Consider the following 44,635-nt stretch of genomic DNA (forward strand, 5'->3'; position numbering starts at 1 on the left):
ATACCGTTACATAAAAAGATAAATGTAATGAGTAATCAAAAATTTCAAGCTTGTATAGATGCTTGTCTCACCAGTGCAATAGCGTGCAATAGATGTGCTACTGAATGTTTAAATGAAGATGGAGTCAAAACACATATAGCGTGTATCCAACTTTCTAGACAATGTTCGGTTATATGTTTTGCTGCGGCCCAACTATTGAGTATTGGCGGAAAGCATGCCACCCATTTATGTGCAGAGTGCGTTGAAGTGTGCGAAGCCTGTGCCACTGAATGTGAAAAACATTCCCACTCGCATTGTAAAGAATGTGCCGAAAGCTGTCGAAAATGTGCAGAAGAATGCAGAGCGATGAACAAAATGGCGGCTTAAAATCTAAAAAACCATGCTATACTTTTTGATAATCATTTCAGTGATTGGCCTAATCTTTATTGCTGGAAAAGTAAATCTTTCAATAAAATTTAAAAAACAGGTCACTCAGCTTTTTTCAGAATCTAAAAACATTCCAGCTAAAACGTTTACTTATAAACTATTGGAAGGCTTACCCGAACCTGTGCAACGTTATTTCAAGCACGTTTTGAAAGAAGGCCAACCGTACATAAGTTATATCAGGCTAAAACACGATGGTCAGTTTAAATCAGACTTGAAAAAAGACTGGGTTAATATCACTGGCGAGCAATATTTTACGACGCAAAAACCTGGTTTTATCTGGAAAGGTATTACCTCAATGTTTGTAGCTCGTGATATGTACCTTGGCAATGAAGGCAGGCTTATTGCCACGCTATTTTCAGCATTTAATGTTGTGGATGTGCATGGAAAACAACAATATAACGAAAGTGAATTATTACGTTGGCTATCAGAAAGCATTTGGTTTCCAACCAATCTTTTACCATCTGAAAATTTGCAGTGGACCTCCATTGATAGTTCATCTGCCCGATTGACTTTTCAATACCACGGTCTATCACTTGTTTATATCATCACATTTAATGCATTAGGTGAGATTACCCAAATGGAAACGAAGAGATTCATGGACGAGAAAAGGTTAGAAACATGGCTCATAAAACCTGATAATTATCAAGAAAAAAATGGTGTGATTATTCCTATTCATGCCGAGGTATTTTGGCGATTAAAAGAAGGTGATTTTAGTTATGCCAGCTTTTTTGTTCAAAAAATTGAATACGATAAACCTGAAATGTTTTAACCCGGATTATGCGTTGGGGAGTCGTTATGAATTTTAAAGTACAATAAATCAGACAATTAAAGGAAATTAGCATAGCGTTTACCCCGAGATAGCTAAGATACTTCCAAGTTTTTAAGCTGTTTTTTGATGAATAAATTGTTCATCGTATGGAATCCCTGATCTTACTACTGCGAACTGATTTGAAGCAATTTAGCTATTGTCCCGATAGCTATCGGATGGTTTTCCAATGAATAAAGCGGGTTAAAAACAACGCACTATGAAAAAGCTAGTCATTTTCGATTTAGATGGTACCCTTGCGGCAAGTAAATCTCCACTCGATGCCGAAATGTTAGTATTGTTACAAGCATTGCTTGATAAAATGACAGTGGCAGTTATATCTGGCGGCGATTGGCCGCAGTTTAAAAAGCAACTTCTTGATAATTTTCCTTCAAATAAAAGACTCCATAATTTACACATCCTCCCAGCATGTGGTACTAAACTATATCAGTATTCTGATAGTTGGAAGAAAATATATTCTGAAGATTTCGGTCCAGCGGAAAAAGAGAAAATAATTCATTCTCTTAATGAGGCTTCCGAATCCCTAGGTTTCAAAATAACCGAAACTTGGGGCGATGTTATTGAGGATAGAGGGAGTCAGATAACCTTTTCAGCACTGGGTCAGGAAGCTCCGCTAGAAATAAAAAAACAATGGGATCCGAATTTTGCAAAACGAAAGAAAATTAAGGCAATACTGGATGAGCTTATTCCAGAATTTACAATACGCCTGGGCGGTACTACATCGATAGATGTCACTAGGCTTGGCATAGACAAAGCCTACGGTATCAAAAAGCTACAAGACATTCTTGGCATTGCCATAGAGGAGATGTTTTTTATTGGAGATGCTTTATTTCCTGGAGGAAATGATTATCCGGTCAAAGAAATCGGAGTCACATCTATTCAAATAAAAAATCCGGAAGAAACCAAGAGGCTTATTGAAACAATAAATGCCTTTATATAGAAAGCAAGCCTAGAACTGCTACAGATTCTGTAAAAATGGCGAACGATATAAAGTAGGGATATTTTAGGATGGATAATGCAGATTAAGCTCTATAGCGTTCACAATCTCATTCTCCTAAAATATGTGACTTACGTAACAATCGTTCAAAATTGTGTAACGCCATAATTTATTGGAATCCCAATCTTTGCTAGGCAATAAGAATTCATTTATTGCTTAACAAATCCAAAATGAAAACTAATTCAGAGTTACAAACTGACGTTCAAAATGCCATCGAATGGGAACCCTTATTGCATGCAGCAGAAATTGGAGTTACCGTTAAAGATGGTGTGGTTTCTCTCAGTGGGGTAGTGGATAGTTATGAAAAAAAACACGAGGCTGAAAATGCAACTAAAAAAGTAATTGGCGTTAAAGCCTTGGTTGAAAACATTGAAGTAAAGTTTCCAAGTTCATGGTCAAAAAACAACGCTGAAGTTGCTGAAGAAGTTTTAGCAGCCTTAAAATCAAATTGGTCAGTTCCAAACGAAAATATAAACATAAAGGTAGAAGATGGTTGGGTTACCTTAGATGGTGAGCTTCATTGGAACTATCAAAGAGAGGCCGCTGGTAGTGCAGTACATTATCTTACTGGTGTTAAAGGTCTAACGAATAACATTATTATCAAGTCAAAATCTGATGATGCCATTCAACAAAAAGATGTTCAAAATGCAATTAATAGAAATGGGTCAATCAATGACAACGACATCCATGTAAAAGTTTCTGGAACAACGGTAACACTTTCTGGAACAGTAACTTCTTGGTATCAAAAAGAAGAGGCTGGACGTATTGCTTGGAAAACCTTGGGGGTTTGGCAAGTAAATAACGAATTGAAGGTAGACTATGAGCAGGCATTTGCAAACTAAAATCAACAAAAATCGAAGAGGTATTTCTTCGATTTTCCAATCCATGAAATTGAGTTAATGCAAACTCAAAAACAGTATAGCCGACAATTAAAACAATAAACGTACATGATAAATCAAACATTCAAAACATCCCTATTCTCTGCAAAATATTGGTATTTATCGCTTATACTCGGAGTCTTATTTATTGGTATTGGAATATGGGTTTTTATGACCCCGCTAGAATCCTTCTTAACACTGGCGATCTTTTTCAGTTTTACGTTTTTTGTAAACGGAATTTTTGAAATCATTTATTATCTATCCAATCGTACCACCACACCTAATTGGGGCTGGGGCCTAGTTTCGGGCATTTTCGACTTACTGTTTGGTATTTGGCTAATATCAAGTCCGCAGGTTTCTATTGAAATATTACCTATTTACGTAGGTATAATGTTGATGTTCCGTTCGCTTACGGCTATTGCTGTCGCCATAGAATTCAAAGGTACTTTCGCAAAAGGATCGGCATGGTTATTATTGCTAGGAATAACTGGAACTGCATTCTCATTTATCATGATTTGGGATCCGTTTTTTGGAGGCATGACCATCATTTACTGGACTGCCTGGGCGTTCATCTCTATCGGAGCTTTCCGAATATTACTTGCTTTTAGGCTAAAGAGTATAAAAAATGTCAAACCTAAAAATCAGAACATCTAGAGAGCTAATCGACCAGACTCTCCGAATTGGTAAATCCAAATCGTGTTGATTTAATGATGTAGGAAATATCAAAAATTGTCTACAAAACTATGTTTGATAATGGTTTTATTAAAAAGTGATAACACCGTTTAATTCCTTTGCTCAAAAAAAATACAAAAACTAACATAATTAAACTTAGAATAGCATGAAAATTTTAATCGTATTAACCTCTCATAACGAAATGGGAGACTCAGGAAAAAAAACAGGGTTTTGGATTGAAGAATTTGCTTCACCTTATTATGTATTTGTAGATGCGGGCTCTGATATAGACATAGCTTCACCAGCAGGCGGGCAACCTCCCGTAGATCCTAAAAGTGAGGAAGTAGAATCTCAAACACCTTCTACACTACGTTTTTACAAAGATAGCGATGCCATTTATCAAGTCGCTAATACGCTAAAATTAAGAAACATTGACTTTAATCATTACGACGCCGTTTTTTATGCTGGAGGTCATGGCCCTTTATGGGATTTAGTAACATACAAAGCTTCCATAAAGCTTATTGAAGATTTTTACAACAGTCAAAAACCAATCGCTTTTGTTTGCCATGCTCCTGTAGCATTAATAAATGTTAAAGCAGAAAATGGGCAGCCACTTATAAAAGGCAAAAAAATGACAGGTTTTTCAAATTCCGAAGAAGAGGCAGCTGGATTGACCAAAGTTGTTCCTTTTTTATTAGAAGATGAATTGAAAAAACTAGGAGCTCATTATAGTAAAGGAGCAGACTGGAGTTCATTTACGCAGCAAGACGGCTTGTTAATAACGGGTCAAAACCCTGGCTCGTCAGAAGCAGTAGCCAAACTATTATTGAAAATCCTTCGTGGTGAAAAAGAATCTTGACGTAACGCTTTAGGGTAAAAAAAAATAAGCCAATAGCACATGAATTTAATAAAAAATTTAAACTGGCGTTACGCCACCAAATAAATGACAAATGAGCTTGTCCTCAAACAAAAATTGTTCAATTATCAATGCCACACTTCTTGGTCCTACATCATCAGGTTTACGGCTTTTTGAGGTGTTTTTAATAAGCAATAAAGCGTTGAAGGAAAAGGTTTTGGTGTAATTCAAATACTCCAGAATCCTTACCACCTTCATGATAATTCTAACTATAAAAATTCCCAAAACTTAAGATTAGCATCTTTTTTGAAATTTCGGGACTAATAAACACATCAAAAAATGCTTTAGCGGACCAAAGGTGTGATTAATACAACTATAGACCTCTAATGTGTAACTTCTGGAGGTAATATATTTAGACCTTTATTGTGTTGGAACGCCCAGGTGCTGACATAAATAAAATGGCATGAAAAATAATATAGAATTACAAAAAGACGTTCAAAACGCCATTAAATGGGAACCTTCTTTGCATGCCGCAGAAATTGGTGTAACGGCAAAAGATGGGGTTGTAACCTTAACGGGTGTGGTGGATAGCTACTCCAAAAAGTTAAGTGCAGAAAATGCAATCAAAAAGGTGAAAGGCGTAAAAGCATTGGCAGAAAACATCATTATAGATTATGGCTATTCTACCCAAAAAACCGACGGCGAAGTTGCACAAAATATCCTATTGGCATGGAAATATAACTGGGAAGTGCCTGAAGATAAATTAAAAGTAAAGGTAGAAAAAGGCTAGGTGACCATAGAAGGTGAAGTTGCTTGGAAGTATGAAGAAGAAGCTGCTCATGACGCCATCAAAAACCTCTCTGGGGTTAAGGGCGTAATCAATCTTATAAAAATCAAGTCTGAATCAAAAGATGCTCTTGAACAAAAAGATGTAGAAAATGCACTTACTCGGAATTGGTCAATAGATGCCAAAGATGTAAAGGTAGAAGTAAATCACAACAGGGTTAGACTAACCGGTTTAGTACACTCTATATACCAAAAGGACGAAGCTGAGCGATTGGCATGGAATGCACCTGGAGTTTCGTCGGTGGAAAATGACCTTGCCGTTATTTTTTAAATTTCCCAAACCAGAAGATCCAAAAAGCGAAGAGAATCCCCCTTTGCTCTATACATCAGAATGAGTGCAGAACACAACTTCTCAAAGTCTAAAACTGGCTATCAAAGCCCTCTGTAGATGATGAAACACAAGGTTTACTTCGGTTTATATAGGGACATATTCGACTTTAAATAAGCAATTTAGAAAAAAAAATAAAATGAATAAGAACTTACCCATATATCTGTACGGTACCATTATGATTTTAGAAGGTATTTTTCTTCTATTTTCATCTCATTTTAGTTTTGAAACTGTCAAATACACTTTGGGTATGGCTATGATTATTGGTGCATTATTTGGCTTTTTAAAAGCCCTATTGCAACAAAAAAAACGCATTGAATTCGCTTATCATGAAATTCATGGTTTGACAATCCTCCTCTATGGAGTCTCTGTGCTGTTATTCGCTACCAACTTGGAAACGCTTACACAGCTTTCGGCTTTTGTGTTCATTTTCTACACGTTTTCAGAAATTATTTTTTGTTTCTTCCTCTTTGACCTTGCCGAGAAACTGGTCTCCAAAATTGTTCTTGTACGCATTTTTCTCGGAATACTGGTGGGCATAGGAACTATAATTATTATGCATTATTTCAGTACAAACGATATAGTTGCCATGCAGGGTTACGCGATACTCTTTATCATAATTGGTATCAATACCTTGCTTTATGTGCCAATTATAAAAACCAGGAAATTAAAACGCACAGCTTAATAAATCAATTAAAAAATTGGTAAGAACAAATATTAAAAAAAATGGTCACAGTAAATAAGCACGGTATTCTATTAACTAAAACCAACCATAGTTTTGAATGCGAAGGTGTGCTCAATCCTGCCATTATTCAGGTGGGTGATAACATTCATATGTTTTACCGAGCAGTAGCCAAAGATAACTATTCCACCATTGGGTATTGTAAATTATCGGCTCCAACAGTGGTGGAAAGTAGAAATGAAACTCCCCTATTATATCCACAAGCAGCATATGAATTTCAGGGATTGGAGGATCCGCGAATTGTAGAAATCGAAGGCACTTTCTACCTTACATATACCGCATATGATGGTTTAAATGCATTAGGTGCCTTGGCTACTTCAAAAGACCTTGTGCACTGGCAAAAGGAAGGTATCATTGTACCTCAAATTACCTATGATGAATTTAAACATTTCACTGAAATAAAAGGGCCTATGCATGAAAAATACATGCGTTTTAATGAGAAATCAAAAAGTAATTTCAAACAAGACAGAAGAGAGTTGTTATGGGATAAAAACCTAATTTTTTTTCCGCGAAAAATTAATAATAAATTTCACTTTCTGCATCGCATAAAGCCTGATATTCAGATAGTAGTGGCTATAGAAAAGCTAAGCGATCTTACTACTGATTTTTGGCAAAACTATTTTTCAAACTTTGACGAAAACGTTGTTTTATCGCCAAAGTATGATCATGAGGTAAGCTATATTGGCGGCGGAGGACCGCCTATTGAAACGTCGGACGGCTGGCTGCTTATTTATCACGGTGTGCACGACACTTTGAAAGGTTATGTGTATTCGGCTTGTGCAGTCTTGCTCGACTTAGAAAACCCACAAAAAGAGATTGCCAGGCTACCCTACCCTTTATTTTTCCCGGAAAAATCTTGGGAGCTGAATGGTGAAGTTAACAATGTATGTTTTCCTACAGGAAATATACTTGAAGACGACAACCTATATATTTATTACGGTGCTGCAGATGAACAAATAGCCGTAGCCTCCCTAAGCTTGAAAGAACTTTTAGAGGAATTGGCGTCAAACAGAACTTAAAACATTACAACAATGATAACTCGTATAATCAATTATTGCAGCGAAAGTACTTTCAAACCTAAGCGGTCTACACCAACATTGTCGGTTGCGAAGACTAATGGTGTAGCTCATTTACTTCCTGAAATCTTATTCGTAACTTCTTTTCCACCAAGAGAATGCGGTATAGCCACTTATACCCAAGATTTAGTAAATGCTTTGGACAATCAATTTGAAAACTCCTTTATCGCTGTTATATGTGCATTGGAAACCGACGCAGAACAACTTGATTACAGCCAAACTCCTAAATTTATTTTAAACACTGATAACGCCAATGAGTTTCGTAAAACGGCGTTCCAGATCAACAATGATGTTAACATTAGTCTAGTAGTCATTCAACATGAGTTTGGTTTTTATGCTAAAAATGAATCTGCATTTAAAAACTTTTATAAAAGCATTTCTAAGCCTATCATTTTTGTTTTTCATACGGTATTGCCAAAGCCAATTGAAGCATTGAGAGCAAAAGTGAAAGCTATGGCTGCGAGTGCATCTTCTATTGTGGTGATGACCGAAAATGCAGCGGCCATTTTAATAAATGATTATGCTATCTCGGCTGATAAAATTACGGTAATCGCCCATGGTACGCACTTGGTGCCCCCATTAAATAGAGAAAAACTAAAAAAAGAATATCAGCTTTCTAATAGAAAAGTGCTTTCCACTTTTGGCTTATTAGGGCCTAGTAAGAGCATAGAAACAACTTTAAATGCCATGTCTGCTGTTATCAAAAAACATTCTGATGTATTGTTTTTGGTATTGGGGAAAACACACCCCTCACTCCTTTTACAAGAAGGTGAAAAATACCGCACTATGCTTGAGGCAAAAGTGAAAGAGCTAAACATAGACAAAAATGTACGTTTCGTAAATGAATATTTGCAATTGCCTGTGCTTTTGGAATATCTACAACTTTCAGATATTTATTTATTTACGTCTAAAGACCCAAATCAGGCAGTAAGCGGAACTTTTTCGTACGCGGTAAGCTGTGGTTGCCCGGTTATTTCTACACCCATACCACATGCACTTGAAGTTTTGAGTAATAATAATGGGCTCATTATTGATTTTGAAGATTCAGTACAATTGTCCGAAGCCATCATTTCATTACTTGATAATAAAAAACTAAGAGCAGAGATTTCGTCGAATAGCTTGCACCAAATGGCCTCAACAGCTTGGCAAAATTCTGCCATAGCTCATGCTCTACTTTTTGAAAAATTAACGGATAATGCTATCAAATTGAAATATAAAGTTCCTGCTTTCAATTTTACACATGTAGAAAAAATGACAACTGATTTTGGTATGATACAATTTGCCAAAATAGCCATTCCCGACATTCATTCGGGCTATACTTTAGATGATAACGCTAGGGCTTTGATTGCCATTTGTCAGCATTATGAAATCTTTCAAAACGAGGAAGATATCTTATTAATATTCACCTATTTAAAGTTCCTTAAGTATTGTTTGCAGCCCAATGGCCAATTCTTAAATTATGTAAATGAAGCTCAAGAGTTTACCGCTCAAAATATCCCAGAAAACTTAGACGATAGCAATGGTAGGGCTATTTGGGCGTTGGGCTATGTGGTATCATTGAAAAAAATTATGCCCTTTCATGTAACGCTCATTGCCGAACATTTACTAAGTAAAGCATTGCCACATTTAGAAGATATCCATTCCACAAGAGCCATGGCTTTTATCATAAAAGGCTTGCACTTTCAAAATGAACCAGAAAACATTCATTTGCTGCAAATACTCGCAGACCGTATGGTACAAATGTATAGACACGAAAAAGCCAATGACTGGTTTTGGTTTGAAGATTATCTCACCTATGGAAATAGCCTACTGCCTGAGGCCATGCTTTGTGCCTATCTAAGTACCCAAAACGAGGAATATAAAAAAATAGCAAAAGAAAGTTTCAGTTTTTTGCTTTCAAAAATATTTGTAAATGGGAGCATAAAAGTCATTTCAAACAAAGGCTGGCATATTAAGGGGCAGAATGAAGAAAATATAATAGGTGGAGAGCAACCGATAGACGTGGCTTATACCATAATGGCATTGGAAAAGTTTTATCATATCTTCAAAAACAAAGACTATAAACAAAAGGCGAAAGCTGCCTTTAATTGGTTTTTAGGCGACAACCATTTGCATCAAATTGTATATAACGAATGTACCGGAGGATGTTATGATGGTGTAGAAGAGCACAATGTCAACCTCAATCAGGGAGCTGAGTCTACTTTGAGTTATTTAATGGCCAGACTGAGTATAGAAAGGTTATTTAAAACAGCTAGGACATCCAAATCGGCAGAACCTGAAGTCAAATTTAAAAAAATGCTACACAAAGCATTGGCATTAGCAAACTGAAGATTTTCTCAACCTATAAAGACTGAATAATAACATTTAAGAATATGACAATTGAATTTATCAAAGACAGATCGATTGATTTAGACGAAAAACATAGCGATGTCCTTTCCTCATTAATTGAGGATGGCTTTGAAAGGTATGAATCTCATATAACCACCATAGAAGCTCTTGTGTCGAATGAAAATGCAACTAGCGAGGGTACAAGTGATATGCGTTGTTTACTCGAAATCCGAATTAATGGAAAGAAGCCGATAGCTGTTTCAAGCGGAGCCGATACTATAGAAGAAGCCGTATTAGCTGCCATTGATAAACTTACGGCTACACTCGATAGCATTATTGAGCATAGACAAAATCATTCGAATATTGTATGCGTAAAATGAAATTCAAGAATATATATAATAAACTTCCGGTGATATTTAAACCCGGATTATGCGTTGGGGAATCGTTATGAGTTTTAAAGTACAATAAATCAGATAATTAAATGAAATTAGCATAGGGTTTACCCTGAGCGAATGTCGAAGGGCTATGGTGATTGAGTTTAAATGGGTGTTGCCCTTGCTGAGCTTGACGAAGTATACTGATTTTAAGCAATTTAGCTGCGGTCCCGATAAAATCAGGAGATTTTCTAATGCATAAAGTGGGTTAAAATAGTAGTACTCCCCATTCTTAGGACAATAAATCAAAAAGAAGCTTCCGTTAAAAATAATTTCAATAAATAGGCAATAAATCAACCGCCTTATCAAGTATAAAAACAAATAATATGAAAAGTATAAATAGAATCTCCAAATTGCTCGCTGCCACACTAATGCTCTTTGCCGTGTTTTCGCTTTCCTCTTGTTCAAAAAGCATGACATTTTCTAATTCAAATGTGGTTCCGGCTGCAACTGGCTCCGTAAAAGTTAAAAGTGACAAGAATAACAATCACTCTATATCATTGGATATAAACAACTTGGCTCCCGCATCACATTTAACACCTCCCAAAAAGACTTATGTAGTTTGGATGATTACACAAGACCATGAAACCAAAAACATTGGTCAGTTAAAAAGCACTACTGGCTTTCTATCCAACACCTTAAAAGGATCCTTAAATGCGGTAACTCCCCTTAAGCCGTCATCCTTTTTTATTACGGCAGAAGATGATGGAAGTGTTGAATACCCTGGAATGACGGTTTTAAGTACCCGTTAAACCTATCCTTACTCATTCGGATAAAAGCTTCAAAAGATGGGAGCATTGAAAGTATTTTCAAATTCTTTTTCAGTGCTCCTTTTTTATGGGTTCTCTCGTAATATGAGTAATCGCGGGTAGCGGAGTATTGATATTTTTTGGATACAAATACTATCAGTATTTTTTTCGGCCGAGGACCCGTTACATACCATATGTTTTTAACAGCTATAATATTTTTTGTTGCCTTGTTACCACAAGTTATAAATTAATTTAAGAAGGAATATGGAAATACCTTTTACCACGGAACAATTCATCGGTGTATTTGAAAAATACAATTCAAGCGTATTTCCATTTCAATGGGTAATATTGTTATTTGCTGTCCTTGTTTTATTTGTATTCAGCTCTAAATCTTCGCATAAAAACAAATTGACTGGAAGTTTTCTTGGTCTATTGTGGATATGGATGGGGCTGGTTTATCACATCATATTCTTTACTTCAATAAATGATTTAGCTTTTGTATTTGGCGGATTCTTTGTTTTACAAGGTCTGTTGATTTTAATAAATACTTTTGTAAAGGATAAATTAATTTTCCGATTTTCTGCTCAAAGAAAAAATTACGTTGGTTACTTCTTTATACTATTTGGAGTAATTATTTATCCCATCATAAGCTACTTTAGTCAGGGTTCATTTAACAGAACTATAACACTTGGGCTGCCCTGCCCATCGACCATTTTCACTTTTGGTTTTTTCATGATGACGGGCAAATCATTTCCAAAATATTTATTAATAATCCCTTCTATGTGGGCAATTGTAGGTTTGTCTGCTGCAATACAATTTGGAATTTATCAAGATTTCATAATGCCAATAACTGCAATCGTTGCGGTTATTATGTTATTCAAAAACCAAAAATGAAATGCCATAATCTCATGTCAAATATTTTACATCCAATAGGGCTGTTACTACTTTCAAGAAAACAAATTCACTATTCGGTTTTATAAAGAAGAAAAACAGTTAGATGTTGACTTTATAAGTTAAAAATGAAACATCAACAGAGGTCGCCTTTGAATGGGAAAGTCTTAAAGCGTAGAAAGAAACCTTGTTGCCCCACCTTTAATTACCATAAAATCGGCTAAGGCTGCGTCCAAAAGTCCATGACGGAAAATTTAAGATGAAAAAATATCTTAACTTACTAACAAGTTTTTTGAGGTGACCATCACTTTATTGAGAAACCATTAAATGAAGCATTGAAAGGCATGGGCAAATACAATTTTAACCTCAAGGGGCTTACTTCTGAGGAAGTACTCAAGTCTAGAGCTCAATTTGGGAAAAACACACTGGAATTCAAGCAGGAAAATGGATTTTGGGAAGCTCTTAAAAGTTTGGCAAAAGAGCCTATGATTTTGCTTTTACTGGCCATTTCTGCTATCTATTTCGTTTTAGGAGAGAATGGTGATGGCATTTTCCTAATGTCAGCAGTTATTCTAGTAGCTTTTATATCTCTATATCAGGATTCTCGTAGCCGAAATGCTCTAGACAAATTAAAAAATTACACACAAGCAAAGTGCAAGGTAATTCGCGATGGAGAAGTACTGGAAATTCTAAGTGAAGAACTCGTTTCAGGAGATTATCTCATCGTAGAGGAGGGCACATCCATCACTGCCGACGGCCTTATTATTCAATCAAACGATTTCTCAGTAAATGAATCCGTGCTTACGGGAGAATCTCTATCCGTTTTTAAAGATGCGGAATCGACAAATTCTGAAGTTTACAGCGGTTCTTTGGTGGCAAGCGGTCTTGCCGTAATTGAGATTAAATCCATTGGATTAGAAACCAAATTGGGTAAAATAGGGAAAAGTCTTGAATCCATTCAAGAAGAAAAAACCCCTTTGGAAATACAAATCAACAATTTTGTAAAAAAAATGGTGATTGCCGGAGGCATCGTATTCCTCATTGTGTGGGGTATAAATTATGTACGTACAGAAAATATCCTGGAAAGTTTACTGAAAGCATTTACGCTGGCTATGAGTATTTTGCCCGAAGAAATACCTGTGGCTTTTACCACTTTTATGGCTTTGGGTGCATGGCGACTTATGAAAATGGGCATCGTTGTGAAACAGATGAAAACGGTAGAAACACTTGGAAGTGCTACTATCATTTGTACGGACAAAACGGGCACCCTTACAGAAAATAAAATGAGTTTGGCGAGGCTTTATTCTTGGGAGGACAAATCGATTGTCAAGCCTCAAAAAGACCTAAGAGAATCTGAATCTAAGCTCTTGACAATGGCGATGTGGTCTAGCGAACCCGTTCCTTTTGATCCCATGGAGATAGCCCTTCATAAAGCATATGGCGAATTACTAATGATGGATGCCAGGTCTGATTATCACATGATTCACGAATATCCGCTGAGTGGAAAGCCACCAATGATGACTCACCTCTTTGAGAATGAAAGCGGAAATAGAATTATTGCAGCCAAAGGAGCTCCAGAAGCCATAATGGCAGTTTCTGAATTGTCTAGTGAAGATATCTCGGAAATAGAAGCTGTTATCAACGACTTAGCTTTAGAAGGCTTTCGGGTATTGGGTGTAGGTGAAGCAAAACTCGAGGGAAATAGTTTCCCTGGAACGCAACAAGAATTTAAATTCACTTTTAAAGGCTTGGTGGCTTTTTATGATCCTCCAAAAAAGAACATAAAAGAAGTACTACAGGATTTTTACAATGCTGGTATTGCTGTAAAAATAATAACAGGAGATAATGCCGCCACTACCGGCACTATCGCCCGGCAAATCGGTTTCAAGGGTGCGGATAAAAGCATTTCTGGTGACGAACTGATGAAACTTAAGGATACCGAATTGAGTGAAAGGGTAATGAATATAAACATTTTCACAAGAATGTACCCTGAAGCCAAACTAAGGATTGTGGAAGCATTAAAGTCACAAAATCAAATAGTTGCAATGACTGGGGATGGTGTAAACGACGGCCCAGCCCTTAAGGCGGCTCATATTGGTATTGCTATGGGAACAAAAGGTACCGAGATTGCGAAACAAGCCGCATCCCTTATTTTGGTGGAAGATGATCTAGCTAAAATGGTTGCTGCCATAGCTATGGGAAGAAAGATTTATACCAACCTAAAGAAAGCCATTCAATATATTATCAGTATTCATATACCTATTATATTAACAGTCTTCATTCCTCTAATTTTGGGATGGGTTTATCCCAATATATTTTCTCCGATGCACATCATTTTGCTTGAATTAATTATGGGGCCAACCTGCTCTATTATTTATGAAAACGAACCTATGGAGAAAAACACGATGATACAAAAACCGAGGCCACCCAAAATTACATTTTTTAGTTGGAAAGAACTCTTAACCAGTATTGTACAAGGATTAATGATAACAGGAGGTACATTAATTACTTATCAATATGCCGTTTATATGGGATACGCGGAAGAAATCACAAGGGCTATGGTTTTTAGTTCTTTAATATTTGCCAATGTTTTCTTAACGCTAGTCAATCGCTCCTTTTACTATTCCATTCTCACTACACTGAAATACAAAAATAATCTTGTTTTGTTAATTATCGCCATTACCTTATTAGTGCTCTTAAGTATGCTTTTTATCGAGCCCATTACAATTTTCTTTGGTTTCAAAAGATTAGCTCTGACACAAATTGGCCTATCTGCCTTTCTGGGTTTCCTTTCAGTAATATGGTTCGAATTATTTAAATGGTACAGAAGAAGAGCCTGACGTCATTTTGTTTTAAGGAGTCTTTTGGCTGTGCCATCACTGGCGAATAACAGAAATAGGACTATGGTGAAGCAGATAATAACCTGGGCAGTTAATCTTGAAAGTATATTGGCTGATTCCTTTTCAGAAATAACCTTAGTAAGAAGTTAAAAGAAAGTTTTAGAGGAAGAGGAAAGCACCTTAAAATATCCTAATGCTCCACTCAAAGCTTTATTGCAGTGTTAAAGCTTTCAAATTTGGTTTTTATCACACTTTAAACCTTTTTTAGCCTTTTATAAAAAAATGCTTTTGCTCGAGTCCGCATTTCTTGTGATTTTTTTTCTTTCAATGAAGCTCTATAGGCTTCTTGAAAATTAGACCAACTATAAAGTAAAAAGGCAACTATTGAAACTGCCCAAAAAAGTAAGAACATTTGTAAGAGCATGATAATTATATTTAAAAAATAGCCTGAAATTCTATCGAAATTTGGGATAGTAAATCTTAATAATCATCCCTTTATTACTTGTCAAAGTTGAACTTTTTAGGTATTCTTAGCCTTACATTAAACGGATATTTTGTTATAATATTCACGCTTTATATTGATTAGTACGTAAAAAAGGCTACATCAATTGAAGTAGCCTTTCTGTTCACTTTTCAAATACCCCTCTATTGATTCATATTTTTTTCTGCTCTATTGGAAATAGCTTTGCCTAAATCATCCATTTCTTTGTTGAAATCGGTTTTAAAGTTTTCCCACTTATCGTGAGCATTTTCTTTAGGTTCTTCAATTCTAAGTGCCAAATCTGCATTCTTAGCTTCTAGTTTTGCTAATTCTTTCTTATATTCGGCTAGATTCGTCTTTTTATTATCAATTCTTTTAGCTTTCAGCTCTGCTATTAGCTTATCATTTTCTGCGAGTTTCGCCTTGGCGTTCCGCATATAATTTTTATAGTCCTCTGTAGAATCTATTATCGCTTCTCTTAGGTCTGACGTGGCTTCTACCAAATCTGCATTTGCTTCATTTACATCCTCCACCTTTTTTTGGGTTGAGCTTGAGCAGCTTACTATTCCCAAAAACATAAATACGATTGCTGTTACCTTCATTTGATTGTTATTCATTTTATTTAAGTTTAATTCGGATTTCAAGCCGATAAAATCACAGCTTTTTATAACTCTGCCAAAATGGCTCTAATTTCGTCTTTGCTCTTTCCTAGCTTAACTTCAAGCCTGCCTAACAATTCGTCACTTTTCCCTTTTACGAATAATAAATCGTTATCAGTCAATTCTGCAAACCTTTGTTTCAATTTTCCTTTTTGTTCGTTCCAGTCGCCTTCTAATCCTAATCTGTTCATTTTATGAATTGTTTAATACTTAACAAATGTAGGGTCGTTGGGCAGTGATTATGTTGCACATAAATTGATAAATATTACAACTTTCACGCTTTTTTAAAACAAAAAAAAGACTGCCCTTTTGAGACAGTCCCCGATGAAGATTTTTTTATAAAATTGAACTTACAAGCGATCCATATACCAACTCAATTGTTTTTCTATTTTTTTAACGTTGAAGATATCGATGATAATTTTCTTCAGCCTCATAAACGAAGTTTCGCTCTTTATCACATAGTCTATAGCGGAATGATGCATGCAATCCACGGCCACGGCAATGCTATCTTGTGAAGAAAGCATTATAACAGGTACTTCTGGCAATATTTTTTTTATTTCATCTAATGTAGCTATGCCATTCATCGCATTTTTTTCGATGCCATCTAGATGATAGTCAAGAATAATTATATCAGGTTTTAGATCCAGACTAGCAATGCAAAGTTCACCCGTTGCGAAAGTATGAATGTCGAAATCAGCATTTTCTTGAAATTCTATTTCCAGTAACTTTAAATAAATGGCATCGTCGTCAGCCAAAAAAAGTTTCACCTTATTTTCCATTATTTGATATATTTAGCTTTTTCAATTCCATTTCCAATTCATGATACGACTGGGTACAGACATCCTCAATTTGTTTAAGTAGTGATAAAATACCCTCTTCGGATTCTTGCCTATTAGCGAAATCTTGAACCTTTTTAGCAATTTCCTCGTAGTCACGACTGATTCCCATTATTGAAAATGAAGGAAGCATTTTATGAAGTGTAGCATTTAACATTTTCCAATCTTTTTCTAAATAACTGCTATTCATAGCCTTGATTAATGTTGGCGTTTGTTCCAAATAAAGCAAGATCATTTCTTGCATCAACTTAGGATTTGACTTTGTTCTCGAAATCAAATAGTTCAAATCAATGCATAGGGCTTTTATGGGTTCCTTTATTTCTATTTCCTTCGTGGCACTGTTTAATTTACTCTTCTTAATTTGACTAATTATTTTGCGATACAATATTTTCTCATCCACTGGTTTAGAAATGTATTCATTCATACCTATTTGTTTACATTTAGATAAATCCACGGTGGTTACATCTGCCGTTAGAGCTATAATGGGAATGGTAGATTTCAACGTTCTTCGGATATATTCTGTGGTTTCAAATCCATTCATGACGGGCATTTGCAAATCCATCAAAATAATGTCATAATTATTCAGTTCCATTTTTTGAATAGCTATTTTACCATTAGAAGCTATATCGCAACCAAAGCCAAAATCGTCAAGAACAGTTCGCATAAGTAGTTGGTTAAGTGGAACATCTTCTACCACTAACACTTTGATATTTGAGAATTCGGTTTCAAGGGCTAAATGCGTTTCTTCTAATTCTACTTCTTTATCGGTTTTTTTAAACTGCAGGTTAAAACTAAAAACCGAGCCAACGTTGAGTTCACTTTTTACCTTTATGGTGCCACCCTGTGCCTCCACCAGTTGCTTCACAATGGCCAGCCCTAAACCCGTACCACCGTACAGTCGCGTACTGCCACCATTAGCTTGCTGGAAGTTCTCAAATATCTTATCCACTTCTTCTGCTTCTATGCCTATTCCGCTATCACTTATGGCAAATTCAATGTCAACAACATCGGAGGTTTCTTTCAATAATTCTACACTGACTTTAATATTTCCATTAGAAGTGAATTTGACCGCATTACTTACCAAATTTAGTATTATCTGATGCAATCGTACTGGATCACCTATTAAGACCTTCGGAATTCTTTCATCGTATTCCTTGATTAAAGTAAGATTTTTCTCTTGAATCTTGAGTTCAAAAAGGTGCAACATAGAAGCCACGGAAATAGAAAGTTTGAATGGTATTTGTTCAAAAGTCATTTTACCAGCATCCACTTTGGCCAAATCCAAAATATCGTTTATCAGCACTACCAGAGCATCACCACTCATTTTTATGGCCAATATATATTCTCTTTGTTTGGATGTCAATTCTGAGTTCAGCACCACTTTTGTAAAACCTATAATGCCGTTCATGGGTGTTCGAATCTCATGACTCATATTAGAGAGGAATTGCTGTTTGGTTTTAACCGCATTTTCCGCGACTATGGCAGCTGATTCAGCTTTTCGTTTGGCATTTTCGGCTAATTCTGTTGCCAATTCGGCAAATATTTTTGCTTCCGTCAGTTCCTTTTCAATGTTTTTTTGCTCAGTGATATCGCGTGCTACCACCACTACTCCTAATACCTTTCCCTGATCATCTTTATAAACCGACCCATTAAATAGCACATCCGTAAGTTTGTGATCTTTGATGGTCAGGGGCAAATCAGATACATAACCTAAATCATAAATTTTATCAAAACCTTTTTTTGCATCGTCAGGGTTTGTGAAATAACTAAAGAACGAAGTTCCTATCAGCTCTTTTCTTGATTTACCGGTTATTTCCAAACAGGCCTTATTCATATCCGATATTTCTCCTTCAGAATTTATTGTAAAAAGCGGATCAAGGCTCGCTTCTATTAGACTTCTTGCATAATTATCAGACCTCCTGCCTAAAATTCTCCTTTCTATTTCTTGTTTTTGTTTTTCCAGTTTTATATTGGCATCGGACACCTCTTTTGCTATTTTCTCTTTCTCTGCTCTTTGAAAATCTAGTTCATTATTTGCAATTTTAAGTTCATTAGCCCTATTTGTTTTTTCTATGGTTTGCACTTCCAGTTCCTCGTTGGCAATTATCAATTCCCTAGATCGCTTTTCATTCTCTTCCAATAAAAATACTAGCTTATCTTGAGCCTTTTTCAAATCCGCAGTATTTGGCATAGTATAATATTAAAATGATAGTTTAAAATTCAATGGCTGTTTTAGCATACTATTAATAAGTCATTTACGACAATAATGTAACCTTTTAGATGAAGTGATATTTTAACTCATTTACCAATATCTTCTATCGGGTTTCTCCGTTTAATTTTCAATTGTTTAAAATGGGATGGACTAAGCCCTGTTATTTTTTTAAACTGGTTAGATAGGTGAGCCACACTGCTGTAGTGCATTTTCCAAGCGATTTCAGTCAAATTAAGCTCATCATAAATGATTAATTCTTTGATTCTTTCAATTTTATGATTGATGATAAATTGCTGAATAGTGATTCCTTTTACCTCTGAAAAAACATTTGAGAGATAGGTATAGTCATAATTTAATTTTTCACTCAGGTAATCGGAATAATTGGTTCTCGGCAGCTCATCAGTATAATGAACCATTTCTATAATGACGGTCTTTATTTTTTCAATCAAAATTGCTTTTTTGTCGTCCATTAATTCTAAGCCATCTTCTCTTAGTGCTTTTTGAAGATGCTCTCGTTGCTCGATCGTCAATGATTCCATTATTTCTACTTCACCTAGATCCACCACAATAAAATGAAGTCCCATTTTTTTCAACTCCTGTTTTACCACCTTTTTACAGCGAAGACTTACCATGTATTTGATGAATAGTTTCATTTTTATTGTTTGGCTTATATCATCCAAAGAAATCAAACCAGTAACTTAGCTGTAAGTACTGGACATTAAGCGTCTTAGCCATTTATAATCATTTTAAATACTTCTTGGCAGGCCATCTATTTTTGAACCATAACTATCAAAAGGAGTAAGTTTTTCGGCCACCTCTTCGAATGAGTAGATTGCTAAATATTCCAGATAACAGGTCTATCAACCACCGCGAATGGCAAGTTTACTATTATAAGATGAACATTTGACTTCTCTATCTCAATACCATCGTTAGGTTTGTTCATTTTCAGCTAAGAGACTTTTTTTTAATTATAACAGATATTTAATTTATAATTAAAACCGTCTTTTTTGCCAAACAAAGTAAGTCACTAATTAATCGCTTAAGTTGTAAGATACGGAGTATTAGTTACATAAATCACACATTCTGAATAAGTAATGCTGTTTAGATCAAGTACAAACTCTGGGGGATTATTTGCTATATAAAATACAAAAGAGGGTATTGCATACCAATTGAGAAATATAGGTAGGATGGCATCCCTTTAAACCTGAAGCTTCACATTAAATAGAAAACTGGCAAAGCTATAGTAAATGTGGCATCTCATGCATTAACATTACTTTCAGTTTGATAATTAAAGTAATGTTCAAAGTCGAAATGTTTCGCGATTGTATGATGGTAAAAGTAAACAAGGGTGTCTGAAGTAAATATGAATAGGCATACCGTAAGAAATAACACGAGATACCTTAACACATTCAAAACTAATCTTCCATCATTAAATCCGATAAACGAAGCTTTATTCATATCTTAAGCTAATGTTTTGACCAACATTGTACCAGTAATATTTAGAGTAAAGAGTCAAAGTTAGATGTTCTGAAATTCGAAATATTCCATTTTTTTCAAGGTCCAATTCACATTAGCCCTGCAAAATTTCAGATTGCAAAAAACCGACTCATTTCTGAATCGGTTTTCGTAGAGACTCTTATCGGGATCGAACCAATGACCTACTGATTACAAGCCCCATAATCAGTAGGTCTCCTATTTATCACAACTTATCGATACTTATCATTAACAACTTATTATCAACATTTTACATGAAATATAACTTCCTAAATTATTAATTAATAATTTCTAATTAGTACATTTGTATTGCAACTTGTTATGCAACTAAACCAAAATACACAACCCAATGCCGACAGCAAAAATTTTCTTAGATACCAGAAAATCTTCCGAGAATAAAGGAATAATTAAGGTGTCATTAACACATAACAGAACACAACGTTTATATACAACAGGAATAAAAATAGACCTTGATGAGTATCAAAAATTTAATAGTGGCATCGGAAAAGATGGCATAAGTGGCAGAATAAAAAACCCTCGATTTATTGACCTCTACGAAATTCTTTATGGGTCTTTTAGAGATGGCTCCGAAACAGTCTCAGGTTACCATAAAAGAGCTGTAGAAATTATAGATAATCTAGGAAGTAAATTCACATTCGAATCCTTTAAATATGAATTTGATAATTACTCAAAGAAGCACCTTTAAAACTCTTCGAACGAAAATGATGTTTTCGTACTGACTGAGGGAATAATCAATAAACTTTGGAATGAAGACAGGATAGCAAATTCGAATTCATATAAGACGGCCAGTCAATCGTTAAAAAGGTTTTTGAGAGAAATGGATAAGCATGTTAGATCAGAACTGCTCCTCCCTCAGCCTCCGAAAGATGAAACAAAACCTTTAACACTGAGTTTTGAACAAGTTACTGTAAACTTCCTGAATCATTATGAGGACTGGATGTTAAAATATGGCAGAAAAAGCCAAAAGAAATTTGGACCAGGTTACCCGGCAAGTAGAACTACTGTTGGCATATATGTTCGACAAATCAGAGCTGTTTTTAATGAAGCCATAAGTAGAAAGATCACAGAAAATTATCCTTTTGGTAAAAGAGATTATGTCATCCCAGCAGGAAGAAACATCAAAAAAGCTTTAACTAAAGGAGAAATCAATAAAATACTTGATTATGTTCCTGATCCAAATACTTTAGAAGCACGCAGTCATGCTATTTGGGTTTTCAGCTACCTTGGGAATGGAATTAACGTTTCAGACATTTGCAGACTTAAGCAAATTGATTATGACGCAAATAATCGAAAAATCACTTTTGTAAGACAAAAAACAAAGAGGACCAATAAGTCCAATTTAAAAGAAATAGAAATTTATCTGGCAGACGAACATATTTCTATCATTCGAAACTTTGGAAGCACCAAAAGAAATGGAAACGCATATCTCATGAGTTTTCTGAATCAAGAAATGACAGAACTACAAATCATGAAAACTATTCAGCAAATCATCTTGATAACAAACAAATGGATGAAGAAAATAGCTGACAAATTAGGTATAGTCAGCCCCGTCACAACCTATGTGGCACGCCATAGTTTTGCCACTATTCTACTTCAATCGGAAGCTCCAATTGCATTTATATCAAAGGCACTTGGACATTCTAACTTAGCAACAACCGAAGCATACCTTGGTTCATTTGAAGATGATAAGGCCCGAGGGTATATGAAGGCTTTGAGATAGGACTATCGAAACTTATTGAAAACAAATCAACTCTTTATTACAAAGTTGAACCCTTTTATCAAATTATAACTTTTAGAAGGCGGCGTTAAAAACTCAAAAAGAGCCTATTTGAACTTTAAATCCCCATTAAATTTAGAATAAATTCAATGGGGATTTTAGCAAAACGTAAACTGCATAAGATAAGAATTCAACTTATTCAAGCAATCACCGGCGTAGCTAAAAAAAACGTGTTTAAAATTATTGCAAAACTAGGACATCTCCGTAATAAAACTGAGATGCCTAGTTTATCATTCCCACTCTAAAACATAGACCAACTCAAAAAAATATTAAAACTTTTGCTTCAAATTCATTTGGACTTTCTTCCAAAACTACTTTCAAATTATATGATGCATTTAAAATTCATCCTATAAGGCTGAAAAATCTAGAAATAACCTCCTCTCTCAGTTATTTCTCTAACGGTTTTTCCTTCTTTAACCCATCCAAATATCTTCTTTTCATTTTCTCTGATCTCTTCTGCTCTAATGAGTACATCATAAGCAATATTTCTGGGTACAATCAGAACACCATCAATATCCCCAATTACAATATCTCCAGGCTTAACCAGTACATCGTCAATTTTTATAGGAACTTGATAATCAGTAATCAGGCAACGCCCCAAACTCCCGTTAGAAATTCGGTATTCATAAAAAATAGGAAATTCGGCCTCTAATATTTGATGCGTATCACGAATACCTCCATCTATACAAGCACCTTTTAATTTTTTACCTTTAGCCGTTGCTGTCATCACACCTCCCCAAAGGGTCGCTTTCGAATCTCGACTCGTATCCCAAACCACGAAAGCATCCTCATACATATCATCAAGCATCTGCGTCCTAAATTCCATTTCTCCCGTTATTTTCACATTCGGAGAACTCTTCACGGTAAATGCAAAGCCAGCTACCGATTGATATTCACGCAGTGGCACAATCCTGCCAGACAGAGCCTGTTCCAACAGACAAAACTCACGAAGAACATCGTTAACCGCTCCTGTGTACAATGTTTCGTATCTGGCCAATAACTCTTTATCGGGAATCGGAAATGTAACAACCGGCACCTCTTCTCTGTTTTTTATTAAATCTTCAAGGTTCATCATACCAACCTCTTTTTTATATAATTCCGAACTCATAATTTTAATTTTTTAAATGTTTATTCTCTCCTTTCTTTTTTACCTCGTTTTTATTTAATCTCAGATGAGCAAATTCATGCCGCCATCCACAAAAATATCTTGTCCTGTGATATATCTTCCTGCTCCTGAACATAGTAATAAAGCCATGGGCACACAATCCTGTGGTTCTCCAACAAAACCTAAAGGAATCTTGGCCTCTACATTTTTTTTGTAATTTTCGTTTTGTAAGACTTCTTCATTCCTTTTTGTCCTTATAGCTCCAGGAGCTAAATTATTTATAGTCACGCCTTGGGATGCCAATTGTGGAGCCAAGTTTTTAACTATATTTACCTGTGCAGATTTCGTTGCTGCATAGACTATCATTTGAGGATGTGGGCGTACTTGTTGAATACTACCAATGGTGAGTATTCTACCCCAGCCTTTCTTTTGCATATCAGGAGACAGAGCCTGTACCAGCAAAAGAGTAGACCTGAGGTTAGTATTAACTTGTTTACTAAACTCCTCCAAATTCACATCCTCCCATTTCTTCCTAAACTGTACAGAAGCATTCAGCACCAGTATATCTATCACAAGCTGTTGCTCTATCAAAAAATCATTTAATTCACTTACGATTTCGGGTAGCGAAATATCATATTTGAACAAGAAACATGTTCCTGATTTCTTTTCTATCTCTTCCTTAGTTCCTTCTGCTTTATCATCTCCCGAAAGATAATTAACGATAACCTTAGCTCCTGCAGCGGCTAGCCCCAAAGATATGGCCTTACCAATCCCCTCACTACCACCCGTTACCAAGGCAACTTTTCCTGTTAAATCGAATATTTTTTCTATTTGCATAACTTATTTAAAATATACTGGTAAACCTTTACCCTGGGATTTGAAAGAAAGTATCTCACCGTTTTCAGCCTCTGTAACCACCAGTCCTAACCTACCTGACGGATCGAAAGCACAGCTGGTAGGCCTGCAACCTTTACAAAGAAGTTCTTTAACAATTCTTCCCATTTTATCATATACCAAAATCTTATGTTCATTGAATACTGTCACATACAAGTTCTCCTCGAAATCAAAGGCTATTCCATCTGGCCCCCAGGGTCCTTCCCCTGCCTTGGCAAATACTTTTTCATTTTTCAGAAAACACTTCTCTGCATCCCAATCAGCTATCCAAAGGGCTTGACGATATGTTTCTGAAAAAATAAGTTTATGACCATCATTCATAAAGGCCAATCCATTTGTAAAGTATTTATTGTCCGATACCACCTCCGCGGTGTCTTGCCCATTGGGTAACACACATACCGTAGAAAGTGGCTTTTGTCTACCATTAGCATGGTCAGAGAAAAGTAAATTCCCTTTCTTATCAAAAAGCAAATCATTCGGTTTTTGCAACCTGGTACCATCACCTAGATTACGACAAACTGTTTCCACACTTTCATCTAGTGAATTAAACTTTCTGATTTCTCCTCTTTCGCTATCACAAAACCACACATTACCCTCTAAGTCTAATATTCCACCATTTGGTGTACCGTCGACATAAAAACGATTCAAATTCAAACCATCCCATTTTGATAAACACCTCCCCTCAATTTCGACAAACCAAAGGTTTCCTTTTAAATCAAAAAAAGGGCTTTCTGGAAACATGAGCCCAGAGAGAAGTACATCATATGAAACATCTGTTTTTTCGAGATTCATTTTTTAATCACTAAATAATCGCAATTCAATATTTAAATACCACCTACCTTGGGATACCAGTCTTTACGGTAAGGATCCTCGTGAAAACGAGCATAATAATCTCCCATTTTTTCGAAATACTTCTCATATTTATCCATCTTATCTTCATCCAGTTCTACGCCTAAACCTGGCCCTTCTGGTACTTTTATTGCCCCATTTTCATATTTCATTTTACCACCAACTATAATATCATCTTCCAGATAATGGTAGTGGGCATCTCCTTCCATATTCATCGTAGGAATTGTGGAGGCAGTGTGGAGCATTGCAGCTAACTCGATTCCAAATTCTGCACCTGAATGCATAGCCACTCCCAGATTAAATGTTTGACATATTGCCACTAAATCTTTAACACCTTTGGGTCCTTCCCAATAATGTAAATCCGTGAGAATTATATCAATAGTATTCATGTGAATAGCAGGCCCTAGGTCATCGAACTTATTGGGATACATGTTAGTCGCTAAGGGTATTCGAACTTGCTCTTTAACCCTTTTCATCCCTTCTAGCCCCCAAGATGGATCTTCAAAATATTGAATTTCAAGCTCCTCCATTCTACGACCAGCCTTTACTGCGGTAGCCACAGACCATACACCATTTGGATCTATCCGTAAACCAAAGTCATTTCCTAGACGCTCACGACATAGTTGAAGAACTCTGACTTCCTCCATGGGATCCATCACCCCTGCCTTAAGTTTCATAGCTGTAACTCCAAGTGTTTCTTTTAATTCTACACAGAGGTCTGCGATGTCTTCTGCGGAGGAATCATTCCCACCTCCTGGTCTGTCATATCTCCAAAACAAATAGCCAATCATTGGTATTTCGTCTCGAAGTTTCCCACCAAGAAGTTTATGCATAGGAACATTACAAGCCTTGCCCATTATATCTAAACAAGCCATTTCAATGGCTCCATATAATCTAGAATTCGACAAATAATAAATACTTCTGAGAACCTTTAATTTTATAGCCTCTATTCCAAAGGGATCCATTCCAATAATTCTTGGTTTCAACTTCAACAAGGCTGCCCTTTGATCTCCACCGCCAACTTCCCCTAAGCCCACGATTCCTTCATCAGTAATAAGCTCAAGAACAGTCCTCATTAAGTACCCAGGATGAACCCCTGTATTGTGACGTAACATGGCATTCATTGGAATAGCCACAGTACGTACTTTCATATCAATAATTTTCATAGAATTTTGTTTATCAATTTAAAATAACCACCTGATCAGATGCACTTTTCTTACTTAGATTTAGTGTCTTTTTATATGTTTTTCCTCCTTTCTTAATCACCAATTCGTATTCACCATAAAAGCCTGTAAAGTGAGCTCTATTTTTATCTTCGGCTGTTTTTAACGTTACCTGTGTTTTCCATTCTTTATTTATCAGCCTGTCTAACACTTCAAAAGATGGCTTTTTACTAAAATCTCTATTTAGCAAACCACCCATCCATTTGTCTTCTCCCCTAACCACACTTCCATCAGCTCGTGTATACCCAGGAGCAGCAGTTTCATCTACCAAGTTCCACCAAACGATGGCTTCAACCTTAGGATGACTGAACCATAGTTTGTATAAATTTTCAGTCATTATAGCCTGATATTCTGGCCCTTTATCTGACAAAGACGACACCGTAATTTCAGTGACATGAAGTGGCAAATTAAAATCTGAATAAAGGTCAAGTGTCTTGTAAAGGGATTGCGGACTAAATTGTTCTCCCTTTAGAATTTTCCAGTAATCATCCTCACTGAAATTGTGATACTGCATTCCAATAACGTCCATTTTAGCACCTCTAAGTTTCATATTATCAATCAATAGATAATCTGCACTATATTCACGTCTATTGCTCCTTCCCCAAATACCTGTGGTGAAATTTAGAGTCAAATCATTGCTATAAGGAAAAAGACGTTCTGTTTCTTTAAATGATTTAAAAGTAAAGTCTTTAGGCATCAGTACATCTGGATGCCTATCTGTTACTTCGTTCACTACATCCCAAATCTGAATAGAATGCCCATACCTTTCTGCAATTTCTTCTATTCGCTTGCTTATTTTTTGTTCCATAATCTCCTCATTAGCCGGAAGCCATTTAGGAAGCGACCAACGTGGATTATCCCAAACCAAGGTATGCCCCTTTGGAGTTAGCCCATATTTGTCACTAAATTCAAGTACCACATCTGGTGCAGGTCGTCTATAAATCGATTCGCTATTTTTGTCAAATCGCAGCTTTCCTTCCTCTGGTTCTAATTCTGGCCAGTAGAATGGAACTGTAACAAAGTTGAAAAGTTGAGTGAAATGCTTTTCAAACAATTCATTCTCTTTGGGATCTTCAAAGCCTTTAACCATAAAACCATTGGCTCCAAAATAGAAGTCGTGCTTGGTCTGTTTGGCTTCAAAGCTAACATCATTTATAGGCTCACCACTTAGGTTTTCAAACCGTATTGTAAACCCTCCCATTCTGTTTTGCCTTATTCCATCTTCTATTCTTTGTTGGATATAGGGGTCATCCCAATTATCAAAGTATTTCTGAGATGGCTGAGCTAAAAGCCCCTGAAAAGCAAATACTAGTAGAGTAAGTAGACTAATTTTCTTCATAATAATCATTGTCAAAAGAGTATTTAATTGCGATAAAAATTAAAACAGCACCGATTAGATAGAAATAGGAAAGAGCAGACAGGCCAACGGATAAACCAGAGACCGTCTTAATCCAACCCAATAAAACCGGAGCGAAAGAACCGATAGTAAAAGCAAAAGCTAACATTAATCCCATTGACGACGCCCTGTACTTGGGCTCAATAACATCAAATAAGGCGGCGAATAAATTGGAGTCATATATTCCTCTAAAAAAGCCAAACAACCCCATGCCTATATAACACCACATCAAAGAGTCGCTTACAGCCAACATATAGATAAATGGTGCCCCAAGAAGTAAGCCGATTAACACAGTTTCCATCCTCACTCTTTTTCTAACAGCTGCAAAGTGGTCAGATAGTTTACCACCTACCATAACCCCTACAAAAGCAAAAAGATGATGGTAAAACATGGAATTGAAACCGGCCGACGAGAGTGACATATCAAATTTTTCGTGCAGGAAGGTTGGCATCCAGGTAAGGTATCCAATATTAACAAACACCATAGCTCCAAAGGCCAAGCTTAGAAAGTAAACAGTTTTTTTCGCCAAAATGGCCCTTAATATCTCCTTAAACTTCGGTCTTTCTTGGGTTAAATTTGTTGTGTCCGTTGGCGAATCCTTCAGTTTATAAAATACAACAATGGACCAAAGTACTCCTACACCACCAAAGACATAAAATGAAGAACGCCATCCATAATGCTCACCAATATAACCGGCAATAAACCCACTAGCCACAATACCAGTATAAAGTGAGGTTTGATGAATAGACAAAGCCATGGCTCTAGTCTTTTTGTGAAACTGACCAATTAACGAAGTCGCAGCAGGATAATAAAAAGACTCACCTCCACCAGTAGCGATACTTCTGAATAAGATAAGCAGAATCATTCCACTACTAAACCCTGTAAGCAGGGTTCCTAAACTGAACACTAAGAGACTGTAAAATACAATCCATTTACGACGTAGTAAGTCGCCAGCCAAACCAGCAAAAGGGACCAAAACACCATAAACAAGAGTAAAGATTGTAGCAATCAAACCAATTTGAATATCACTAAGGTTTAAATCTTCTTTGATCAGTGGGATAACCACATTGAAAACTTGTCGATCTCCTTGGTTCAAAAAGTATGCAAACCAAAGCAGTATAATTAACTGCCATTTGTAGGGTATAGTTATTTTTCTCATTTGAGTCTCTTAATTGTCATTTTATTTCTATTTCGTACCATACGGTTTCATAAGAAGGCCCAATTTCAATTTCGGAAGAGCCATTTCTACTTCTTTTTACTTTTACTTCACCCTTTCTATTACCTTGAGGATCTAATGCAAAACACCTTGTTTTTTTAGAAGATGAAGGGATTGTAATTTTTGCTGGTATCCCTTCAGCCTGTATTGGTCCTTCTCCCCAATTAGTAAGTCTTATTTTATTTTTCGGAAGTTTTTCAATCTCCATTCCTTTGTTTTCTACCAAGCCGGTTGCTGTCAAAAGAATACTTGTTGAGCTTTCTGACTCCCCTAAACCATTTCCATTTTGTGAAGTAAGAGATACTGTAGCCCATTCTAGTCTTGTTTTACCAATTTCGAGCTTTACTCCTCCTAGTTCTATAACTCTTCCTTCAGGAAATCCTGTGAACAATTTTGTATTGTCCGTATTTATTGTCCAATAAGCAGCTCCTTCTATTTCTCTATTCCAGGTAAGCTCTCCATTGCTACTACTTATTATTTTCTCATCCTTCGGAAACGATGAGGATATTTGTTTTTGAACAACAGGGTCTTCCGTCAAATCAACGCTCACTCTTTTCATTAAAGCCAACTCCTGTGAATACCCTGCCACGCCTATCCCAGCAGTAACCTTCCTTTCCCTAGCGAGTCCTTCGAAATAAGAACTATGATTTACTTTAGCCACCACAGATTCCTTTGCCTCGCTCACATCACCTCGTAAATAAATAGCGGCACATGCCGGCATATGAGCAAGCACATCGGTACGAGCTATCATATCAAAGAAATAAGTCATTGACTGCGGTTGAAAATCAAGCCTGTGGTTATAGGTATATTGAAATACCCCATCCCAGCCTTGCATACGCCCATAAGCTCTAAGCATAGGCTGCCCTTCTGCTCCATATTGATTTGGGAAAGGGTGGTTATATTCGCTAATGGTATAAGGTTTACCCTCTATACGCTGCACGGCCAAATCAGACATAAGACTCATGGAATTGACCATAGACACATTGCCTATTTCCCAATTAGGATTTACGGGACTAGGATGACACCAATAGGCATGTATATCTACATAGTCAAGTTCGGCCTGTAAAAAAGGCGAAGTATATCTTAATTGTGTACCAGAAATTACCGACTTAACACCAAGATCTTGTTTCAAATAATCGTACATTCCTGTCCAATAATTCCTTTCTATTTCATAAATAAACTTGTAAAAATCACGAACAAGTGGTGAATATTCTACAGTCCTATTGACTGTAGAAATCCTTTTCTCTTGATATTGATCCGATAATTCGTCCTTGCTCAAACCCCAAGCTTGGCTCAACTCCTCAAGAGAACTATATTCCTCATGAATCCAGTCATTCCATTGTTTTTGAAATTCAGAAGCGTAACGTTCAGGCAGCTTGTCAATATAACCTGACAAATATTGTCTAAAAAGTGCATTTTCATTATTTATCTCTACCATAGCTATAGCCGGGTCAACAGCATAAGACATGCCCGTGTATGGATTAATATGCGTCATTACATCTCTAGCAAATTCCTTTTGTAACTCAATCATCCTAGGATCAAAATTATCAAGTCCTTTATCTAAAGCTGGGCGTTGGTTTATTCCAGAAAACCCGTCTCTTTCGTCCATCTTTCTGGCGACATGAAGGTTCATATTTGTATAAATACCCACCTCCTTGAATCGAGATATCATATAATCCATCCTATCCATTTGTTTTGGATCCAAATTTCTTTGAGTATACGAATCAAGCGTAAAAATCCCTTGTTCTTTCTCTTCCAAAAAGTTGCCATAATCGCTGTCCATATAATGCAACCTCACGCAATTAATCCCAAACCTTGCCAATCTTTGAGCCAGTAAATCCGCATCTTCATGAGAAGGGAAGTTGGCAGAACCTGTTAAGTTTGTTGCATTTAACCATACTCGCCCTCGGTCATTCACAAAGTGCCCATCAGCTATACGAACAAAACCATTCTTCCCTGCTGGAGCATCTAAAAGATGCGACATGTTCGTCACATTCTGTGGTCCGTCATAGGATACAACGAAAGGAAAAAGTGGAGCAAAACCTCCTGATGAATTCTGCCCATGAGATTCCATTAGACTGCATATAAATAATAATACTAAAAAGTGTTTCATGGTTATTTTTTAAGGGTATAGTTTTTTCGTTTGTTCATCAGCATTCCAAGCTTTCACAGATAACTTTGTTAAGTTCTTCTTGTCTCTTTCTCTCCATTCTATATGTAGATCCATGATTCTCTCTTCTCCTACCCCTAACCAGAAGTAATTATCGTCTGTATAAAAACACCTTTTCTCGCCTACTATGTCTAAAGCGGTATTAAATGCCGGATTGATTCCCTTATTTGAAATTTTCACTCTCAAATGGGTCTGTCCGTCCTCTTCCTTTACAGACAGAATTTTCGTTTCAATCTGTGTTTTACTCATTTCTACTTCCTTTTTTAACCAAGGCCCTTTTTCAAGTATTGGCCACGGCTGTGGCGATTCTCGAAACTTTTTTGCAGTCACCTCATCATTCATCATCGAGAGTGTTCTAGGCCAATAAACCGAACGCGAAATCAATTCTCCAGCCCCATTTTTCAATTCCGCTAAAACAAAAAAGTAGTTATCATTCAGATTAGCTGGAATTTGAAATTCTTCTTTACCTATTTCGGTTACGGTTGAATTACCAGCCAACTTGTTTGCTTTAAACTGTTTACTGAAAAGCTTTTCGAATTTCGAGTTAAGTACTTTAAGTTCTACGCTGTATCCCTCTAATTCCTCATCATGACTATTTATTACAGCCACTTCTAATGGTATTTTTTCTCCACCCTTCAATAATAGATTTTCCAACCTGACCAATACATGTACTGGTTCATAAGTTCGTTTCAAAAAGTAATAAGGAGCCGAAGGTTGCCCAAAACCATCCACCAAATGAATAGCAGACACCACGGGCCAAGGACGTTTGAAAACCCAAGGTAATAAGCCTGTAGTAACAGGATAATTTCCCTGCATAAGATCAGACATTACTTGATAAAATTCGCCCGCACCAACTTGAGAGGCTTCTGCAATAGACTCCAACGAAGGATTTTGCATATCATCGATATGAGATGCTCTGCTCATCATACGTGGAATTCGATTAGCCTGAAATTCAACAAAGTGATGCAAAAACTCAGGATGATTATCTTTAAACGAATCGCTATACATATCACCTAAATTTTGGAATTCTTTCGGGTTTATCACCTCATATAAAGACTGTGGTTCCGTTATGCTGTGCATACCACTTTCTGCAATAAAGGGAACTGATTTATATTCTCTGAGATACCATGTTGGATCCATATCTGGATAGGTATGAATACTACCTTCATCTGGGCTAGCTCTGCGAAAAGGCCTTGTTCCATCAAACATTTCTAATGACCGCTCTAGAATCCCCGTTAATGCAGAATTCGCTTCGGAATAAGCGTTATATTCATTTCCACCCGAATGAACAGCTAAAGATGGATGATTTCTTAAACGATAAATACTCCACATTACTTGCGATTCAAAAACATGGAGAGGAAACTCTGGTGCCTCCCAATTAGCCATTGAGTACTCACTCCAAACCATTATACCCGCCTTATTACAAGCTTCATAAAAAGCTTCAGTCTCAATTAAACCGGCACCCCAAATTCTAAAAATTTGCACTCCTGCATTTTTGGCTACTTGAGCTAGCCATTCATATTTTTCAGGAGGTAAATCCAGCAACACATCCGCAGGCATCCAATTGACACCCTTCATGAAAAATGGCTTCCCATTCACTACAAATTGCCAATTGTCCCAGAAATCGCCAACCTGAGGCCCTGCACTTTTAATAGTTTCAATTGTACGGATACCGTAATCAAAACCAATACGATCTAGTATCGCTCCTCCAACTTTTAGAGCTACATTTACCTTATACAGATTTTGTTCCCCCATGCCGTTGGGCCACCATAACTTTGGATTAGATATAGAGAATTCTCTGCTAATCCAGTTTCTTTTTTCAAACAAATCAATTGGCCATTCTTTTTGTATTTTTTCTCCATCCGAATTTGTCATCTCAACAATAAGAAATACATCCTTCAGGCCTTTTTCTACCGCAAACTCTTTATAAAGATGTTCGCTATAGAAACCCTTTTTTCTTAAATTTGCCTGAGTCCATGGATGCAAATTGTACTGCAGGGATTGCTGGTTGTCAAATAATTCGATTTTAAGTTCAAGCGAGACCTCACCCTTGTCATTAATTTTAGTAATCAAAAATGGTCTTTCGAGGTGCATTTTGGGCACAATCTCCAATCGAACCCCTTGCCACATGCCGACCGTAAAAAAAGGTTCTGCACCTACTGCACCAGTAAACTCCCATCCTTTTATAACATTTGCCGGATTGCGACGTCCAGCCTCTCCTTTTTCTCTAGTTTCTTTTCCAGAACGAACCTCCACCAATAATTCATTCCCTTCCTTTTTTAGCAATTTGCTGACTTCAACAGCCGGTCCTCCGTACATTCCTTGATGATTTCCTAAAAGCTTACCATTTAACCAGACTTTCGAAAAGTAATCTACACCGTCAAAAACAAGCATTGCATAATTTTTACCAATCCCCTCTTTCAGGTCAAAGGACTTTTTATAATACCAAACTGAATCCTCTACCCATTCATAAAGTTCTGAATTCAAATGTGCGTACATATTAGGAAGTTTCCCCGCCCTATACAAAGACCAGTGAACTGTACCGCCGGGAACCTCTGTCTCAATCCAATTGGTTACTGCATCCAGTTCTTCAATCTGAGAAATACCTTTATCCTTGTATCCAAGCTGCCATTTCCCGCTAAGTTCAATATGCTGCTCTCCAGTTCTAGGACTTATATAAAAGGGTTGAACAAGATCTGTTTCATCCTGTACCTGAGCCTGCAATGTTATTGAAGAAAAAAGAGCTAAAAAGAGACATGCTATTATTTGAAGGTTTTTCATATTGTATAGTATTAGCGTCTAGTTTTTATTTGCCCATTAAAACCAAGATGAACACGTCCTATCCATGGAAAAGTGTTTTGTGCATTTGCGTTGCCGGTCAATAGCTTCACATAAGCCGTCCCTTCTGGTAGAACTGGTACTTTATAGATGTACTTATCCACAGAGTTGTCTTTCATTCCTGAAATTTGGCTCGCATAAGCCTCCCTATGTGTTTTAAGAAGAGAGCCCTCCGGTAAAGATTTCCAAATTTCTCCATCCATAGAAAACTCTATATCCAGTGTTTCTTCCTCATTACCAAAAGCAAAAACCTGAATCCATTTAATTTCATCAGCACCATAAACTATCTCTCCCGCATCACTTTGCATTTCTCTTTCCACTTGAAAAAAATCTTCTTCGGTTTGTCTTAACCGTGGCCATGATTCCTTAGAGATCTTAAGATTTGGACTGGATGAATAAGTTAAAGAAAAGTCTTCCATATTATCCATAACCATCTTTACCGCAGGCCTAATTGGCCCTATTACATTAGAAGCTAGTGAAACCCCGGATTCATTCTTGCCAAATACCCGATAGTAATAGGATTGGTTCGGAACAATACCTGAATCCGTGAATAATGGATAGAAGTATAAATCATAGCTTATATCTATATCTCCACTCACATTATGCCAGGGACCTAGAGGACTTACCGCACGTTCAACATTATAATATCTTGCACCTGGCGAACATCGCCACTTTAAGGCTACAGCATCATTACGTAGTCCTTCGAATAAAAATGGAGCGTCAGAAGGTGCAGGTATGGGAGGAACCTTTTCCCCTCTTATCTTATATCCATATTCTCTAATTTGCATTAGATTGCCACGCTCGTTAAAATATTCTCCGCTATCAAACCCTGGCCAACGACTACCACCCCAAGAGTAAGCATGAAACAATGCATGCCCTCCGATGCCTCCATTATATTGTGGTTTCATGAGACTCCATAGCAATCCACCACTTGTTCCAGTTTCTAGTATCTCTTCCAAGATTTCAGTAAAACCTTCTAGAGCCTGAAATTCGTCAATATACATTGGTCTTTTCCCCTCACATTCAGCCCATAATTCAGAAACTGAGTTTCGGTAATTCGGGTATTGACGAGTCTTAACTATATCCACAACGGCTATATTCTGAACAACATCGTCTACAAGTTCACGCATTTGCTTTATCCCATTAGCACGCCTCGGGTCTGCTATAAGCTGATTAGGAGCAATAGCTTTCATGTACTCTCCCATTTCTTTAATCCACGGCCCTTGCTTGTTAGGCACTTCATTACCAAACTCCCAGGCCATAATAGCCTTATCTTCTTTATAAGGGACACCTGTGTAATAGTTCTTTCGATTGGCGAATGTTTTTAGTAAATCCTTAAAACCAGATTTCACTTTTGGATCTTTATAGAAATCACCTCCTCCGTAAAGATTTGCAAAGTCATGTGTTCCGCCCCAATATTTATTTTCTTTAACCAAGCACAGGATAATCCGGATATTATATCTATTGCATAATTCTAGCATTTTGTCAATTCTACGAAAAGCCCTTTCATTATACTCACCTGGACCTTCAACTAAAGCTTCAAACTCTCCTAAGCCATTATTAACTGTAATTCCCCAATTTCTAGTAACAGTTACCCCCATCTGATCCATATCCTTGAAATGTGATTCCATCTCATAGCTTAGCTCCATAGGGTCATAGATATAACCACTGGATGGGTTAGTATTTTTATACCCATCATAATGACCATTAATATTTGGGGCATTTACCGCAATGAACCGAAAGGTCTTCTCACCATCTTTCAACTTGTCCCCATCTCTTTTAATGAAATGATCAAAAGCAAAAGCATTTAAAGCGAGTAAAAAGAATAAAGTAGATATAACAGAAAACAAGATTTTCTTTTGTCTCATAGTTAGTACAGGGTTTAGATTAAGTATTGGAATACACAAACAATACCCCATGCAGAGGATAAAAATCCTTCTGCATGGGTATTGTAAACATATTTAATACCCTGGATTTTGATCCTTTGATGGATCAATCAATGAATTGAAATTCAATTCAGAGTTTGGAATTGGCCATAAGAGATGCTTCTCCTTCACATCAATCCCAGAAGCAGCCTTAATCCTTTCTTTCAGCTGACCAGTTCTTTTAAGATCTAGCCAACGCTTAGCCTCCATTTGAGTCTCATACCCTCTTTCTTCAATCACTAGGTTCACAAAATCATCAAGTGAATAATCACTTCCTTTAAAATCAACATCAGAGGACACATTCGCCTCTTTCCCATAAGCTCTTCTATGCACCATATTCAATTTTTCAACTGCATCAGCAGTTACTGCGTTTGCAGCTTTTGCCTCTGCCTCAGCATAAATTAGGAGAACATCTGCGTATCTATACAAAGGGTAGTCATTCCCTGACGTTGCACCACCTCCTGCGGCCTCTGGATCACTGAATTTTTTATTAAGTAGCGTGTTTTCCCCAAGCCCAATATTCCAATTATACCACAACTGAAATCTCAAGTCATTTGGATCCATGTTCGCCAATACTGAATTAGACTTTAAATCACTATAATGGGCATAATAGCCTCCACCACCAAATAAGCCTGTACCGGGATGGTGAATGAATTGTACAAACCACCATCCTTGGTTGTTACCTTGGTGTGAATACTTTAGGTAAAAAACTTCTTCTGAGGTAGTTACTACCGATTGGCCAAAAACATTTTCATAGTCATCTACAGTAGAAACAGGAACCAAACCATACCTACCAGAAGCTATCACTTCACCTGCTTTATCACGAGCGTCGGCATATTCCCCTCTATAAAAATGTACATCAGCCAATAAAGTCTTGGCAGCCCAAAGAGATGGCTTACCAGAAATCTGAACCATGTCTGGGAGATTCGTTTCGGCATACTCAAGATCGGCTAAAATTAATTGATATACCTCTTCTGCTGAACTACGTGCAATCTCAAGATCGGTCATGTTCGCTTCTGTTCTAATTGGCACTCCGCCCCAATTTCGAACCATAATGAAATACACCAAACCCCTTAGATATTTCGCTTCTGCTATGTATTTCTTCTTACTTTCTTCCACTAACTTCTCACCATCCGGCACATTGGCAATTACTATATTTGCATTCCTAATAGCCAAATAAAACGTATTCCACATAGATCCGATACGACCCTCATTATTTCCATCAAGTCCCTGGAAAGTAGAGAGAACACCATAACTCCCCCGGCCATAACTGTAATCTGTATACGCTTCCAATTGGGCAGGGTAAAGTGCACCCATTGCATTGTCACTTCGAAGTGCTTGATATATTGCACCTAGAGCAGACTCTACCTCTGCATTGGTATTATAAAATGTTTCTACAGCTAATGATTTCGGTGCTTCTTTTAATACATCCTCACAGCTGAAACCAAGAAATGCGAAAGCTATTATAAAAATTATTTTTTTCATGATTCTTGAATTTTAAAGACCTAGTTTAATTCCAAAAGTGACAGATTTTGCTGTAGGGTAAGAATAATGGTCAATTCCCTGACCGATAGAGTTAGACCCTCCTTGTGAGTTAACTTCTGGATCCCACCCAGAATATTTGGTAACAGTTAATAAATTCTGACCACTCGCATATAACTGAACATTCCTCATCCAATCCATTCCCATTTTCCCTATTGGTAAATTATAGGCCAACTGAATATTTCTGAGTCGAATATATGAACCGTCTTCTACCAACCTATCTGAATAACGCATATTCAGACTTCGAGTAATAGCCGGATACTTAGCATCTGTATTAGTAGGCGTCCAATGATCATCATACACGCTACTGAGCATGTTCAGACCAAATCCGTAATCTAGAGAATTTCCAATGGCACTTACATTTACGATATCATTGCCCTGTGAGCCCTGAAGAAAGATGCTCAAGTCAAAACCTTTGTATTTCATTACTGAATTAACTCCGTAAATGAAGTTAGGATTAGGATCTCCAATAATGGTTTTATCAAATTGATTTATTATACCATCTGGAGAACCATCTGCTCCTGAGACATCCTTATAAATTTCTTTCCCATTTTCGTCATACCCATCTTTTAAATAACCAAAGAACACACTCATTGGCTCTCCTTCTCGTAATAAACTCGTATTATCATTAATAAATGTCACATTGGCAGAACCTCCAAGTATATCTTGACCTCCGTATAGTTTTACAACCTTGCTTTTATTAAAACTAATATTAGCATTTATATCCCAACTGAAACTTTTATCCGAGACTATTACATCGGTGGAAAACTCAAGGCCTTTGTTTTGAATTTGTCCCACATTTTGAATTGTTCGTGTAAAACCGAGAGATGAAGGCAACTGAACTGTATTCAAAAGGTTCCTTGTATTTTTCATATAAGCATCCACCGTAAGTTTTAATCTATTATTCAATAGACCAAAATCTAAACCCATATCAAACTGCTCTGTAGTTTCCCACTTTAGATCCCCAGGTAAAGTAGTCCCTGGTGCAAAAGCGTTAAAAAGAACATCACCAAATATAGTTTTACCGGATGCTAACTGATTCAATGTAGCATAAGCACCAATGGCCTGACTACCCGTGTACCCAAAACTTGTGCGGAATTTCAAATCAGTAAGAAAAGAAACGTTTTGCATAAAATCTTCCTCCATCACTCTCCAAGCAAAAGCTCCAGAAGGAAAATACCCCCACTTATTGCCTTCAGAGTATTTGGAAGAACCATCACTTCTCATACTCACTGTAAATAAATACTTGCTGTCATAATTATAATTCAATCTGGCCAGATAGGAGACTAATGTAGAATAAGAATAACTTGAGCCAGGAATACCTGGATTTTCTGCCGCAGCTAGGTCATAAGATTCGGTGGCGTCACTTAAGAATCCATTTCCCGATCCAGAGAGTCCTTCGTACTTAAAATCCTGATAAGTAAGGCCTGCAAGAGCAGTAAGTGCATGTTTATCATTAAAGGTTTTGGTATATGTTAACGTATTTTCGTTTAATAAACTTAGATTATTCGAAGCCGAAACGCTTGCACCTCCAGTAGAATTAATAAAGTTTACCGAGGTGTAATTATTGGTGCGTGAGTCATTATTCTCCGCACCACCATAGATTTTCAAAATTAAACCTTCGAATGGCTCGAACGAGATCGCTGCGTTAGCCAAAGCTATATTGGCAACAGAACCATTTGTTTGTTCATTTATGTGATTCAATGGATTGGTTAAGACATTTGAAATAAATGGATAAGATGTTGCCAATACTCTATATGAACCGTCCTCATTATAAGGTGTGAGAGTGGGTGGTGCTGAAATAGCCGCCCCAATCATGGAGCCTCCTCTATTTCCACCACTTGAGTTTTTAGTTTCTATTGAATTCCTAGTAAGTGTTACGCCATAATCTACAGAAAGCATTTTATTAATTTCATGTGTAAAATGCCCTCTTAAAGAATATTTCTTGTAATTACTCCCTTTAATTATACCATCTTGACCAAAAACAGTTCCGGATACAGAAAAACGTGTTTTTTCTGTTCCCCCATTTATAGATAGATTGTTATTTTTTATAGGGGCACTACCAAAAACTAAATCTTGCCAATCGAACCCATTACCTGCTTGATCAATTTCTTGTTGAGTAAAATAAGGGCTCAAGTTATCATTTTGAGCCTGCTCATTATAGAAAGTCATATATTGTTGAGAATCCATCAAGTCTAGCTTCTTACGTAATGTCTGGACACCATAACTAGATTCGAAATCGACAGTAGTTTTTCCTGATTTACCTCGTTTTGTTGTAATTAACACCACGCCATTAGCCCCTCTGGAACCATATATTGCTGTGGCCGAAGCATCCTTTAGTATTTCAATACTTTCAATATCATTATTGCTAAGGACAGTTGGACTACTGCCAGAATAAGGAAAACCGTCAATTACATATAATGGCTCATTACTGCCTTGAATGGAATTTGTCCCTCTAATACGCACACTTACTGGAGCCCCCGGAGCACCAGTATTCTGTTTCACTTGTACACCTGAAGCTCGTCCAGATAAGCTCTGCATAACATTAGCAGTTGGAAACGCTGTTATTTCTTCATTCTTAATAGAAGATACCGACCCCGTCAGGTCACTCTTCTTAACCGTTCCATAGCCTACTACTACCACTTCGTCTAAAAGTGATGTATTCGCTTCTAATACAATATTAACTTGGGAGCGTCCGCCAATAGTTACACTTTGGCTTAGGTACCCTAAAAAAGAGACGATCAGTTTAGTATCTTGAGACTCCACTTTAATACTGTACTGACCTTCTCCATTCGTCATGCTGCCATTATTACCTGCTACCACAGATGCCCCAGGCAAGGCCATACCAGTCTCGGAATCAGTAACTAATCCAGTAATGTTTGTTTGGGCGAGAAGTACGTTCGCCCAGAACAGAAGTGGCAGCAATAAGACTTGCTTTTTTCGGTTATAAATTTTCATCATTTCAAGAGGGTTAAAATTTATTTTATATTATTGAATAATACTTTATATACAAAAATATAAAGCCTGCTTATAATTACAAAGCCTTTTCAGAAGAATTTCACAAAAAAATATCCAGTAATAAATTAGAACAATACCATTTATGCCAAATATTCACCCCTAAAAAGGATATCTGGCTTATGAAAAATCTGTATTAACTAAAAGGATGGGAAAATGTGATACGGATTCAATTTTTAAAGACAGAAAGTTTCCATCTAAAAACCAAAGCCAGTTTACAAAAGATAAGCATGGAGCTCACTTTTAATAAATCATGATTAGCTGCATGTAATGAGTATCCAAAAAATTATATGAGAAACTGCACAGTTCGTATAAAGGTCTACATGGAATCTATTACAAATAAAGAAGCCATAAACTCTTTCAAAGCGTAATAACTTAACATTAAATTGCTTAGTATTAGAGTATACCTATAGTAAGGAGAAACAGCACTTAGGCTGAAGAATAGACATGACCTCTATTTAATCAAACTTAACTTAACACAGCATATACCAGCTCCTGAAGAGTTAGACTTACTATTATTTTGAATTCTCAAGACAAATTGAGCTGCCAGACCACCTATTGAAAATATACTTTTAAAATTCTATGGCAATGCCTGACCTATTTCCTTAGCAGTCTTCCTCATTTGTAATAAAATATTTTCACTGGTAGACTCATCAAATCGAAATTTTGGCAAAAAGACACCTAGCCCAGCCACAACTTCACCATTCTGTTCTATAGGCATCGCAACCCCCAAAATTCCAGAACGAGCCATTTGAAGGGCATATCCCGTTTTTTTAATATCTATCAAAGCCTCCTTAAAATCAGATTCCGTTTGCACTCCCTGCCAAACTTCTGCAGATGGCAATCCATAGGTTTGAATAAAATCATTAATTTTCTTTTCAGTCAAGTGGGCTAACAAAACCCTGCCTGAAGCAGTTTCAAAGGCCTTTTTCTCACGCTTATTTATGACATGCAATTCTTGTTCTGCGTACACATCGTGAAGACTTACTCTCATATCGCCTCTCAAAATACCGATCATACAATTTTCATTGATAGATATCATCAATTCTGACAACAAATCGCGAGAAGCGTTTATCAAATCTATACTATAAGAATTATCTCCAGTTAAAGAATACAACATGCCTCCCAGCCCATACCCCTTTTTAGGGTTTTTCTCCAAATAATCACGAATAACCAGAGTCTTTATGATATTAGCACAAGTTCCATGATTTAATTTTAGATGGTTGGCAATCTCTGCCAGAGGAACATCCTTCCTGCCACTAGCAGCAATATATTCTATAATATTAAGAGCTCTATGAACAACTTGAATCATTAAAATTTTCAGTTTGGGACACTACACTTTGTGAAGTGCCTGTATTCTATTAAAATAAAATCCTTACAGATGTACGATTATTATAATCTTTTGTGCGACAACCTACTATAGTTTACAAATACTTACCATGACCAGCAACAAATAGACACCTTTTAGACCGGATTTGAAAGCGAGAAACAGCCAACAAATATAAGAATGAATTTATATTTCGATTTTCCTTTCCACTTATAATAGATAACAGTAAAATTTCCTTAATACTCTTGATAGAAGAATTATGTATTTTAAAAACCTCCTCTGTCTAATATTGTTTTCCACCTAAATACTATATTAAGCTCCCCTCCAGACCTTAACATTCTCCCTCTAGTTGATTCTTAAATTTGGAATAAAATGGGATATTTATTAGGGTCTCCATTAAAGGTTCCAAGCAACTATAAATATTTAATCATTTCCAGATAAATTATTACTATCGTCAAGTTTACTATAAACATAACCAATTCTCATTAGTCAACTTAAAAATCAACTTCACCGAAAGCATGTTCACTGTTCATTAGCAGTCTCAAAGCTGCCTATAAGAAAATCATTAGTTGAACCCGGTTTATGATATATTGAATATTCCGGTCAAAGGGTGCCATCTAGGAAAGCTAATTTTGGGATGATTTGATTGCAATGCAATTCATCCCCATTTATGCATTAGGCAATCTCCCGATAGTTATTGGTACCGTAGCTAAATTGCTTCAAATCAGTACATAAAAGCAATTAAACTCAATCACCATAACGTTTCTATGAAAATTGAATTTAATTATCTGATTTATTGAACTTTAAGTACTCATAATGATTCCACAACGCAAAATCCTGGTTTATAAATTGGTTTTATATTCTTGATAGATTCTCCTTTAAACTGGAATTCCGTAATAGAATAGTTGAATGGCGGGCTAAGGTTACTTTTTGTGCGAAAACCCCATCCTTCCATGATCTTTTTTTAGTTGGTAAGGCAATTTTCAGTACCGTTTTATTAGCATGATTTACTGTCCATGCTCCTAATGCAAAGCAATAGACTTTTAATGTTTTGAGTGTAGCTCTATTATGTTGATTTAACGCATAATGCCTGAAAAACTCATTAAGTTATAGGATACCATGATGAACCTAAAGGATGCTTCGGTTGCCCAGAAGTCCTGTAGGCAGAAGTTTTCTATACCAAAGTCGTCATTAAATTCTTTGATTCTGTTTTCGCAATCAGCTCTAGTATTATAGACATTCCAAACTTGGTCAAGAGGTAATTCCAAGTTGGTTACATAACAACTAAAGGATAGCCAGGCAAGTCTTCAAAGAGTTGCTTTCCACGGGCTTTAGGTCGAATCTCAACTTGCTTTTTAACTATAATATATCTTCTAGACTTAACATTTTGGTGACAGAAAACCATTTCATTCAACTCTATCCCAGGTGCTAAAGTCACCCAGTCTTTAAGCCCCAAAACCTCACTTTTTACATTAGGATACATTTTGAAAGCCATTATGTATTTATGCTTTTCTTCCTCTAAATATCTCAGCAATTCTTCGGTATAGAAGTCACTGTCGGCTCGTACAAGACCAACTTTCTTTCCTTTTAATGATTGATTAAAAGTTTCTTGCATAAAAGCCTTGCAACTGCCACTATTCCCAGGCCTAAGCCAAGCATTGGCCACCATTTTAGTCTGCCCTACAAAAGCCAAGAGTGGGTGATGTGAATTTCTTCCACGCTTGTTAGAATTATAAACTCACACACTCCCTTGCTGTTCTCCATACCGAGAGTATGACAGTACTATCAAAGTCTACAGTAATGTTATCTACATTGATTTGTTCAAAGAACCAATGTTGTAAAGCAGGGAATACTTCTGTATTTCTTTTCTGAGAAAACTTACCAAAAAAACGACTATATGTGAGGCATGTTGTCCCATCGAAATATAGACTGAAGAACCTTATCCTACCTGAGCAAATCGCAGTGAATATACCGACTTGCTCCAGTCCAGATACTTAGCCAAAAAGATTCAATTATTTGTCAGGGGCATAACCTCGATTGGAACCAGGTTGAGGTAAATCCAAAGTGCCCAGAAAGTCTCGAATTTCTGCTTGGTCAATAAATTTCTTAATTAAACTCATGCCTCCATAAGGAGTGACTGGCTTGTCAGAATATTCAATTGGAAGGTTAACCATTTGGGTTGGATTTAAATTGTTCCAAACAATTTAACCTAAAGCCTTTAAATTAATTAGTTATCTCTTTGAATTCAATACATAATCAGGGTTTAACCTGTTGACTATTTAAAAGGCAAATACTTGGTTGACGAATCATATGATAAAAAATAGAATAGGTGAAGATTTAAACACTAAAACTATGCGAGCAGGGGCTTTTGTTAGCCTCGCAATAATCTTGAAATCTTTTTATTTTCAATATTTTCTGCCTTTTCTTTTTTCAGTCAACATCTGATTTGCATTAAAGATAAATTTCTAATGGCCATGGAAGTGGTATAATTATTGAAAGATGTCTGTATAACTGATTTTGAGTAACATTCAATTTTGCATAAGTATTGATTTATGTTTATTGTTAAAGCTTATCCATGAAAAATATAAAACGATGATTATTAGCCAACTATATTTATTAATTCGTTTTGCAAAAAAACGAAATTATAGTGTTTGGATTTTATGTATAATCCTTCAATTCAACGTTACTCTTTTTGCACAAAATCAAGAAATTAGCACTGGTTCGTACATAATAAACATGGGTATAACACCCCAAACCGTGGGTAAT

General features: G+C 36.5%; 37 protein-coding genes and 1 pseudogene. 17 read left to right on the forward strand and 21 right to left on the reverse strand.

Annotation, left to right across the window (positions count from 1 at the left end; translation table 11 throughout):
- From ACTBZY_RS21455 to ACTBZY_RS21480, 6 genes are all read left to right on the forward strand, one after another.
- A partial coding sequence (locus ACTBZY_RS21455) for a four-helix bundle copper-binding protein (protein WP_463048438.1) occupies positions 1-366 on the forward strand: 366 nt, incomplete at its 5' end.
- A 13-nt stretch (positions 367-379) separates the two neighbouring features.
- Positions 380-1,195 carry a DUF6920 family protein gene (locus tag ACTBZY_RS21460; RefSeq protein WP_463048439.1) on the forward strand — a complete coding sequence of 272 codons (816 nt, stop codon included), beginning with the start codon at positions 380-382 and terminating at the stop codon, positions 1,193-1,195.
- 256 nt (positions 1,196-1,451) lie between these two features.
- Positions 1,452-2,192, forward strand: coding sequence for an HAD-IIB family hydrolase (locus ACTBZY_RS21465; RefSeq protein ID WP_463048440.1), 741 nt, complete (start codon positions 1,452-1,454; stop codon positions 2,190-2,192).
- Positions 2,193-2,419: 227 nt separating this feature from the next.
- Entirely contained in the window at positions 2,420-3,091 is a 672-nt protein-coding gene (locus ACTBZY_RS21470) for a BON domain-containing protein (protein WP_463048441.1), read from the forward strand.
- A 105-nt stretch (positions 3,092-3,196) separates the two neighbouring features.
- A complete protein-coding gene (locus ACTBZY_RS21475; protein WP_463048442.1) occupies positions 3,197-3,781 on the forward strand; it encodes an HdeD family acid-resistance protein in 585 nt (194 codons plus the stop codon).
- A gap of 184 nt (positions 3,782-3,965) precedes the next feature.
- Complete coding sequence (locus ACTBZY_RS21480) at positions 3,966-4,658, forward strand: type 1 glutamine amidotransferase domain-containing protein (RefSeq protein WP_463048443.1); 693 nt, start codon at positions 3,966-3,968, stop codon at positions 4,656-4,658.
- A 57-nt stretch (positions 4,659-4,715) separates the two neighbouring features.
- Here the strand turns inward: ACTBZY_RS21480 and ACTBZY_RS21485 are convergent, their stop codons facing one another.
- Positions 4,716-4,940 (reverse strand): hypothetical protein, encoded by a 225-nt coding sequence (locus ACTBZY_RS21485; protein ID WP_463048444.1) that lies wholly within the window; start codon positions 4,938-4,940, stop codon positions 4,716-4,718.
- A gap of 178 nt (positions 4,941-5,118) precedes the next feature.
- Here ACTBZY_RS21485 and ACTBZY_RS21490 point away from each other — a divergent pair, with 178 nt between their 5' ends.
- The 9 genes from ACTBZY_RS21490 to ACTBZY_RS21530 all read left to right on the forward strand — a co-directional run bounded on the left by ACTBZY_RS21490 (position 5,119) and on the right by ACTBZY_RS21530 (position 14,889).
- A complete protein-coding gene (locus ACTBZY_RS21490) occupies positions 5,119-5,445 on the forward strand; it encodes a BON domain-containing protein (protein WP_463048445.1) in 327 nt (108 codons plus the stop codon).
- Positions 5,446-5,772, forward strand: a complete 327-nt coding sequence (locus ACTBZY_RS21495; RefSeq protein WP_463048446.1) for a BON domain-containing protein — start codon at positions 5,446-5,448, stop codon at positions 5,770-5,772.
- 196 nt (positions 5,773-5,968) lie between these two features.
- Positions 5,969-6,514 carry a hypothetical protein gene (locus tag ACTBZY_RS21500; RefSeq protein WP_463048447.1) on the forward strand — a complete coding sequence of 182 codons (546 nt, stop codon included), beginning with the start codon at positions 5,969-5,971 and terminating at the stop codon, positions 6,512-6,514.
- A 41-nt stretch (positions 6,515-6,555) separates the two neighbouring features.
- Positions 6,556-7,590, forward strand: a complete 1,035-nt coding sequence (locus ACTBZY_RS21505) for a glycoside hydrolase family 130 protein (RefSeq protein WP_463048449.1) — start codon at positions 6,556-6,558, stop codon at positions 7,588-7,590.
- Between the two features lie 12 nt (positions 7,591-7,602).
- Positions 7,603-9,975 carry a glycosyltransferase gene (locus ACTBZY_RS21510; protein WP_463048450.1) on the forward strand — a complete coding sequence of 791 codons (2,373 nt, stop codon included), beginning with the start codon at positions 7,603-7,605 and terminating at the stop codon, positions 9,973-9,975.
- Between the two features lie 44 nt (positions 9,976-10,019).
- Positions 10,020-10,355: an HPF/RaiA family ribosome-associated protein gene (locus ACTBZY_RS21515; RefSeq protein WP_463048451.1), complete on the forward strand. Its 336-nt coding sequence runs from the start codon at positions 10,020-10,022 to the stop codon at positions 10,353-10,355.
- A gap of 380 nt (positions 10,356-10,735) precedes the next feature.
- Positions 10,736-11,161, forward strand: coding sequence for a hypothetical protein (locus ACTBZY_RS21520; RefSeq protein ID WP_463048452.1), 426 nt, complete (start codon positions 10,736-10,738; stop codon positions 11,159-11,161).
- A 261-nt stretch (positions 11,162-11,422) separates the two neighbouring features.
- Entirely contained in the window at positions 11,423-12,052 is a 630-nt protein-coding gene (locus ACTBZY_RS21525; RefSeq protein ID WP_463048453.1) for a DUF6064 family protein, read from the forward strand.
- Between the two features lie 341 nt (positions 12,053-12,393).
- Positions 12,394-14,889 (forward strand): cation-translocating P-type ATPase, encoded by a 2,496-nt coding sequence (locus tag ACTBZY_RS21530; RefSeq protein WP_463048454.1) that lies wholly within the window; start codon positions 12,394-12,396, stop codon positions 14,887-14,889.
- A gap of 645 nt (positions 14,890-15,534) precedes the next feature.
- Here the strand turns inward: ACTBZY_RS21530 and ACTBZY_RS21535 are convergent.
- The 5 genes from ACTBZY_RS21535 to ACTBZY_RS21555 form a co-directional block, all read right to left on the reverse strand.
- Positions 15,535-15,987, reverse strand: coding sequence for a sll1863 family stress response protein (locus ACTBZY_RS21535; RefSeq protein WP_463048455.1), 453 nt, complete (start codon positions 15,985-15,987; stop codon positions 15,535-15,537).
- A 47-nt stretch (positions 15,988-16,034) separates the two neighbouring features.
- Positions 16,035-16,220 (reverse strand): CsbD family protein, encoded by a 186-nt coding sequence (locus ACTBZY_RS21540; protein ID WP_463048456.1) that lies wholly within the window; start codon positions 16,218-16,220, stop codon positions 16,035-16,037.
- A gap of 159 nt (positions 16,221-16,379) precedes the next feature.
- A complete protein-coding gene (locus tag ACTBZY_RS21545; protein WP_463048457.1) occupies positions 16,380-16,808 on the reverse strand; it encodes a response regulator in 429 nt (142 codons plus the stop codon).
- Positions 16,798-19,056: a PAS domain-containing hybrid sensor histidine kinase/response regulator gene (locus tag ACTBZY_RS21550; RefSeq protein ID WP_463048458.1), complete on the reverse strand. Its 2,259-nt coding sequence runs from the start codon at positions 19,054-19,056 to the stop codon at positions 16,798-16,800. Before ACTBZY_RS21550 ends, ACTBZY_RS21545 begins: the two co-directional genes overlap by 11 nt.
- A gap of 107 nt (positions 19,057-19,163) precedes the next feature.
- A complete protein-coding gene (locus tag ACTBZY_RS21555) occupies positions 19,164-19,730 on the reverse strand; it encodes a helix-turn-helix domain-containing protein (protein WP_463048459.1) in 567 nt (188 codons plus the stop codon).
- A gap of 1,190 nt (positions 19,731-20,920) precedes the next feature.
- On the opposite strand from ACTBZY_RS21555, the gene ACTBZY_RS21560 reads away from it, so the two are divergent.
- A complete protein-coding gene (locus ACTBZY_RS21560; protein ID WP_463048460.1) occupies positions 20,921-21,277 on the forward strand; it encodes a hypothetical protein in 357 nt (118 codons plus the stop codon).
- A gap of 42 nt (positions 21,278-21,319) precedes the next feature.
- Positions 21,320-22,312 (forward strand): tyrosine-type recombinase/integrase, encoded by a 993-nt coding sequence (locus tag ACTBZY_RS21565; RefSeq protein WP_463048475.1) that lies wholly within the window; start codon positions 21,320-21,322, stop codon positions 22,310-22,312.
- Positions 22,313-22,733: 421 nt separating this feature from the next.
- Here the strand turns inward: ACTBZY_RS21565 and ACTBZY_RS21570 are convergent, their stop codons facing one another.
- From ACTBZY_RS21570 to ACTBZY_RS21640, 15 genes and pseudogenes are all read right to left on the reverse strand, one after another.
- Positions 22,734-23,477, reverse strand: coding sequence for an RraA family protein (locus ACTBZY_RS21570; RefSeq protein WP_463048461.1), 744 nt, complete (start codon positions 23,475-23,477; stop codon positions 22,734-22,736).
- Between the two features lie 60 nt (positions 23,478-23,537).
- Positions 23,538-24,311, reverse strand: coding sequence for an SDR family NAD(P)-dependent oxidoreductase (locus tag ACTBZY_RS21575; RefSeq protein ID WP_463048462.1), 774 nt, complete (start codon positions 24,309-24,311; stop codon positions 23,538-23,540).
- A 3-nt stretch (positions 24,312-24,314) separates the two neighbouring features.
- Positions 24,315-25,160, reverse strand: coding sequence for an SMP-30/gluconolactonase/LRE family protein (locus ACTBZY_RS21580; RefSeq protein WP_463048463.1), 846 nt, complete (start codon positions 25,158-25,160; stop codon positions 24,315-24,317).
- Between the two features lie 32 nt (positions 25,161-25,192).
- Positions 25,193-26,383: an enolase C-terminal domain-like protein gene (locus ACTBZY_RS21585; protein ID WP_463048464.1), complete on the reverse strand. Its 1,191-nt coding sequence runs from the start codon at positions 26,381-26,383 to the stop codon at positions 25,193-25,195.
- Positions 26,384-26,396: 13 nt separating this feature from the next.
- Entirely contained in the window at positions 26,397-27,779 is a 1,383-nt protein-coding gene (locus ACTBZY_RS21590; RefSeq protein WP_463048465.1) for an endo-1,4-beta-xylanase, read from the reverse strand.
- A complete protein-coding gene (locus tag ACTBZY_RS21595) occupies positions 27,766-28,995 on the reverse strand; it encodes an MFS transporter (protein ID WP_463048466.1) in 1,230 nt (409 codons plus the stop codon). Before ACTBZY_RS21595 ends, ACTBZY_RS21590 begins: the two co-directional genes overlap by 14 nt.
- Before the next feature lie 16 nt (positions 28,996-29,011).
- Positions 29,012-31,165: a beta-galactosidase gene (locus tag ACTBZY_RS21600; protein WP_463048467.1), complete on the reverse strand. Its 2,154-nt coding sequence runs from the start codon at positions 31,163-31,165 to the stop codon at positions 29,012-29,014.
- Positions 31,166-31,174: 9 nt separating this feature from the next.
- Positions 31,175-34,003: a glycoside hydrolase family 2 protein gene (locus ACTBZY_RS21605; protein ID WP_463048468.1), complete on the reverse strand. Its 2,829-nt coding sequence runs from the start codon at positions 34,001-34,003 to the stop codon at positions 31,175-31,177.
- Positions 34,004-34,014: 11 nt separating this feature from the next.
- Positions 34,015-35,928 carry a glycoside hydrolase 5 family protein gene (locus tag ACTBZY_RS21610; protein ID WP_463048469.1) on the reverse strand — a complete coding sequence of 638 codons (1,914 nt, stop codon included), beginning with the start codon at positions 35,926-35,928 and terminating at the stop codon, positions 34,015-34,017.
- A 93-nt stretch (positions 35,929-36,021) separates the two neighbouring features.
- Positions 36,022-37,470 (reverse strand): RagB/SusD family nutrient uptake outer membrane protein, encoded by a 1,449-nt coding sequence (locus tag ACTBZY_RS21615; protein ID WP_463048470.1) that lies wholly within the window; start codon positions 37,468-37,470, stop codon positions 36,022-36,024.
- A 12-nt stretch (positions 37,471-37,482) separates the two neighbouring features.
- Entirely contained in the window at positions 37,483-40,488 is a 3,006-nt protein-coding gene (locus tag ACTBZY_RS21620; RefSeq protein WP_463048471.1) for a SusC/RagA family TonB-linked outer membrane protein, read from the reverse strand.
- A gap of 634 nt (positions 40,489-41,122) precedes the next feature.
- Positions 41,123-41,854 carry an IclR family transcriptional regulator gene (locus tag ACTBZY_RS21625; protein WP_463048472.1) on the reverse strand — a complete coding sequence of 244 codons (732 nt, stop codon included), beginning with the start codon at positions 41,852-41,854 and terminating at the stop codon, positions 41,123-41,125.
- A 1,091-nt stretch (positions 41,855-42,945) separates the two neighbouring features.
- A complete protein-coding gene (locus tag ACTBZY_RS21630; RefSeq protein ID WP_463048473.1) occupies positions 42,946-43,137 on the reverse strand; it encodes a transposase in 192 nt (63 codons plus the stop codon).
- Between the two features lie 5 nt (positions 43,138-43,142).
- Positions 43,143-43,592, reverse strand: a pseudogene (locus tag ACTBZY_RS21635) (transposase); the annotation flags it as partial.
- 289 nt (positions 43,593-43,881) lie between these two features.
- On the reverse strand, positions 43,882-44,043 hold the full coding sequence (locus ACTBZY_RS21640; RefSeq protein WP_463048474.1) for a hypothetical protein: 162 nt from the start codon (positions 44,041-44,043) through the stop codon (positions 43,882-43,884).
- Between the last annotated feature and the right edge of the window lie 592 nt (positions 44,044-44,635).

This window comes from Arcticibacterium sp. (assembly GCF_055134445.1).

Coding starts and splice junctions, on each gene's coding strand:
- ACTBZY_RS21620 (WP_463048471.1), bottom strand. CDS start 40,488: ATGATGAAAATTTATAACCGAAAAAAGCAAGTCTTATTGCTGCCACTT.
- ACTBZY_RS21600 (WP_463048467.1), bottom strand. CDS start 31,165: ATGAAACACTTTTTAGTATTATTATTTATATGCAGTCTAATGGAATCT.
- ACTBZY_RS21515 (WP_463048451.1), top strand. CDS start 10,020: ATGACAATTGAATTTATCAAAGACAGATCGATTGATTTAGACGAAAAA.
- ACTBZY_RS21500 (WP_463048447.1), top strand. CDS start 5,969: ATGAATAAGAACTTACCCATATATCTGTACGGTACCATTATGATTTTA.
- ACTBZY_RS21555 (WP_463048459.1), bottom strand. CDS start 19,730: ATGAAACTATTCATCAAATACATGGTAAGTCTTCGCTGTAAAAAGGTG.
- ACTBZY_RS21580 (WP_463048463.1), bottom strand. CDS start 25,160: ATGAATCTCGAAAAAACAGATGTTTCATATGATGTACTTCTCTCTGGG.
- ACTBZY_RS21585 (WP_463048464.1), bottom strand. CDS start 26,383: ATGAAAATTATTGATATGAAAGTACGTACTGTGGCTATTCCAATGAAT.
- ACTBZY_RS21590 (WP_463048465.1), bottom strand. CDS start 27,779: ATGAAGAAAATTAGTCTACTTACTCTACTAGTATTTGCTTTTCAGGGG.
- ACTBZY_RS21570 (WP_463048461.1), bottom strand. CDS start 23,477: ATGAGTTCGGAATTATATAAAAAAGAGGTTGGTATGATGAACCTTGAA.
- ACTBZY_RS21640 (WP_463048474.1), bottom strand. CDS start 44,043: ATGGTTAACCTTCCAATTGAATATTCTGACAAGCCAGTCACTCCTTAT.
- ACTBZY_RS21615 (WP_463048470.1), bottom strand. CDS start 37,470: ATGAAAAAAATAATTTTTATAATAGCTTTCGCATTTCTTGGTTTCAGC.
- ACTBZY_RS21525 (WP_463048453.1), top strand. CDS start 11,423: ATGGAAATACCTTTTACCACGGAACAATTCATCGGTGTATTTGAAAAA.
- ACTBZY_RS21550 (WP_463048458.1), bottom strand. CDS start 19,056: ATGCCAAATACTGCGGATTTGAAAAAGGCTCAAGATAAGCTAGTATTT.
- ACTBZY_RS21490 (WP_463048445.1), top strand. CDS start 5,119: ATGAAAAATAATATAGAATTACAAAAAGACGTTCAAAACGCCATTAAA.
- ACTBZY_RS21480 (WP_463048443.1), top strand. CDS start 3,966: ATGAAAATTTTAATCGTATTAACCTCTCATAACGAAATGGGAGACTCA.
- ACTBZY_RS21510 (WP_463048450.1), top strand. CDS start 7,603: ATGATAACTCGTATAATCAATTATTGCAGCGAAAGTACTTTCAAACCT.
- ACTBZY_RS21605 (WP_463048468.1), bottom strand. CDS start 34,003: ATGAAAAACCTTCAAATAATAGCATGTCTCTTTTTAGCTCTTTTTTCT.
- ACTBZY_RS21625 (WP_463048472.1), bottom strand. CDS start 41,854: ATGATTCAAGTTGTTCATAGAGCTCTTAATATTATAGAATATATTGCT.
- ACTBZY_RS21545 (WP_463048457.1), bottom strand. CDS start 16,808: ATGGAAAATAAGGTGAAACTTTTTTTGGCTGACGACGATGCCATTTAT.
- ACTBZY_RS21595 (WP_463048466.1), bottom strand. CDS start 28,995: ATGAGAAAAATAACTATACCCTACAAATGGCAGTTAATTATACTGCTT.
- ACTBZY_RS21560 (WP_463048460.1), top strand. CDS start 20,921: ATGCCGACAGCAAAAATTTTCTTAGATACCAGAAAATCTTCCGAGAAT.
- ACTBZY_RS21535 (WP_463048455.1), bottom strand. CDS start 15,987: ATGAATAACAATCAAATGAAGGTAACAGCAATCGTATTTATGTTTTTG.
- ACTBZY_RS21540 (WP_463048456.1), bottom strand. CDS start 16,220: ATGAACAGATTAGGATTAGAAGGCGACTGGAACGAACAAAAAGGAAAA.
- ACTBZY_RS21505 (WP_463048449.1), top strand. CDS start 6,556: ATGGTCACAGTAAATAAGCACGGTATTCTATTAACTAAAACCAACCAT.
- ACTBZY_RS21465 (WP_463048440.1), top strand. CDS start 1,452: ATGAAAAAGCTAGTCATTTTCGATTTAGATGGTACCCTTGCGGCAAGT.
- ACTBZY_RS21460 (WP_463048439.1), top strand. CDS start 380: ATGCTATACTTTTTGATAATCATTTCAGTGATTGGCCTAATCTTTATT.
- ACTBZY_RS21475 (WP_463048442.1), top strand. CDS start 3,197: ATGATAAATCAAACATTCAAAACATCCCTATTCTCTGCAAAATATTGG.
- ACTBZY_RS21520 (WP_463048452.1), top strand. CDS start 10,736: ATGAAAAGTATAAATAGAATCTCCAAATTGCTCGCTGCCACACTAATG.
- ACTBZY_RS21610 (WP_463048469.1), bottom strand. CDS start 35,928: ATGAGACAAAAGAAAATCTTGTTTTCTGTTATATCTACTTTATTCTTT.
- ACTBZY_RS21575 (WP_463048462.1), bottom strand. CDS start 24,311: ATGCAAATAGAAAAAATATTCGATTTAACAGGAAAAGTTGCCTTGGTA.
- ACTBZY_RS21530 (WP_463048454.1), top strand. CDS start 12,394: ATGGGCAAATACAATTTTAACCTCAAGGGGCTTACTTCTGAGGAAGTA.
- ACTBZY_RS21470 (WP_463048441.1), top strand. CDS start 2,420: ATGAAAACTAATTCAGAGTTACAAACTGACGTTCAAAATGCCATCGAA.